We start from the raw sequence: 56981 nt of genomic DNA on the forward strand, positions 1-56981 counted from the left end.
CCCGCCGCACCTTCTTGTACGGCGCCACCCGCCCGGCGACGAACTCCACGACCTCGTCCTCGGTCAGCCCCGACGCCGTCGGCTGACGCACCACGAACGCCTTCGGCACCTCGTTGCCGTCGTCGTCGTACACCCCGATCACCGCCGCGTCCGCCACCCCCTCGTGGGTGAGCAGCAGCGCCTCCAGCTCGGCCGGCGCGACCTGGTAACCCTTGTACTTGATCAGCTCCTTGACCCGGTCGACGACGAACAGCCACCCGTCCTCGTCGACCCGGCCGATGTCGCCCGTGTGCAGCCAGCCGTCCGCGTCGATCATCTGCGCGGTGGCCTCCGGACGCCCCAGATACCCCTTCATCACCTGCGGCCCCCGGATGGCGACCTCGCCCGCCTCACCGGGCGCCGCGTCCGCCGACGGATCGTCCAGGGACAGGATCCGCATCTCCGTGTTCGGCAGCAGCCTGCCCACCGTCCCCGGCGGCGGCCGCTCCACGTCCAGCGGCACCACATGCGTCCCCGGCGACAGCTCCGTCATGCCGTACGCCTGCCGCACGGGCGGCAGCTTCAGCCGGTCCGAACAGGCCTGCGCCAGCGCCGCGTCGAGCGGGGCCGCCGCGCTGACGACGTACTCCAGCGACGACAGGTCGTAGCGCGCCACTGCCGGATGCTTCGCCAGCGCCAGCACGATCGGCGGCGCCACGTACAGCCCGTTGATGTGGTGTTTCTCGATCGCGCCGAGGAACTGGTCCAGGTCGAACCGGGGCAGCACGACCACCGTCGCACCATGCTTCAGCGGCGCGTTCATCAGCGCCGTCAGACCGTAGATGTGGAAGAACGGCAGCACCGCGAGGATCCGGTCGCCCGGCCGCATCGGGATCGCCGGATAGAGCTGCGCCAGGTTGGTGGCGATCGAGCGGTGCGTGAGCATCACCCCCTTCGGCACGCCGGTCGTGCCCGACGAGTACGGCAGCGCCGCCACGTCCTCGTCCGGGTCGATGCCGAGCACCGGCTCCGGCGCGGTCGACCCGAGCAGGTCCCGTACCGACCGGTGCCCCTCCGCCTCGTCGCAGACGAAGATTTCCTCGATCCCGCCGACCATCTCCGCCGCCCGCCGCGCCGACTCCAGCAGCGGCGAGACGGTGACGATCCAGCGCGCCGAGGAGTCCCGCAGCTGCTTGGCGAACTCCTCCGCCGTCGCCAGCGGATGCACCGTCGTCACGGACGCCCCCGCGCGCGTGGCGCCGTAGAACACCACCGGATACAGCACGGTGTTGGGGCTGTGCAGAGCCAGCACATCGCCCTTGCGCAGTCCCGCGTCGGCCAGGGCGGCGGCGATCCGCCGGTGGAACGCGTCGACCTGCGCGTACGTCAGCGACGCCCCGGCCGCCCCGTCGACCAGGGCGGGCATGTCACCGAACTCCGCCGCCCGGCCCAGCACGGCGTCATGGATGGGGAGCGAGACGGCGGGAACGTCCTCGTACGAGCTGCGGTGCACCTTCGGGATCACGGTCAGCCCCTTCGCATCGGATGGTCGGACGGACGCCAGGATCGCCCCTGCCGGGTCGCGTTGGGGAGACCTGAGCCGGGAAGACCTAAGTTGGGGAGACCTAGTACGACTTCGGCAGCCCCAGGGACTGGTGAGAGACGAAGTTGAGGATCATCTCCCGGCTGACCGGCGCGATCCTCGCCACCCGTGACGCCGCGATCAGCGACGCCAGGCCGAACTCCCGGGTCAGACCGTTGCCGCCGAGCGTGTGCACCGACTGGTCCACCGCCTTCACACACGCCTCACCGGCCGCGTACTTCGCCATGTTCGCCGCCTCCCCCGCCGCCATGTCGTCACCCGCGTCGTACAGCGCCGCCGCCCTCTGCATCATCAGCCGCGCCAGCTCCAGCTCGATGTGCGCCTGCGCCAGCGGATGCGCGATCGCCTGATGCGCCCCGATCGGCACCTTCCACACCTGCCGCTCCTTGGCGTACGCGACCGCCCGGCCCAGCGCGTACCGCCCCATGCCGATCGCGAACGCCGCCGTCATGATCCGCTCCGGGTTCAGCCCCGCGAACAGCTGCAGCAGCCCCGCATCCTCGTCCCCCACCAGCGCGTCCGCCGGCAGATGCACCCCGTCCAGCGTCAGCTCGAACTGCTTCTCGTGCGCCTGGAGCTCCATGTCGATCTGCCGCCGACCAAAACCAGGGGTGTCGCGCGGAACGATGAACAGGCACGCCTTGAGATTGCCGGTACGGGCGTCGGAGGTACGGCCCACGATGAGGGTCGCGTCCGCGATGTCGACGCCGGAGACGAAGACCTTACGGCCGTCGAGAGCCCAGCCGTCCTCGGTACGGGTGGCGGTGGTCGTGATGCGGTGCGAGTTGGAGCCGGCGTCCGGCTCGGTGATGCCGAAGGCCATCGTGCGGCTGCCGTCGGCCAGCCCGGGCAGCCAGTCCGCCTTCTGCGCCTGCGTCCCGAACCGGGAGATGACGGTGCCGCAGATGGCCGGCGAGACGACCATCATCAGCAGCGGCGCACCGGCCGCGCCGGCCTCCTCCAGGACTATGGACAGCTCGGCCATGCCGCCGCCCCCGCCGCCGTACTCCTCGGGGAGGTTGACCCCGAGGTAACCGAGCTTGCCGGCCTCGGCCCACAGGGCCGCCCGGTCGAAGCCGGGCCCGTGCCGGTGGCCCAGTGCGGAGACGGCGGCGCGCAGCGCGGTGCGTTCCGGTGACTCGATGAGGCTGGTCATTGCGGATCCTCCTGAACGACGGCGAGCAGGGCGCCGACCTCGACCTGGCGGCCGGGGACGGCGTGGAGCGCGGTGAGCGTGCCGGAGGCGGGGGCGGTGATGCGGTGCTCCATCTTCATGGCCTCCAGCCACAGGAGCGGCTGCCCGGCGACGACCTGGTCGCCGACGGCGAGACCGTCCGCGACCCGGACGACGGTGCCGGGCATGGGCGCGAGCAGGGAACCGGGGGCGGTCTGCTCGCGCGGGTCGGTGAACCGGGGCCGGACCGTGAGCCGGTACGGGCCGACGTGGACGGTGCCTTCCGGGTACCGGGCGACGTCGAAGTCCCGTACCACCCCGTCGACTTCGAGGCGCACGCGGTCGGGAGCGGCGGCGACGGCGCGGACGCCCTCGGGTGCGGTGACGGTGAACCCGCCGCCGCGCAGGGGCCGGTACCTCACCTCGTGCGCGCCGTACACCCGCACCTGGTCCTGGGAGCGGACGTTGCGCCACCCGCCGCCGAACCGCCCTGCGCTCCCGGCCGCGTCGGCGAGCGCGGCGGCGACGGCGGCGTACGCCTCACCGTCCCGTGGCCGGGCCAGCGCGTCGAGGTTCCGGCCGTAGAACCCGGTGCCGAGCCGTCCGGGGTCCTGGAACTCGGGGTGACGCAGCGAGGCGACGAGCAGGTCCCGGTTGGTGACCGGCCCGTGCACCGCGGCCCGCTCCAGCACGTCCGCCAGCTTCCGCACCGCCGCCGCCCGGCTCGGGGCGTGCACGACGACCTTGGCGAGCATGGCGTCGTAGTGCACCGGCACGGTGTCCCCGGAGGCGTAGCCGCTGTCAACACGGACGCGGGGAGCGTCCGCACTCCTCCGGTCGTGAAACTCCAGGGCGTGCAGCACGCCCGCCTGCGGGGTCCAGCCCGTGGCCGGGTCCTCCGCGTACAGGCGGGCCTCGACGGCGTGGCCGCGCGGGGCCGGCGCGTCGGCCGGCAGCCGCTCACCCTCCGCGACCGCGATCTGGAGCGCCACCAGATCCACCCCGTACACCTCCTCGGTCACCGGGTGCTCGACCTGGAGCCGGGTGTTCATCTCCAGGAAGTGCGCGCGGCCGTCCGCGACCAGGAACTCCACCGTCCCCGCCCCCACATAGCCGACCGCCTTGGCGGCCGCCGCCGAGCGCTCGTACAGCTCCTCGACGAGCCGGGCCGGCAGCCCCGGCGCCGGGGCCTCCTCGATCACCTTCTGGTGGCGCCGCTGGAGCGAGCAGTCCCGGGTCCCGAGCGTCCAGACCGTGCCGTGGGTATCGGCGAGGACCTGCACCTCCACATGGCGGCCGCCCTCCACATACGGCTCGACGAACACCTCCCCGTCCCCGAACGCGCTCAACGCCTCCGCCCGCGCCGCCGTCAACTCGCTCTCCAGCGCGGACAGTTCGCGTACGACCCGCATGCCGCGCCCGCCGCCGCCCGCCGCCGCCTTCACCAGCACCGGCAGGTCCGCCTCGGTGACGTCGGTGAGCGGGGCGAGCCCCATCAGCTCCTTCGCCCGTGTCTTCGACGCCATCGCCTCGATCGCGGCCGGCGGCGGACCGATCCACACAAGGCCCGCGTCGGCCACGGCCGCCGCGAACTCGGCGTTCTCCGACAGGAAGCCGTACCCCGGATGCACCGCGTCCGCGCCCGCCGCCAGCGCCGCCTTCACGATCAGATCGCCGCGCAGATACGTCTCGGCGGGCGCGGATCCCGGCAGCCGCACGGCGGCGTCCGCCTCCCGTACGTGCAGCGCCGACGCGTCCGCGTCCGAGTACACCGCCACCGTCGCGAGCCCCAGCTCACGGCAGGTACGGAAGACCCGGCAGGCGATCTCGCCCCGGTTGGCGACAAGAACAGTGGAGATCATCAGAGCCTCACATCCGGAAGACGCCGAAGCCGCCCCGCGCGCCCTCGACCGGTGCCGTGTGGATCGCCGACAGACACAGCCCGAGGACCGTGCGGGTGTCCCGGGGGTCGATGACCCCGTCGTCGTACAACCGCCCCGACAGGAACATCGGCAGCGACTCGGACTCGATCTGCTGCTCGACCATCGCCCGCAGCCCGGCGTCCGCCTCCTCGTCGTACGGCTGCCCCTTGGCCTGCGCGGACGCGCGGGCGACGATCGACAGCACCCCGGCCAGCTGCTGGGGGCCCATCACGGCCGACTTGGCGCTGGGCCAGGCGAAGAGGAAACGGGGGTCGTAGGCCCGGCCGCACATGCCGTAGTGCCCGGCGCCGTAACTCGCGCCCAGCAGCACCGACAGATGAGGGACCTTCGAATTGGCCACCGCGTTGATCATCATCGCGCCGTGCTTGATGATGCCGCCCTGCTCGTACTCCTTGCCGACCATGTAGCCGGTGGTGTTGTGCAGGAACAGCAGCGGAATGTCCCGCTGGTTGGCGAGCTGGATGAACTGCGCGGCCTTCTGCGACTCCGCGCTGAACAGCACGCCCTGCGCGTTGGCCAGGATCCCGACCGGATAGCCGTGCAGCGACGCCCAGCCCGTCACCAGACTCGGCCCGTACGCCGCCTTGAACTCGTCGAAGTCCGAACCGTCCACGATCCGGGCGATCACCTCACGCGGATCGAAGGGCGTGCGCAGATCCCCCGGCACGATCCCCAGCAGTTCTTCCGCGTCGTACTTCGGCGGCTGCGCCGGACCCGGATCGGGGTGCGCCTTGCGGTGGTTGAGCCGGGCGACGATCCGGCGGGCCTGGCGCAACGCGTCCGCCTCGTCGACGGCGTAATGGTCGGCGAGCCCGGAGACCCGCGCGTGCATCCGCGCACCGCCGAGGGACTCGTCGTCGCTCTCCTCCCCGGTCGCCATCTTGACCAGCGGCGGACCGCCGAGGAAGACCTTCGACCGCTCCTCGATCATCACGGTGTGGTCGGACATGCCGGGGACGTACGCGCCACCGGCCGTGGAGTTGCCGAAGACGACCGCGATCGTGGGGATCCCGGCGGCGGACAGCCGGGTCAGGTCGCGGAAGAGCGCCCCGCCGGGGATGAAGATCTCCTTCTGGGACGGCAGATCGGCCCCGCCCGACTCGACGAGAGAGATCACCGGGAGGCGGTTGGCACAGGCGATCTCGTTGGCGCGCAGCACCTTCTTCAGCGTCCACGGGTTGGAGGCGCCGCCGCGTACGGTCGGGTCGTTGGCGGTGATCAGGCACTCGACGCCTTCCACCACGCCGATGCCGGTGACGATGGACGCGCCGACGGGGTAGTCGCTGCCCCAGGCGGCGAGCGGCGACAGCTCCAGGAACGGGGTGTCGGGGTCGAGGAGCAGCTCGATCCGTTCCCGGGCGAGGAGTTTGCCGCGGGCGCGGTGCCGGGCGGTGTACTTCTCGCCGCCGCCGGCGAGCGCCTTGGCGTGTTCGGCGTCCAGGGCGGTCAGCTTGTCGAGGAGGGCGGCGCGGTGGGCGGTGTAGTCGGCGCCGCCGGTGTCGAGGGCCGAGGCGAGCACGGTCACAGGAGAACCTCCGGTACGTCGAGTTCGCGGGCGCGCAGCCACTCGCCGAGGGCTTTGGCCTGGGGGTCGAAGCGGGCCTGGGAGACGACGCCCTCGCCGAGAAGGCCGGTGACGACGAAGTTCAGGGCACGGAGGTTGGGCAACATGTGTCGGGTGACCGACAGTTGACCGATTTCAGGCAACAGATGACAGAGTCGGTCAACTGTCAGTTCATGGACGAGCCACCGCCAGGCGTCATCCGTCCGCGCCCAGACCCCGACGTTCGCGTCCCCGCCCTTGTCCCCACTGCGTGCCCCCACGATCCGCCCGAGCGGCACCCGCCGTACCGGCCCCGCGGGCAGCGGCGGCGGCGGCGCCGGCTCCGGTACGGGCTCCAGTGCGCGCGTCCGCACCGGCTCGGGCACCTGCTCGCGCCGCCCGTCCGGGAGGACGGCGACGTGGGTGGCCTCCGAGCGGTCCACGTACCGGGCCTCGAAGACGCCGTAGGGCGCGCCCTTGCCGGGCGGAGCGGTGACGTGGAAGCCGGGGTAGGAGCCGAGGGCCAGTTCGACGGCCGCGCCGCTGAGGGCGCGCCCCACCGCCTCGGGGCCCTGATCGCGTACGACGAGCCTGAGCAGTGCGCTGGCGGTCTCCTCGGTGTCGGCGTCGGCGCGGTCGGTCCGGGCGAGCTCCCAGCGCACCTCGGCAGGGCGGGAGGTGGTGCGGGTGAAGGCGTCCTCGATCTGGTCCTGGACGAGGGCGGCCTTGGTGTCGATGTCGAGGCCGGTGAGGACGAAGACGACTTCGTTGCGCCAGCCGCCGAGGCGGTTGAACCCGGCCTTGAGGGTGGGGGGCGGGGCCTCGCCGCGTACGCCGTCGATCCTGACCCGGTCGGGCCCGTCCTGGGTGAGCCGTACGGTGTCGAGCCGGGCGGTGACGTCGGGCCCGGCGTACCGCGCGGGCCCTGTCTCGTACAGCAGCTGCGCGGTGACGGTGCCGGTGTCGACGAGGCCGCCGGTGCCGTCGTGTTTGGTGATGACGCTGCTGCCGTCGGCGTGGATCTCGGCGAGGGGGAAGCCGGGGCGGCGTATGTCGTGGCCGGTGAAGAAGGCGTAGTTGCCGCCGGTGGCCTGGGTGCCGCACTCCAGGACGTGCCCGGCGACGACCGCGCCGGCGAGCTGGTCGTACGCCTCGGGGCCCCAGCCGTGCCACCACTGGGCGGGGCCGGTGACGAGGGCGGCGTCGGTGACCCGGCCGGTGACGACGACGTCGGCCCCGGCGGCGAGGGCGGCGGCGATCCCGCCGCCGCCGAGGTAGGCGTTGGCGCTGAGCACGCCGTCGGGGGCGGGCAGCCGGTCGCCTTCGACGTGGGCGATACGGACGGGGACGCCGAGGCGGGCGGCGAGGGCGCGCAGGGCGTCGGCGAGGGCGGCGGGGTTGAGTCCGCCGGCGTTGGTGACGATCCGGACGCCGCGGTCATGGGCGAGGCCGAGGCCTTCCTCCATCTGCCGCAGGAAGGTTTTGGCGTAGCCGGTGGCGGGGTCCTTGAGCTGGTCGCGGCCGAGGATGAGGAGGGTGAGTTCGGCGAGGTAGTCGCCGGTGAGGACGTCGAGCCGGCCGCCGGTGAGCATCTCGCGGACGGCGTCGAACCGGTCGCCGTAGAAGCCGGACGCGTTGCCGATCCGCAGGAGGCTCATGCGGTTCCCTTCGGGGCGCGTCCCGGTCCGGCCGGGCCGGCGAAGGCCTGGGCGATGGAGAGCCAGGTGTCGGCGTCGGGCCCTTCGGCGCGCAGGGCGAGGTCGTCGCGGTGGGCTCGCTGGGTGACCAGGAGGCAGAAGTCGAGGGCGGGGCCGGTGATCCTCTGCGGGGCGTCCTCGGGTCCGTAGCTCCAGAGACCGGTCCCGTCGGGCGGGGTGAGTTCGACCCGGAAGGGTGCGGTGGGCGCGGGCAGGCCGCGTACGAGGTAGGCGTAGTCGCGGGCGCGTACGCCGATCCAGGCGACGTGGCGCAGCCGGTCGGTGGGCCGGCGTTCGGCGCCGAGGGCGTCGGCGACGTCCTGGCCGTGGGCCCAGGTCTCCATGAGGCGGGCGGTGGCCATGGCGGTGGCGCTCATGGGCGGCCCGTACCAGGGGAAGCGGCTGCCGGCCGGGGCGTGCCGCAGGGCGGTGTGGAGCGCGTCTCGGCCGGTGCGCCAGCGGGCGAGGAGCTCGTCGGGCGGGAGCGCGGCGCCTTCGGCGGCGCCGTCGTCGACGAAGGTGTTGGGGGCGGCGAGGGCGCGGGCGGTCTCGGCGCCGAACGCGTCGGAGTCGGTGAGAGCGAGCAGCGCGGCCCGGTCGGTCCAGGCGAGGTGGGCGATCTGGTGGGCGACGGTCCAGCGGGGAGCCGGGGTGGGAGCGGCCCACCGTTCCGGGCTCAGCTGCCCGACCAGCCGGTCGAGTTCCTCGCTCTCACTGCGCAGGTCGTCGAGGACGACGGCAGGGTCGGACACGGTGCGCTCCCCTCGGGACACGGCGGTGTGTGCCGAGGAGCATGGCAGCGCCCGAGGAAACAAGCAAGCATGCTTGCTTTACTTCTGGCCACAGACTCCGGCGCGGCCGGCCGGGGACGGGAGTGCGGGTGGTCAGAGGCGGCGGGCACCGCGCTGACTCTGGTACCAGGCCAGCGCGGCCAGAACGTCGGAGGGCTCGGCGGCGAGCGCGGCCGCATGACCGCGACAGGCGAGGACGTCCCGGCCGTCTCGGACAGCGACGACCCGCAGGGTGTCTGTCGCACCGCACCGCTCGCACACGCGGACGTCCGGAACGCCTGCCCCCGGGCCGAAGGCGGTCTGGGCCGCACTCGTCAGCGGGGTGCCTGTCGGCAACCCGAGCGTCTCTCCGCGAGCCTCGTCGGCCTCGCCGTTGACCGTCTCGCAATACCCGCCCGCCAAGACCACCGCACGGCGCATGCCCGCCTGGCGATAGGCGGCCCTGCTGAGCCGCTCGAAGGTGTCGACAAGACACACCTTGGGTCCCTCCGCGCGCCTCATGGCCAGGCACAAGGCAGTCGAACTGGGGGCGGTGTTCACCAAGGGCGTCGTCACGGTCTCGGCTGAGGGATCTTGTGTGCGACATCCCGTGAGTTCCCCTGAGCTCTGCTGAGTCCTCAACCTCGTGGCCAGGGGGTTCTTCCTCCTTCGTGTGCTCTGCGGCCCTGTGACGTAACTTCGGGATTCTTGAAGCGTTCTCACCTCGTCCGACCGATCCGCAGTCGGGCCGAAGGCGAGGAGGCTCGGGTTGGCGCTGGCGGTCGTACGGGACCTGCGTGAGCACTGGGCGCCCGCGTCGGCGGAGGAGCTGGAGCGCTTCGAGACGGACGTGCTGTCCGGGTTCGTCCTCGCGCGGGCCTCGGCGGGCCTGGCGGACGGCACGATCCGCGGGGACGTCGGGCACCTGGAGCAGATCAGGACCTGGTTCGGCCGGCCGTTGTGGGACATGGAGCCGGCCGACGCGGACGCGTACTTCGGGAAGGTGCTGCGGAACTCACCCAGCGGCACCCGGCTGGCCCGGTCGCAGGCACTGACGACGTACTTCCTGTTCCTGGAGCTGCGGCACAAGGTCGAGATCCACCGGATGACCGGTCGGGTGGTCGAGTGCCCGATCGACGAGATGAACCGGCCGCGCGGGGCCAAGGACGCGGCGCTGCGGATCCCGCCGACCGATCCGGAGGTCGGAACGCTGTTCACCGGCTGGGGCGGCGAGCTGGCGACCTGCCGCAAGTTCGCCCCTACCGCCAGGAACTACACCGCGGCGAAGCTGATGTCGCAGGTCGGCCTGCGGGTCAGCGAGGCATGCAAGCTCGACGTGGGCGACATCAAGTGGAACCTGGGGCGCTTCGGCAAGCTCCACGTCCGCCACGGCAAGGGCGCCCGTGGCTCCGGGCCGCGTGAGCGGATGGTTCCGCTGATCAACGGCGCCGACCGCACGTTGCGGTGGTTCATCGAGGACGTGTGGGGCCAGTTCGACGACGACCACACCCGGCCCGGTGCCCCGCTGTTCCCGAGCGAGCGGAAGAACACCGACGGTTCCGCCCGCCGGGTCGGCGACGATGCCCTGCGCAACGGCCTCGACAACGCGGTCGAGGCTCATCTGCCGAGCTGGACGGACAAGCTGACGCCGCATGTCCTGCGGCACTTCTGCGCGTCCCAGCTCTATGGAAATGGGCTGGACTTGCTCGCGATCCAGGAGGTTTTGGGACATTCCTGGATCGCCACGACGATGCGATACGTCCACGTCCAGCAGACCCGGGTCGAGGACGCGTGGGTCGCCGGGACCGAGCGGGCCGCGAAGCGGCTGGAAGGGCTGATCCGATGAGGTGGAACCTGCGGCTGACCGCCGCGAACAAGGGTATCTGGAAGGCGTCCGAGCTCCAGCGGAGCCTGGCCGAGCACGGCCTGGTGATCTCGGCCGGCAAGATGTCCGGGCTGTGGTCCGGCCAGCCGGTCTCGCTCAAGCTGGAGGACCTGGACGTCATCTGCGTCGTCCTCGGCTGCGAGATCGGCGACCTGCTGATCCCCGAGCCGGACAAGGTCCGCCGCCCCGGCGAGGAGACCGGCCAGCAGGCCGCCGCCGCGTCCGGTCCCGCTCCGGCGGTGGTCCCGCGTCGGCGGGACGGCCGGTCACTGCCGCCGGTGTGACCGGCCAGGACGAGTGAGGACGACACGCTGGTGCTGGAGCCTGACAGCTGCTCGAACTGCCTGGCCTGGGGTCTGCTGTTCATGCGGTGGTGCGGGGGCTGCAACTCCTTCGCCCGTCCAGGTCCGCACAGCCCATGCACGGGCTGCCGGCGAAGCGGCCCACTGCGGAAGGGGTACTGCCGTCTGTGCTGGTGCCAGGCCCGTACGCAGGCAGCGACAACCGGCGCGAGGGCGGAGTCGCTGCTGCCGACGCTGCGGCATCACCAGCTGTTCTTCGCGCACATGGCTCCGCTGTGGGAACGCGTCGCGCGGCCGCGGCTGCCGAAGTACGAGCGGCGAGGGCGCCCCCGCAAACCCGATCCCCCTCCGGCGTCGCCGCCCGGCGGCTGGCTCCAACCTGCCTTGTTCGAGGTCTGCCGCGACTTCACCGGGACCGATCCCGACCAGCACGCGGGCCCGGACAACCCCTGGCTGGCCTGGGCACGGCATACCGCCCACCGCCTCGGCGAGAACACGGTCTGGAACTACCTGAACCGCATCCGGCCCGTGCTGATCCCCTGGTCAAGCGGCTACGACCACCTGCGCGAGGTGACCCGCGACGACGTCCTCGTCCAGCTCGATGCCCTCCACGGTGGCCAACGGCAGCACACCCTCATCGTGCTGCGGTCGCTGTTCCGCCAGGCGAAGAAGAACGGCACCATCTTCAAGAACCCGACCAGCCGCATCCGTGTCGGCCAGCGCGAGTACGGCATCCTCCAGCCCCTGGAGCCCGAGCACATCAACACCTCGGTCGCCGCGGTCACCAAGCCGGCGGACCGCCTCGTCCTCGCCCTCGCCGCAGTGCATGCCGCACGGTCCGGAGCGATCCGCCGCCTCCAGCTCGACGACCTCGACATCGGCAACCACAAGCTCACGATCGACGGCCGCATCCGACGACTCGACGACCTCACGCTGCACTTCGCCCTGGAGTGGCTGAAGTTCCGGCGCCGCCGCTGGCCCGACACCGCCAATCCGCATCTGCTGATCAACAAGATCACTGCTCTGGGCACCGGCCCAGTCAGCGGGGTCACTCTCTCTGAGCCCTTTCGCGGCCAGGCCGCCACCCTGGAACAGCTCCGCGTCGACCGGCAGCTCGAAGAAGCCCTCGTCCACGGGCCCGACCCGCTTCACCTCGCCGAGGTCTTCGGCCTGGACGAGAAGACCGCGATCCGCTACGCGAACTCCGCCCGCGCTCTGCTGGACCAGGCCGCTGAACAGCAGCTTCGGTGAAACCCGCTCGACCGGGACGCACCGTGAAGGGAATCATGAGCGAGTGACGTCGACCGAAGAAGCAGCAGCAATCGCCCTACAAGACCATGCCGCCCTCTGGAGTGTGGGGGAGGTCAGCGCGAGCGAGGTCGTCGATTCCGCCTGCGATGCGCTCGTCGCCGGACTCGACACCCCCAACCTTCGGATCCTCGCCGCCTGCACGCGCGCCGAGGCGGACTGCGACGTCCACGACCTGCTTCCCCCGGCACTCGCCGAACTCGGCCTCACCCTCCATCCAGTCGGCGGCGAGGCCGGCCAAGAAGCCGCCGTGCGAGCGCTCGCACGGCGCATGATCGCCGGCGAGTTGAAACCCTGGGAGCTCACTTTCCGGATTCACCGGCGCTACGGGCACGAGCTGCCTCTGACTGAGCGGCTCGCCGAGCTCGATGACGAGTACGGCATGCTCGAAGACGGCGACGAAGCAATAGCTCAGGTCGATGCAGAGGTCACGGCCGAAGCCCGCCGCCTCGCGAACCACCCCACGGTTCCCGCCGAACCCACGGATACGCCCAGCTGATGCACACGGACCGCCCCGCGAGTTCCCGCTGAACAGGCATCGGTTTCCCTGAACCCACGAGGGTCAAGGGGTGTGACCCGGATACGCCAGAAACCCGCCAGAACTTGATCTTGACCTGCTGAGTGCCTGCCGTTGTCGGGGATCTTGGCGATGACGGTCGGCCATGCCCTCGACATCTCAGTCTCCAAGATCCCCGACCTCGTCACCCGCGATCAGCTCTGCGTCTCCTCGCGGCGTCCAATAGCGGCCGCATCGGGTACGAGGAGCAGCTTGCCGGTGGTACGCCGAGCCTCCAGATCGCTGTGGGCCTGGGCGGCCTCGGACAATGCGTAGCGGCCCGTTACGGTGACCTCAAGCGCCTTGGAGCGCACCCACTCGAACACATCAGCGGCCCGTCGGAGCAGTTCGGACCGATCGGCGATGAAGTGCCCGAGGCTGGGCCGGATCAGGGTCAGCGAACCGCCGTCGGCGAGCCGAATCGGATCAAACGGAGGCACGGCACCACTTGCCGCGCCGAAGAGCACGAGATGGCCGCGGGTTCGCAGGCTGGCGAGGCTCGCATCGAAGGTGTGCGCGCCGACGCCGTCGAAGACAACCGGCAGTCCCTGACCGCCGTTGAGCCGCCTCACCTCGGCTGCGAGATCGTCGACTGCGGAGGAAAGGATCACCTCAGCGGCCCCGGCGCGCTTCGCCAGCTCGGCCTTCGCCGTGGTCGACGTCGTGCCGATCACCCTGCCGCCGAGATGGGTGATGAGCTGGGTCAAAAGCAGCCCCATGCCACCAGCAGCCGCATGCACGAGCACCGTGTCGCCCCCCTGAACCGGGTAGGCGTCCTTGACGAGATAGTGCGCGGTCATGCCTTGGAGGAGCACGGCGGCGGCTGTCTCGAAGCCGATATCGTCCGGCAGCGGCACCAGCCGGGAGGAGTCCACGACGGCCCGCTCGGCATACGTGCCGGGAATCTCCGCCCAACCGACCCGGTCCCCGACTGCGACGTCAGCGACGCCGGGTCCAACTTCGACGACCGTGCCGGCGCCCTCAGCGCCCGGGGTGAAGGGCAGCGGGAGGCTGTACCGGCCCTCGCGGTGGTAGACGTCGAGGAAGTTGACCCCGGATGCGGCGACCTCAACGACCGCCTCGCCCGGACCCGGCCGCGGCTGGTCCACCTCGGCCTCCTGCAGCACCTCGGGACCGCCCACTTCGTACACCTGAATCGCTCGCATGACCCTCCAATAACGGCTCATCCCCCACCAACCCCGTTGATGGCGATCCGATTCCCGGCCAGCAGACCAGCCCGCCGCCCCCGCCGAGAGCTGAGACGCATGCCTACGCCCGCCCCTACCGGTCAGACATCGAACGCCGCGAAGCGTTCCCCGGCTGGCTCCACTCCTACAATCACCACCGCGGACGCACCGCACTCGCAGGCAAACCACCCGCAAGCCGCGCCCCCAACCTAACGAGGCAATACAGCTGGGTCAGTCGCGCTCGATCACAGAGTCGACGATCGTCGCATCTCCGCGTCGGACGATGGGGTGCGCCACTTCCACGACGCGGCCGGTGTCAGTGATGTGGCGGCGGGTGTAGCGAATGACGGGAACACCGGCGCCGACGCGCAGCGTTGTCGCCTCGTCCTCGGTGGGCATGTCCGCCGTAAACGATTCCGTGATCCGGGCAATGGTGATACCGAGACTGAGCAGCTGCGCTCTGGTGCCGCCAGGCCAAGGCTCGTTGAACTCGTCTCCCGCTCTGGCCCCAGCCCTGGAACAAGCCCGGGCGCTCTGCCGATGTGAACTGCCGGAGTCGGACCGTCAGCGCTTCTTCGCGCAGATGAGGCGCACGGTGGGGCGCTCCTGTGGTCCCGATCGATTCCTTCTCCGCCGCCAGGCCCTCTATTTGGCGGGTACGACACGGCTCCCGACACCGGCGAGTGGCTGGCCCATCATCAGCGAACGGAACGCCCGGACGACTGGCTCACCACTGGCTCAACGCCCGCTCCGTCGCGGCCCGGCAGGGTGACCGGGACCGGATGCGGCACTTCATCTCGACGCCCTGCGTACGTCTCAGCGAGGCGCCGCCTGCCCCGGACGCAGCACCCCCTCCCACCGAAGGCGAGAGGGGGTACTACCGCGCCTTCAGGCATTCGTACCGACCCGCGATTACACCTGACCTGGGCGCAGGATCATCGCATCGTAGAGGGGGGACTCGGGGGCGTGCTTGATCTGGCCCACGACCTCGTAACCCCAGCGTGGGTAGGCGGACCGGGCGGGCTCGTTGTCGACGATGCAGGTGAGAGTGGTCCACGGTTCGGCTCGGCCGGCGACCATCTCGTTGTGTAGCGCGCGACCGATGCCCTGGGTGGTGTGCTTGGGCAGCACCATCAGCTCCCGGAGCCAGAAGACCGCTCCGGCGACGGCAGCCGCCCTCGCATCTGCGGGAACCAGATCGGCGAGGGACGCCCACCAGGCCCGGTCCGGGACGAGGGTGACGCCGTGGACATAGCCGGCGAGGGTGCCGTCGGCCAGACGGGCGGTGACGACCTCGAAGCCCGGCATGTCGAACGCCGCGCGCAGCCTGTCGCCGTAGGTCTCCACGCTGAAGAACGGGTCACCGATGTACGGAGGCACGTCGTACACCTCCGCATACACCGCGAGGAGTTCGTCGTAGATCTCTAGGGCTGCCTCGGGGGTGTGGCGGGTGAACTTCAGGGCGGGCGTCTGGGCCATGGTTCCTTCCGGGGTGGGCGGATCAGGCGATGCGGCTGGTGAGCATTTCGATGGTGTCACGGACCTGCGGGCTGGCACCGTGGGCCTGGAGGCTGTCGCGGACGAGTGCAAGCTGCCGGCGGTTGCGGGTGGAGGACTGGCCACCTTCGATGAGCCGTAGAGACTCCTTGGCCGCGTCGGCGGTACGGTCGAAGTCGCGCGCTTGTACGGCGGCGTTGGCGAGCCGCGCGAGACACATGCCGCGGTTCCGGGAGTGCTCGATGTCCTGGAGGGTGGCGGACCTGTCCAGGAGCCGTACCGCTTGGCGGTGATGGCCGAGGTCGGAGCGGCACATGCCCTCCAGGCAGACCAGCTCCGCCTCATTGAGGAAGCCGGTCCACTCGGGGTCACGATCGCTGGTTCCCTGATCGAAAGCCCGCCACGCTCGTTTGATGGCGTGGGAGGCGCTGACTTCGTCGCCGAGGCGGGCGTAGCCCTGTGCGAGCCGAATCATGAGCAGGGCAGTGACCCGCGGGGGCGCTCCCCACAGGGAAGCGTGGCGCTCGGCGGTTCGCGCGAACCGGACGGCTTCCCGGCCCTTGTCGAGGTCCACGGACTGGCGGGCCATGTTGGACAGGGTGCGGGTGGCCAGCTGGTCGTCACCGGAGATCATCGCGGTGTTCAGCGCCTCGGAGAAGTAGACGCGGGCCTCGGTCTGCTGCTCGGCGTCGTAGCAGAACCAGCCCAGCGACGTGGTGAGCTGGCCCGCGATGGTGTGGAGCTCCTGGCCGATGTCCTCGGTGTAGACGCCGTGATCTATCACGTGGTGCACCCACATCAGGTGCGTCTTGGCGGTGCGCCACAGTCGGTCTCCGCCGAACTGCTGGTCGATGGCGTCGAGGTCGGCGGCGGTGGCGTGGAGAAGTCCAATCTCGTCGCGGCCGATGCGGAGTTCAGAGGTGGTCGCGCGGGCTGGTGTCGGACTGAGCCAGGGCAGGCCGGTCACCGCCGGTTCAGAGGCCAGGATGCCTCGTTGCCCCTCCGGCGAAGCCACGTCCCCTCCGTGGTGAGGCACGTCAACGGGCATCCCATGGTCTGTGGCAAAGCCGAGGTGCTCAGGCCCGCGACCGAACGCCGCTCGCAGAGCGGTGGCCTGGTCTGGCCTCGGCCAGCCGGTGGCCAGCGATTCCCAGCGCCGGTACGTACGGACGCTGATCTCGTAGCTTGGGTCTCCCAGCGCTCTTTGTCCTGCTGCGCTGATGCCTCGTGCCGCCGCTTCTTGCGAAAACCAGCCCTTGGCGGTGCGCGCGGCAAAGAGCTGCTGATTGGCCGGAGTTCTCATCCGACTGTCCCCTTGACTCGACTTGGGTTCACCGTAGGGGCAACGGGAGGGGCACGGTACGGGTACCGGCCATCACGTGGGGAACCCGCCGTCCGCGGCCGCTGAGTGGCCGCTGAGTGGCCGCTCCATGTCCTGGAGTGGCGGCACGCCCCGCGGTGAACTGAGGCGAGTTCACGATGCGGATCGGGGAGCAGGCCCATGATGACAATCAGGGTGTACAGGGTGGCGTCCGATGGCGTCCGTACGATGGTGAAGCGAAGGCGGCAGGTGCCTCCGGCGGTCAAGGTCGAGAAGACGTTCGCCTTCCCGCCGTGCCTCTGCTCTCGATGCACTGCGGGCTGGTGCCACTTCCACAAGGGCCCCTCCGGTACGGCGGCCATGGTCGATGAGCACCGCCGAGCGTGCGCGCCCTGCCGTGAGCAACGTGGTCTCGCCCCGCTCCATGAGGCGCGCGCCCGTGACTGACGCCAGCCGGATGCTCCGAAAGCCGGAGTTGTCGCCAGAGTGCCAGCTCGGCGAGTGTCAGCACTGCGGCGGCCCGCATGAGATCCGGGCGCCCCACCAACACGCAGAAGAGAAGCCGCTGCTCGTCATGCCCTGTATGCACCGCTGTCACCAGAAGGGGTCCTGATGACTCTCCAGCCCAAGCCCGCCGCCACGTCAAAGCCAGAGCCGCCCGAGCGGCAAGTGCCGGCGGCTTGGACGGACCCGAGCAATCCGATTCTCGCGCAGCTGGTCTACCTCCAGGACACCCGGGCGTCGCGAGTCTGGACCCGGCGCAGCGCTTCCTGATCTCCTGGCCGCTGGTGGCGCCGATCGTCAGCGGCCAGGCACAGGCCGCCCCGGCCGGGCCGAGTCTCCCGATGCCGGCCGGGGCAGTCATCTCCCGCTCTGATCCCAGCCCTGGAACAGGCCCGGACGCTCTGCCGATCCGGGCGGGCATTCGCGTCGCGTAGAGAAGGGGCCAGAGCGGGCCCTCAGACCGCCCTGGCCGGTACGTCCCCCCGATGCCGGCCAGGGCCCCACCCGTCTCCCTCGGGATACCCGCAGGCCATGGCCGTACGCCAGGGCCTCTCTTGGGCGCCCTGAACTGTCGTGATCACTGCGCGGAGTGTTGGTGATGTTGGATAGCCGCGTGCTGGAGAGCATCCGGTACGCGATCCGCCTCGCCGAGGCGTGAGAGGAGACGGACGGTGGCTGACGACCTGTCCGCGGTGGCGAACTTCCTGTACGAGGCGGGGACGCTCAAGCGGACCAGGCGCACCGGCTGGTGGATGGCTGGGGTGCGTGACCCGGAGAGCGTCGCCGAGCACGCGTGGCGTACCTCGCTGATCGCGTCGATCATCGCCGAACTCGAAGGCGCCGACCCCGCACGAGCGGCGTTTCTCGCGGTCTGGCACGACTCCCAGGAGACCCGTACCGGGGATGTGAACTACCTGGGGAGGAAATACTCACCCACGGCCGATCCGCGGGATGTGACCGCGGACCAGACGGCGGGCATGCCGGGAGGGCTGGCTTCCACGGTGCGGAACCTGATCGCCGAGTACGAGGCCAAGGAGTCTCCCGAGGCGGTCTGCGCCCGGGATGCCGACAAGCTGGAGTGCATGCTGCAGGGCATCGAGTACAAGACGCAGGGCTACGAGAACGCTCAGCGTTGGATCGACAACAGCCGGGGCCGCCTCGTCACGGAAACCGCTCGCCGCCTTGCCGACGAGCTGTTGGAGCACGGCAGCCTGGACTGGCTGCGCGCGGCCCTGGGCGAGAAGCGGGACTGACCCCGGACGTCCCGGCGATCACTTCGCCGACGCACGCTTCACCTGGCTGCGGACCGCGCCCATGCTGGCCGCGATGACCAGGGCGATGGCGAGGGCGTCGGTCGCGGACAGGGCCTGGTGGAGGACGAGGAAGCCGGCGGCCGCGGCGATGGCCGGTTCCAGGCTCATCAGGATGGCGAAGGTGGGGGCGGGCAGGCGGCGCAGGGCGAGGAGTTCGAGGGTGTAGGGCAGGACCGAGGAAAGCAGCGCGACCGCGAGGCCAAGGCCGATGGTGCTGGGCACGGTGAGTTTGGCGCCGGCGTCGAGGATGCCGAGCGGGACGGTGAGGACGGCTCCGACGGCCATGGCGAGGGCGAGGCCGTCGGCCTGGGGGAAGCGGCGGCCGGTGCGGGCGCTGAAGACGATGTACGCGGCCCACATGGCGCCGGCGGCGAGGGCGAAGGCGGCGCCGACGGGGTCGAGCCGGTCGAAGCCGCCGCCGCTGAGCAGGACGACTCCGCCGAGGGCGAGGCCCGCCCATACGAGGTTGATCAGGCGGCGGGAGGCGAGGACGGAGAGGGCGAGCGGGCCGAGGACTTCGAGGGTGACGGCGGCGCCGAGGGGGATGCGGTCGACGGCCTGGTAGATGAAGACGTTCATCGCGGCCATCACGGCGCCGAAGACGACGACGGTGCCCCAGTCGGCGCGGGTGTAGCCGCGGACCTTGGGGCGGCAGACGAGGAGCAGGACGACGGCGGCGAGGACGAGCCGGAGGGTGACCACGCCGAGGGCGCCCGCGCGGGGCATGAGGAGGACGGCGACGGCGGAGCCGAACTGTACGGAGAGCCCGCCGGCGACGACGAGCGTGACGGAGCCGAGCGTGCCGGAGCCCAGGGTGCCGTGCGTGGCGCGGCCGCCCGCCGGGCCGGAGGCGGCGGGGCGAGCCGCCGCCGCGGTACGCGAGTCGTCGACCGTCACCGAAGTACTCCCAAAGATCAGCTCAAGATCAGTTCAATGCAATGCACTGCCGATCCAAGATACTGCACCCTGCACGTGCCTTCACCCGGGGCCGTCCAGTCCCTCCGCCAGCATCTCGGCCAGGTGGCGCGCCCGGTAGGGACCGAGGTCCTGGAGCTGGGTGCGGCAGGAGAAGCCGTCGGCGAGGAGCGCCGCGTCCGGCGGGGCGGACCGTACGGCCGGCAGGAGCTGGTCCTCGGCGCAGCGCACGGAGATCTCGTAGTGGCCGCGTTCGAAGCCGAAGTTCCCGGCGAGGCCGCAGCAGCCGCCGCTCAGCTCGCCCGTCAGGCCCGCCTTCTCCCGCAGGCGGCGTTCGGCCGCGTCGCCGAGGACGGCGTGCTGGTGGCAGTGGGTCTGGCCGGCGACCGGGCGGTCGAGGCGGGGCGGGGCCCAGTCGGGGGCGTACTCCTCCAGGGCCTGGGCGAAGGTGCGGACGGAGGCGGCGAGCCGGTGGGCGCGGGGGTCGTCGGCGAGCAGCTCCGGGAGGTCGGTGCGCAGGGCCGCCGCGCAGGAGGGTTCGAGGACGACGACCGGGCGGCCGAGGCCGGGGCCGAGGGTGTCGAGGGTGTGGCGCATGACCGTACGGGCACGGTCGAGCTGTCCGGTGGAGACGTACGTCAGTCCGCAGCAGACGCGGCCGGGCGGGAGACGGACGCCGATCCCGGCGGCCGAGAGGACGCGGACGGCGGCCCGGCCGACCTGGGGCGCCAGGTGGTTGGTGAACGTGTCGGGCCACAGGAGGGGGCCGCCCGCCTCGGGCGCGGGGAGGGTGGCGAACCAGCTGGTGAAGGTCTGCGGGGCGAGCCGGGGCAGGACGCGCTGAGGGGCGATTCCGGCCGCCCGTTTGGCGAGGGCCGCCAGCGGGCCCTGCCGGGCCGCCGCGTTCAGCGGCCGGGCCAGGGGCGCCGCCGCCCGCAGCCACTGCGGCAGGCGGCCCATCACCAGGTGGGAGGCGGGGCGGCGGCGGCCCGCGTAGTAGTGGTGGAGGAATTCCGCCTTGTACGTGGCCATGTCGACGCCGACCGGGCAGTCGCTGCGGCATCCCTTGCACGACAGGCACAGGTCCAGCGCCTCGTGGACCTCCTCGGAACGCCAGCCGTCCGTGACGATCTCCCCGGCGAGCATCTCGTGGAGCAGGCGGGCCCGGCCCCGGGTCGAGTGCTGCTCCTCGCCGGTCGCCCGGAAGGAGGGGCACATCACCTCGGGCCCCGCGGAAGGCCCGGGGGTACGGCATTTGGCGACGCCGACGCAGCGGCGGACCGCGCCCGCGAAGTCGCCGCCGTCGCCGGGGTAGGCGAAGGCGGTGCCGGTGACCGGTTCGCGGGGCAGGACGGCGAAGCGGAGATTGTCGGTGAGGGAGTGGGGGCGGACGAGCATGCCGGGGTTCAGACCGCCCGCCGGGTCCCACACGTCCTTGGCGTGGGCGAAGAGCTGGACGAGGTCGGGCCCGTACATCTTCGGCAGCAGTTCGGCCCGTGCCTGCCCGTCGCCGTGTTCGCCGGAGAGGGATCCGCCGTGGGCGACGACGAGGTCGGCGAGGTCGTGGGAGAAGGCGCGGAAGCGTTCCACGCCGCCCGCGCTCAGCAGGTCGAAGTCGATCCGGACGTGGACGCAGCCGTCGCCGAAGTGACCGTAGGGGGCGCCGCGCAGGCCGTACTCGCCGAGCAGGGCGCGGAAGTCGCGCAGGTAGGGGCCGAGGCGGGCGGGGGGTACGGCGCAGTCCTCCCAGCCGGGCCAGGCTTCGGTGCCGTCGGGCATCCGGGTCGCCGTGCCGGCGGCGTCCTCCCGGATGCGCCACAGGGCGCGCTGCCCCGCGGGGTCGGTGACGATCGCCGTGTCGAGGGCGTCGGAGGCGCGGATCAGCCGGGCGGCGTGGGCGCGCGCTTCGGCCTGTGTCGCGCCGCCGGTCTCGACGAAGAGCCAGGCGTCGCCCCGGGGCAGGCCGGTGGCGTGCGGTACGAGGTCCCTGGCCATGCCTTCGACGGTGAGCGGCCCGTACGGCAGCAGGCCGGCGGCGGCCTCGGCGGCGGCGCTCTCGTCGGCGTGGCCGAGGACGGCGAGGGCGCGGGCGGGCGGGGTCTCGACGAGCCGTACGACGGCCTCGGTGACCACGCCCCAGGTCCCTTCGCTGCCGCAGAAGGCGCGGGCGACGTCTGCGCCGTGTTCTGGCAGGAGGGCGTCGAGGGCGTATCCGGAGATCCGGCGCGGCAGGTCCTGGGGGTAGCCGGTGCGCAGCAGGGCGAGGTGGGAGTCGACGAGGCCGCACAGGCCCTCGGGGGCGCCGGCCCAGCCGGGGCCGAGGCGCGAGGTGGCGCCGCCGTAGGCGGTGACGGCGAGTTCGGCGATGTTGTCGGCGGTGGTGCCCCAGGCGACGGTGTGGGCGCCGCAGGCGTTGTTGCCGATCATGCCGCCGATTGTGCAGCGGCTGTGGGTGGAGGGGTCGGGGCCGAAGGTGAGGCCGTGGGGGCCGGCGGCGGCGCGGAGGGTGTCGAGGACGACGCCGGGCTGGACGACGGCGGTGCGGCTGTCGGGGTCGAGGGCGAGGACGGCGGCCATGTGGCGGGTGTCGATGACGACTCCGGTGCCGGTGGCCTGTCCGGCGATGGAGGTGCCCCCGCCGCGGGGGACGACGGGGGTGCCGTGGTCGCGGCAGACGGCGAGGGCGGCGGCGAGGTCGTCGGCGTCGCGGGGAGCGACGACGCCGAGCGGTACGCGACGGTAGTTGGAGGCGTCCATGGTCGTCAGGGCGCGGGCGGCGACCCCGAAGTCGACGTCGCCGCGTACGGCGGTGCGCAGGGCCCGCGCCAGGTCCCCGGAGTGGGTGTTCCGCTGCTGAGCCATGGGTTCAGGATGCCAACGGCCGGGGTGGCCTGCCCGGCCGCCGCCCGTGTCGTGACCTCGACCGTTGAAAAAGGTCACATCGCCATCCCAAAGTGATCGTCAACTCTCCTATAGTGACCACGAATTGATCGGGAATCGACGGCTCCCATCACTCATCCTGACGGCTCCTCACCTTTCCGAGGTACCACCTTCCAGAGGACGGACGATTTGCGCTCCTCCCTCCGGCCCGTCTGGCCGGCCCTGCTGATCTCGGCGGCCGTCACCGGTCTCCTCTGCGCGGGAGCCGTCTCCGTCGCTCTCGGCACCGTCAAGGCCCCGCTCGCCTGGGGCGGCGGCGCCGCGGCCGTCCTGCTCACGCCCGCCGCGGCCACCCTCGCGTACGCCTTCGACACCACCCGACGGCTGCGCCGCCACAACGCCGCGCTGCTGTCCCAGGCGCAGTACGCCAACGCCGAGACCCTCCGGCTCACCGCCGAGACCAACCGCACCGTCGCGGAGGTGCGCGCCGAGGCCGCCCGCTCCGTCGCCGAGGCCCGCGCCGAGGCCGCCCGCAGCGAGACGCTGCGCGCCGCCGTCGTGGCCTCCTGCGCCAACGCGGCCGGCCGGATGCAGGCCCTGGCCACCAGCATGCTCGCCGATCTGCGCGAGATGGAGCACCGCCACAGCGACGAGGACGTCCTCACCGACCTCCTCCACCTCGACCACCGCACCGCCCAGGCCGGCCGGCTCGCCGACTCCATCGCCGTCCTCACCGGCGCCCGTTCGGGCCGCCGCTGGGCCCGGCCGATCGTGATGGAGTCGATCCTGCGTGGCGCGATGGGCCGCATCAGCGGCTATCAGCGGGTACGGCTCCACTCCACCAGCGACGTCGCCATCGCCGGGCACGCGGCCGAGGGCGTCATGCACGCGCTCGCCGAACTCCTTCGTGCGGATCCTGCTGTCCGACCTGCTCGGTACGGGCCGGATCGCCGCCCGCCATCCGCGCACCGCCCGCGGCGGCCACCGCCTCCCCGACCCCGACCTCCTGGAACAGGTGCTCGTTGGACTCCGCAACCTCTGACCGGACCGCCCTGCGGGCGACCGCCGACAACGGCCTCAAGATCGTCGTCGTGGGCGGGTTCGGTGTCGGCAAGACCACGCTCGTCCGCTCGGTCAGCGAGATCCGCCCGCTGAACACCGAGGAGACGATGACCCGCGCCGGCGAGGACGTCGACGACATCAGCGCGGTGGGGTCCAAGACCGCCACCACGGTGGCGTTCGACTTCGGCCGGATCACCCTGGACGCGCGCAACGTCCTCTACCTCTTCGGCGCACCCGGCCAGGAACGCTTCTGGTTCCTGTGGGACCGGCTGTTCGCCGGCACACTCGGCGCGGTCGTCCTCGTCGACACCCGCCGCCTGGCCGACTCCTGGTACGCGATCGACCGGCTGGAGCACCACGGCACGCCGTTCATCGTGGCCTGCAACGACTTCGGCGGACCCGTCCACACCGAGGCCCAGATCCGCGAGGCGCTCGACCTGCCCGACGAGGTGCCGCTGGTGGAGTGCGACGCCCGGGACCGCTCCTCCAGCAAGTACGTCCTCATCACCCTGCTCCAGCACCTTCGGACACTCTCCCAGGAGCCCCCCGCATGAGCGTGCCGCCCGTACCCCTCTCCGGGCCCCGGTTCCAGAAGCCCCTCACCCTGGCTGCGCGGGCTGACGGAGCTGCCGGTGACCTTCTCTCCCACCCCCGCCATCGGAGGCTCCGCGTGATCTCCCTCGACCCGTTCGTCACCGACCTCGACGCCGAGAGCGCCGCCCTGCGCGCCGCCGGCCCGCTCGCCGAGGTGGAACTGCCCGGCGGCGTGCGCTGCTACGCCGTCACGCACCACGCCGAGGCCCGCCGCCTCCTCACCGACAAGCGGCTGGTGAAGTGACATCGAGCAGTGGGGGGCCTGGCGGCGCGGCGAGATAGCGCCCGACTGGCCGCTGATCGGGCTGGCCAACCCCGGCCGGTCCATGCTCACCGTCGACGGCGAGGACCACCGCCGGCTGCGCACCCTGGTCGCGCAGGCGCTGACCCCGCGCCGGGTGGAGCTCATGCGGAAGCGGATCACCGAGCTGACGGACGGCCTGCTGGACGCGCTGGAGGGTTCGGCTGCCGGGGACGTCGTCGACCTGAAGGCCGCGTTCGCCCACCCGCTGCCGATGTACGTCATCAGCGGCCTCATGGGCCTCGACCCGGCCGACCACCCCCGGCTCAAGGTCCTCTTCGACAAGTTCTTCTCCACCCAGACGCCGCCGGCGGAGGTCCTCGCCACGCTCGGTGAGCTCGCCGCCATGATGGGCAAGGTCGTCGCGGCCCGGCGCGCCGAGCCCGGCGACGATCTGACCAGCGCGCTGATCCTCGCCTCCGACGGCGGCGACCGGCTCACCGACGAGGAGATCGTCTCCACCCTCCAGCTGATGGTGGCGGCCGGTCACGAGACGACGATCTCGCTGATCGTCAACGCGGTGGTGAACCTGTCCACCCACCCCGAGCAGCTCGCTCTGGTCCGCTCCGGCGAGGTGGGCTGGGACGCGGTGGTGGAGGAGACCCTGCGTTTCTCCACCCCGACCTCTCACGTCCTGATCCGGTTCGCCACCGAGGACGTCCAGGTCGGAGAGAAGGTCCTCCCCCAGGGTGAAGCGCTGATCGTGTCGTACGGGGCGATCGGCCGCGACGAGCGGGCGCACGGGCCGAGCGCAGGGATCTTCGACGTGACCCGTACGTCCGAGAACCGGCACATCTCCTTCGGGCACGGCCCGCACGTGTGCCCGGGGGCGGCGCTGTCCCGTCTGGAGGCGGGTGTGGCGCTGCCCGCGCTGTACGGGCGGTTCCCCGGGCTGCGGCTCGCGGTGCCCGCCGGCGAGCTGCGCCGCAGGCCGGTGGTCACCCAGAACGATCTGGCGGAGCTCCCCGTACACCTGCGCTGACCGGCGCGGTCAGGTGTCCGGCTCGGGTGTCCGGCCGTCTCATCCCGCTGTCTCATCCGGCGGACGGCGGCGGCCGGCACCTCGTGGAAGGGACTACGCTCGCGCTCGTGGCTGAGATCCAGATTCCCGCTGACATCAAGCCCGCCGACGGCCGTTTCGGCGCGGGCCCCTCCAAGGTGCGTACGGAGGCGCTGGACGCCCTCGCGGCCACCGGAACCTCCCTGCTCGGCACGTCCCACCGCCAGGCCCCGGTCAAGAACCTGGTCGGCGAGGTACGTGCCGGAGTGCGTGACCTCTTCTCGCTGCCCGAGGGCTACGAGGTGATCCTCGGCAACGGCGGCTCGACCGCCTTCTGGGACATCGCGACCCACGGTCTGATCGAGTCGAAGTCGCAGCACCTGAACTTCGGCGAGTTCTCGTCGAAGTTCGCCAAGGCCGCCAAGGCCGCGCCGTGGCTGGCCGACCCGTCGGTGATCTCCTCCGAGCCGGGCACGCACCCGGACCCGGTCGCCGAGGCGGGCGTCGATGTGTACGCCTTCACGCACAACGAGACCTCCACCGGCGTCGCCGCCCCGCTGAAGCGGGTCGCGGGCGCGGACGAGGGCGCGCTGGTGCTGGTCGACGCGACCTCCGGCGCGGGCGGTCTGCCGGTCGACATCACCGAGACCGACGTCTACTACTTCGCGCCGCAGAAGTCCTTCGCCTCGGAGGGCGGTCTGTGGCTGGCCGCGTTCTCCCCGGCGGCGCTGGAGCGGGCGAAGAAGATCCACGAGTCGGGCCGGCACATCCCGGAGTTCTTCAGCCTGCCGACGGCGATCGACAACTCGCTCAAGAACCAGACGTACAACACCCCGGCCCTGTCCACGCTGTTCCTGCTCAACGAGCAGCTGAAGTGGATCAACGGCCAGGGTGGTCTGGCCTGGTCGACCGCGCGGACCGCGGACTCCTCGTCGCGGCTGTACACGTGGGCGGAGAAGTCGTCGTACGCGACGCCGTTCGTCACCGACCCGGCCAAGCGCTCGCAGGTCATCGGCACGATCGACTTCGCGGACGGGATCGACGCGGCGGCGGTGGCCAAGGCGCTGCGCGCCAACGGCATCGTGGACACCGAGCCGTACCGCAAGCTGGGCCGCAACCAGCTGCGGATCGCGATGTTCCCGGCGATCGACCCGGCGGACGTCGAGGCGCTGACGGCCTGCGTGGACTACGTCATCGACAAGCTGTAACCAGCACGCTCCCCGCGGAAGGGGCCACGCGCACCAGGGTGCGCGGGGCCCCTTTCGGCCGTCCTGAGCTCTTTCGGCCGTCCTCGGCACGGCCGATAACCGCCGTACCGCGCGACTCGGCTGGTCCCTAGCATCACTGGCGACCCGGGGCACCGCACCTGCCCGGACCGGTCACGTTGGCACGTTCACACCTCACATGTTCACGTCTCAACTGTCTGCTGTGAACGTGCCGTTCGGCTGGACTCCCCACATGTCCGCAAGGCCACCGACACAACGATCGGAGCATCATGCCCGGTGCACTGCTCACCGGCGCGGTCACGACCGTGGCCCTCGCCTCGACGCTCGTCGCACTGCCGGCCTCCCCGGCCACCGCGCGGATCATCGCGCCTCCCGACAAGATCGTCATCGAGATCGCGACGGTGAACGGCTCCGGCTGCCCGGCCGGCACCGCGGCCGTCGCCGTCGCGCCCGACAACACCGCCTTCACCGTCACCTACAGCGACTACCTCGCGCAGGTCGGCCCCGGCTCGAAGCCGACCGACTTCCGCAAGAACTGCCAGCTCAATCTGATCGTCCATGTGCCGCAGGGCTTCACCTACGCCGTCGCCAGCGCCGACTACCGCGGCTTCGCGCATCTGGAGCGGGGCGCGAGCGCGGTGCAGAAGGCGTCGTACTACTTCCAGGGCTCACCGGACACGGCCGCCAGGAACCACCACTACAGCGGCCCCCTCGAGGCCAACTGGCAGGCCACCGACTCGACCGACTGGGCGCAGCTGGTGTGGGCGCCGTGCGGGGTGAAACGGAACTTCAACATCAACACCGAGCTGCGGGTGAGCGCCGGGACCTCCGACCCGGCGAAGAACAGCTTCATCACGATGGACTCGACGGACGGTGAGATCAACACCGTCTACCGGCTCGCCTGGAAGGAGTGCCCGGCGTAGCCGTACGACCCGGGAGCGGGTGGGCCCGCCCTTCCCTCGCGGGCCCACCCGTCCCCGCTTCTTGCGTCACTTGCTGAGCCGCTGGAACCGGCGTACCGCCAGCGGCAGGAACACCGCCGTGATCAGCAGCGGCCAGAGGACAGCCATCAGGACCGCGTTCTGCTCGACCCAGCTGCCGCCCCCGGCGCCGGGGTTGCCGAACAGCTCACGGGTCGCGGTGACGGTCGACGACACCGGGTTCCAGGCAGCCACGGGCGCCAGCCAGCCGGGCATCAGGGTCGGCGAGACATAGACGCTGGAGACCATGGTGAGCGGGAAGATCACCGCGTACAGCGCCCCCGCGGCCTCGGCGTTCGGCAGGACGAGACCGCACCAGACGCCCACCCAGATCAGGCTGAAGCGCAGGAACAGCAGCAGCCCGAAGGCGGCGACGGTGGCGGCGGGTCCGCCGTCGGAGCGCCAGCCGACGGCGAGGGCTGTGGCGGCGAGCAGGGCGAGTTCGGCGGCGGCCACGACAAGGTCGGCGACGCCCTGGCCGGAGGAGACCGCCGAGGGGGCCATCGGCATGGAGCGGAAGCGGTCGATGACGCCTCTGCCGGAGTCGGTCACGACGGCGGTGGCGGTGTTCATGAAGCCGAAGGCCATGGTGGTGGCGAACATGCCGGGCATCAGGAACTCCTTGTAGTCCCCGTCGCCCGGTACGCGCATGGCGCTGCCGAAGACGAATCCGTACAGCAGGACGGAGACGACCGGGAAGCCGAGGCGCCAGACGATCGCCACGGGCTGGCGGCGGTAGTGGAGCATCGTGCGGCGTACGACCGAGAGGCAGTCGGCGACGGCCCAGTGGGCCCGGCCCCGCCGAGGGGGCGCGGTCAGTTCGGCGGTGGTCATCAGGCGGCCTCCGTCCGGTGTCCGGTCAGGTGCAGGAAGACGTCGTCCAGGCTGGGCCTGCGCAGTCCGATGTCCTCGACCGCGACCCCGGAGTCCCGCAGGGTCCGGGCCACGTCGGTGAGGGCGGCCACCCGGTCGTCGACGGGCGCGTGCACCCGCCGTTCGGCGTCGTCCGTGCCGGGCTCGGTGCTGGCGACCCGTGCCACGGCCTTGACGGCGGCGGGCAGGTCGGCCGCTTCGGCGACGACGACTTCGATCCGGTCGGCGCCGACGGTGTTCTTCAGCCCGTCGGGGGTGTCGTCGGCGATGGCCCGGCCGTGGTCGACGACGGTGATGCGGGAGGCGAGCCGGTCGGCCTCGTCGAGGTACTGCGTGGTCAGCAGGACGGTCGTGCCACCGTCGACGAGCGCCCGTACGGTGTCCCAGACCTCGCCCCGCGAGCGCGGGTCGAGTCCGGTCGTCGGCTCGTCCAGGAAGAGGACGTCGGGGGCGAGGATCACCGACGCGGCGAGGTCGAGCCGGCGCCGCATGCCGCCGCTGTACTCGTGCACGCCCCGGTCCGCGGCGTCCACCAGGCCGAACTTCTCCAGGAGTTCGGTGGCGCGCCGGGCGGCGCCGCGGGCGCCGAGGTGGAAGAGCCGCCCGAACAGGTCCAGGTTCTGGCGGCCGGTGAGTTGTTCGTCGACGGCGGCGTACTGCCCGGCGAGCCCGATGCGGCGGCGTACGGCCCTGGGGTCGCGGGCGACGTCGATCCCGGCGACCAGGGCGCGGCCGCCGTCGTGGCGCAGGAGGGTGGCCAGGACGCGGACGGCGGTGGTCTTGCCGGCGCCGTTGGGGCCGAGCAGGCCGTGAACGGTGCCGGAGCGTACGGCGAGGTCGAAGCCGTCGAGGGCGGGCACGGCGGTGGGCTTCCGGCCGCCGTAGCGCTTGCGCAGGCCCTCGGTGAGGACCGCGTGGTCATGCATGGATGCCTCCACTCAGAGAAACTGAGTACACCGTACCCTGATGTGAGTACGGTGTACTCAGTTTTAGAGTGTGGCCATGACGACGAGCAGCCTGGAACTCCTCTGGGGCACCGGCGAGCGGCCCAGCCGCGGGCCCAAGCCCGGCCTGACCCTCGACCGGATCGTCACCGCGGCCGTCGCCGTCGCCGACGCGGAGGGCTTGGACGCGGTGTCGATGCGGCGCGTGTCCACCGAACTCGGCGTCGGCACGATGTCGCTCTACCGCTACGTCCCCGGCAAGACCGAGCTGCTCGACCTGATGCTCGACCGGGTGCAGAGCGAGTCACTCCCCGACGCGCCACCGGAGCCGGCGAACTGGCGAACCGCCGTCGAGCAGCTCGCGCGCGGCCATCTCGCCCTCTACCGCGCCCACCCCTGGCTGCTGAAGGTCAACGAAGCCCGCTCGGTCCTCGGCCCGTCCACCCTGCGCGGCCTGGAACTGTGCCTGTCGGGGCTGAAGGGCGAACACGGCATGGGGCTGAGCGACCACGAGACGATCTCGGTCATCGTCACGGTCCAGAGCTACGTCGCCGGAATGGCCCGGATGGAGATCCAGACGGCCGAGGCCGCCAAGGAGACCGGCGTCAGCGACGAGGACTTCTGGGAGGGCCAACGCCCGTTCCTGGAGCGGGCCATGGCCTCGGGCGACTATCCGCACATGGCGCAGCTGGCCGAGGACACCTTCTCCCGCGAGGACGACCAGTTCGCCTTCGGACTCGACCGGCTCCTCGACGGCTTCGAGACACTGGTGAACGCCCGGCGCGCGTCGCCCGACGCCGACTAGCCGCGGCGACGCACAGCCTGACGCTGGTGAACGCCCGGCGCGCGTCGCCCGACGCCGACTAGCGGCGGCGCACAGCCTGACTCTGGTGAACGCCCGGCGCGCGTCGCCCGACGCCGACTGGCGGCGGCGCACGGTCTGACGCTGGTGACGCCCGGCGGGCGGTCGGCGACCGACGGCTGGCCGCCGCGCACAGCCTGACTCCGGTGAACGCCCGCGTATGGCCGCCGACGCCGGCTAGCCGCGGCGCAGCAGCCGCTTTCCGCCGACCACGACCGCGGTGGCTACGGCGAGGACGACGACCCCGAGGGTGAAGCTGCCCCCGGACCCCTCGGAACCGCCGTCGCCGCCGGACTCACCCGGCGCGGGCCGCCCCGGCTTCGCCGGAGGCGTCGCCCCCGCGCGCTCCGTCGCGACCCGGATCACCTCGCTGCGCTCCCCCTCCGTGCCGAACATCACCGCCGACCCGTCCGGCGTGTACGTCACCGACTCGGCCTGCCCCTGGAACGGCACCCGCACGGAACGGTCCGCGCCCAGACGGCCGTTCTTCCAGACGTAGGCACGGGCGCTGAAGTAGCTGCGCAGGGTCAGCTCGGCGCCGTCCGGGGAGAACGCACCGTCCGTCACCCAGGGCACCTCCCCTATCCGGCGGAAGACGTTCGTACCGGAGGTGGAGAGCTTCGCCGGCCCCTCGTACAGCCCACCGCCGTCCTCGTTCTTGCTGGCGATGTAGACCCGCCCGGTCTTCGGATGGACCATCAGCGCCTCGGCGTTGCGCGGCCCGTCCGCGTACTTCACGTCGTACTGCCGGGCCTGGACCGTCTGGTCCCGCAGCCGCTCCGGCTCGGGGAAGCGGTAGATCCAGACGTGATCCCAGGTGCCGTCTTTGTTGTCGCCGATGTCACCGACGTAGATGTCGCCGTCGGGACCGATCGAGATGGCCTCCATGTCGCGGGGCTTGCCGACGCCCTTCATCGTGAGTGTGGCGACCGTCTCGCCGGTCTTCGCGTCGATGCCGTAGATCAGCGGCGCGTCCTGGTCGTTGTGGGTCCAGTAGACGCCCGGGTGCCGCCGGCTGGCGGCGAGCCCGCTGGACTCCGTGACCCTCGGGTCCTTGATGGTGAAACGCTCCACGTCGTCGTCGGCGGCGGCAGCGGCGGGGGAGGCGGCCAGGAAGACGAGGGCGGCGGCACCGAAGACGTGCAGAAGCGTTCGCATGGACTCAACGGTAGGCCGTGGTCAGCATCACGTCGCAGCTCACAGCGGCATTCCGCCATGATGACCCCATGCGTTTCATGTTCGTCGGCGACTCCATGACCATCGGACGCGCCGGCGACTGGACCTGGCGCTACCGGATGTGGCAGCACCTCGGCCGCTGCCCCGACGGCCCGCACGAGATCGTGGGCCCGCGCACCGAGCTGTACGACACCACCGCCGACGCCCCCGTCTCCCACGCCTACGCCGACCCGGCCTTCCCGGCCCCGGCCCGCAGGCACCTCGCCGGCTGGGGCGAGGGCTGGCTGCACATGGCCCCGCTGATCCGCGAGGCGCTGGCGGCGGCCGAGGCGGACGTACTGCTGATCTCGCTGGGCCTGATAGACCTCGGCTTCTACACCGACAGCGGCCAAACCGCCGCGAACGTCCGCGACTTCCTCGACCAGGCCCGCGCCGCGAACCCGCACGTACGGGCCGTGATGCTGCCGGTCATCCCCAACGTCCGGGCCGAGTCCGACGCCCCCTTCGCCGCCGAGTGCGACCGCTTCAACGACCTCCTCGCCAAGACGGTCGCCGACCTGGACACGGCCCGCTCGCCGCTGCTGCTCGCCTCGCCGCCGGGGGACTACGACATCCACACGGACACGTACGACGGCACGCACCCGGGCCCGTCGGGCGAACACAAACTGGCGGCGGCGTTCGCGACGGCGATGCACCAGGGATGGGGCTTGGGCGGACCGTACGCCGCCGTGGACTGAGCCGCGCTACGGTGCAGGGCATGGGGGAGAACAACGTCACCGGCGGTTCGCTGGAGAACGTCGTCCAGGCCGGGTCCATCGGCGAGCTGACGATCAACTCCGCCGCGCGCCCCCAACTCCCCCGCCCTTTACGCGATCCGGCCCGCTGGCCCCTGGCCGCCTCCTGGGACGCCCTCGCCGCCGGCGCCCACCGCGCCCGCCCCGGCGCCGACGGCACCACACTCCCCCCGTACGTCCCCCGGGACATCGACGCCCGCCTGCGGGAACGGATCGCCCGGCCCGGCCTGACGGTCGTGGTGGGCGACTCGACGGCCGGCAAGACGAGAGCCGCGTTCGAGGCGGTACGTGAGGTCCACCCGGGCCGTCGCGTGGTCGCCCCGCCCCCGAGCACGGCGCTCACCCTCGTCCCCGAAGCGATCGAGACGGCGTCCGCGCCGTGCCTTCTGTGGCTGGACGACCTGGAGCGCTACCTCGGCCCGGAGGGGTTGGAGCCGGACGTGCTGGACGACCTGGTGCGCTTGGGGGTGCCGGTGGTGGCGACGATGCGGCTGAAGCAGTACGCCACCTTCAGCGGCGGCCGGGACCGTACCGTCGGCACGGAAGTCCTCCGCCTCGCCGAGGTCGTCGACCTGGATCGCCTCTGGTCGGCAGACGAACTGGCCCGGGCCGAGGCCTGCGACGACATCCGCGTCGCCGACGCGCTTGCCCACCACGAGCGGTACGGCGTCGCGGAGTACATGGCTGCCGGCCCCGCACTGTGGAGCGAGTGGGACCGGGCCAGGAAGACCACCGGCCATCCCCGCGGCGCCGCACTCGTCGCCGCGGCCGTCGACCTGAGCCGCACGGGCCTGCCCGGACCGTACACCTCTGACCTGCTGACCGAACTGCATGGCGCCTATCTCACCAAGGCGGGCGGGGAGTTGCTCCGACCGGAACCCTTGGACGAGGCGTTCGCCTGGGCCGGGGACCTCCGGCACGGCGTGACGAGCCTGCTGCTGCCCGCGGACGGCGGACTGTGGCTGCCGTTCGACTACCTCGTCGACCACGCGGAGGACCAGGTCCCGGAGGAGGTGTGGCAGGCGGCGTTGAGGGTGGCGGACGACCGCGACCGCCATGCGATCGGGTACAGCGCCTGGGAGAAGGCACCGCACATCGCGGAGGCCGCGTTCCGCTCTCTTGCCGAATCCGGGAGCGCCGAGGCGATGACAGCACTCGGACTGGTCCTCGCCCTGGACGAACGCGTCGAGGAGGCCGAGAGATCACTGCGCTCGGCCCTCGAACATGGGTATGTGTCCGCCCCTTACGCGCTCGGGGTCTTCCTGTACCTCCAGGACCGCCCCGCCGAGGCCGAGCCTCATCTCCGTCAGGTCGTGGCCGAGGGCACCACCGCAGCCATCACTCCCCTCGCCGACCTGCTCGCCACCGCAGGCCGACACAGCGAGGCCGAGTCCCTCCTGCGCGTGGCCGTGGCGTCGGATCTGCCGGAAGCTCCGCTTCGCCTTGCCGTGCTGCTCACCGACATGGGCCGCCACGACGAGGCCGAGCCGATGCTGCGGGCACTGCACACGGAGGCCGAACCGCTGGTCGTGGTCCCCCTTGCGACGGTTCTCAGCGCCTCTGGCCGCCAGGAGGAGGCCGAACACCTGCTGTGGCAGGCGCTGCCCGAGGGCTCACCCAGCGTCGCTCTCAAGCTCGCCACCCTGCTGATCGACACGGATCGCAGGGAGGAGGCCGAGCATGTCCTACGCCCCCTTCTCGCCAAGGACGACCTCAGTGCGGCTGTCATGCTGGGCGGACTGGCCTTCGTCGACGGCCGCTTCGACGAGTCCGCGGCCTTGTTCCGCCGCGCCATCGCCGACCCCCGGGTACCCGCGTTTCTCGGCAGGGCCCTGGCCAAGGCAGGCCACTCCGAAGAGGCCGAACCGCTGCTCCGGACGGCAACCGAGAACGGTGACAGCAGCGCTGCCCGGAGCCTGGCCGAACTCCTCATCCACACCGGCCGCTCGGCCGAAGCCGAAGAGCTGATGCGCGCCCATGCCACCCCGGAGGCGGACGCCCTCACGCCGAACGAGTAAGCCGGTTCGCCAACGTCGACAGCGTGTACGCGCCGATGCCGAGCACGACCTCCAGCGCCTGCTGCCGGGTGTAGCCGGCAGACAGGAACGCCGTCAGTTCCTCGTCGCTCACCGCGCCCGCCGACGCCAGCACCTGGTGCGTGAACCGGGCCACCGCCTCAAGGGGGGCCTTGTCCGGCGCCGGGCCCAGCTTGGCCAGCTTCGCCTCGTGCAGGCGGATGCAGATGTGGCACTGGTTGCGCGTGGCGACGGTCAGGATGACCGTCTCGCGGGCGTGCGGGTCCAGCGTCGTCTGCTCGAACAGGGCGCTCAGCTTCAGGAAGCCGTCCAGGGTGTGCGGGGACTCCGCCATACGGGCGACCGCCTGCGGGAGGTGGCCGAAGTTCGTGGTCACCGCCTCCATGGCGCGGCGGGCGGCGGGCGGGGCGGTCTCGACGGTGTGGTCGGTGAACAAGGAGGCTCCAGGAGAAGGCAGGGAGGATAGAATCGACAACATGGTTGACCAGTTCGACGCGAGAAACGTAAACCAGGTTGTCGATCCCGGCAAGAGGGTTTCCCCGGAACCCCCCGCGGACCGACCCGGCTTCGAGCTGCCCCTGCTCCTCTTCGCCGGCTTCCGCACCCTCATCGACCGGCTCCACGCCGAACTCGCCCGCCAAGGCCACCCGGACGTCCGCCCCGCCCACGGCTTCGCCCTCCAGGCCATCGCCGCCGGCGGCCCCGGCGGCGCGACGGCCAGTGACGTCGGGCGGCGGCTCGGCGTCTCCAAGCAGGCCGCCGGCAAGACCGTCGACCGGCTCGTCGCCCTCGCCTACGCCGAACGCGCCGACGACCCCGCCGACGCGCGGCGCAAGCTCGTCCGGCTCACCCCGCGTGGGGTCGACGTCCTCACCCGCTCCGCCGCGATCTTCGACGCACTCCGCGGGCAATGGGCGGCCACCCTCGGCCCGGAACGGCTGGCCGGGATCGAGGACGGCCTGCGGACGGTCGTACCGCCCGAGACCGCCTTCCGCCTCGACGCCACCAGCTGGCTCGGCGCCCCCTGACCGGCTAGGCCGGCCCCCGCCCGTACATCCGGGCGATCGACTGCGCGACCGTGTCGCCGTACGCGTCCCGGCCCGTCTCGTTCGCCTGGAGGAACCACGGCACCTTCTGGTGCAGCAGCGTCACCATCGACGGCTCCAGCAGACCGCCGACCGCCCGGTCCGCCCCGTCGCACGCGGTGGACGCCCCGCTCACCGCGTACAGGTCCACGAAGTGGGCGTGGTGCTGCTTCGCCTTCTGCCGCATGAGGGTGTTCAGCGGCCCCTGCACCTTCGTGTCGAGGAAGGACAGCGCCGCCTCCGGTACGTCCGCCAGCGGCTTCCCACCGTCCGGCAGCTTCGCCCGGCACAGCTTCGTGTCCTTCGGTACGAGCCGGGGATAGCCCACCAGGACCACCTTCGCCGACGGGGACTCGCTGCCGATCTCCGAGAACAGCTTGTCGAGGTCCTTCCCCGTCTCCTCGAAACGGGCCGCCAGCCACGCCTTCCCCGCCCCCCGCGTGAAGTACGCCGTACAGTCCGCCGCCCGGGAGCGGCTGCTCACCGCCTTGTCCGGCAGCAGCGCCCCCTCCGCGCCGCGCAGCCGCGCCGAGCACTGCTTGAGGATCCGGCCGAGACCGACGGTGTTCGCCCCGAGCCCGGCGACGACCAGCTCGGTCGACTTCGCGAGGACCTTCTTCTGCGGCTGCGCGGTCATGCCGCCGCCAAGGTCCTGCTCCTCCCAGACGTGGTTGAGCCTCGCCCCGGCGCAGGCGACGTCCGCGGTGATGTTCAGCAGGATCGCCTGGTCGGCGAGCTGGTCCTCGATGACGTCGGGAAGATTCTCCTGGGCCCGTACGCACGGCAGCCGGGTCTCGTCGACGGGCGCGATGCCGTACCCGCCGACGAAGGCGTCACCGAGGAAGACCGTCGGGATGGCGGGTGGGTTCGCCTTAGCGGAAGGTGCGGTTCCGGATGGGGCAGTGAGGGAGGGCGCGGCCGTCGCGAGGGCGACGGCCAGGACGACAGCGGAGATGCCTTTCAGTGCCATGTGACGCATTCAAGGCGCACACGCACCGTGATCACCGCTGTTCAAGCCCCTTCTCACCCACCCGAGCGAAGCCGCCCCGCCCAAACCGCCCGGGCCGCAGCCCCGACGCGAAGACGCGAACGGCCCGCCCCGCCCGGGCCCACCTCACCAGGCAAACGCCTCCGGCGACGGTCCCGGCCCGGGGAAGATCTCGTCAAGGCCGGCCAGCACCTCGTCCGAGAGCTCCAGTTCCAGGGCGCGCAGCGCGCCGTCCAGCTGCTCGGGCGTACGCGGGCCGACGATCGGGCCGGTGACACCGGGGCGGGTCAGCAGCCAGGCCAGCGCCGCCTCGCCCGGCGCGAGACCGTGCTTGTCGAGCAGGTCCTCGTACGCCTGGATCCGCGCCCGTGCGGCGGGGTCGGCCAGCGCGTCCGCCGCCCGGCCGGAGGCGCGGCGGCCGCCCTCGACCTCCTTCTTGATGACTCCGCCGAGCAGGCCGCCGTGGAGCGGGGACCACGGGATCACGCCGAGGCCGTAGTCCTGGGCAGCGGGGATGACCTCCATCTCGGCGCGCCGCTCGGCGAGGTTGTACAGACACTGCTCGCTGACCAGGCCGACCATCCCCCGGCGCGCCGCTGCCTCGTTGGCCTGCGCGATCTTGTAGCCGGGGAAGTTCGAGGAGCCCGCGTAGAGGATCTTGCCCTGCTGGATCAGGACGTCGACCGCCTGCCAGATCTCGTCGAACGGCGTCAGACGGTCGATGTGGTGGAACTGGTAGACGTCGATGTAGTCGGTACGGAGCCGCTTGAGGCTGGCCTCGACACCCCGGCGGATGTTGAGGGCCGACAGCCTGTCGTGGTTGGGCCAGACCGGCTCGCCGTCGACCGTCATGTTGCCGTAGACCTTGGTGGCCAGCACGGTCTTGTCCCGGCGGCCGTCGCCCTGGGCGAACCAGCTGCCGATGATCTCCTCGGTCCGGCCCTTGTTCTCGCCCCACCCATACACATTGGCGGTGTCGAAGAAGTTCAGACCCGCGTCGAGCGCGGCGTCCATGATCGCGTGGCTGGTCGGTTCGTCCGTCTGCGGACCGAAGTTCATCGTGCCGAGGACGAGTCGGCTGACCTTGAGTCCGGTGCGTCCGAGCTGCGTGTACTCCATGGCGCACAAGCCAACTGCTTTGAGTCCACTCCAGGCAAGGGCCCTGTCCCAGAGGGCCGCCGGGCCTGCCGGCCGACGCGCAGGGGCCTACTGGCCGACGGCCGCCGCCACGGCGATGATCGCGAACATCAGTACAAGCACACCGGCCATGATCCGGTTTCGGGTCTTCGGGTCCACCCTTCGAGGTTAACCCGCGCCCTTCAGCGGCCAGGAACCGACCGTCTCGTACCGCGGCTGCTCCCCCGCCACGCCCCGTACGGGAAGGTTGCTGCGCACCAGCGCCAGCTCGGAGACCTGCCAGCGGGTGCCCTCGAAGGAGGCGAGCGCGGCGACGAAGGGCCGCAGGTCGGTGTGGTCGCGGCTGCGGGCCAGGGTGAGGTGAGCCTGGTAGCGGCGGTGCTCGTCCATCGGGACGCCCGAGCGGCGGGCCGCGGCGTCGGCGCGTTCGGCGAGCAGGCGCAGCTCGTCGAGGCCGCCGGCCGCGCCCGCCCACAGGGCCCGGCGGCCGAAGTGGCCGCCGCCGTGGACGCGGAGGGGGAAGGGGTCGGTGCGGTGGGCGGCGCGGGCGAGGCGTTCATGGAGTTCGGGCAGGAGCTCGTCGTCCACCTCGCCCATGAACGCCAGGGTGAAGTGCCAGCCCGGCCGTCCGGTCCAGCGCAGCCCCTCCGCGCCGGGCAGTCCCCTGAGCCGGTCGACGACGTGCCCCACCTCGGTCAGCTGCGCCGGAGGCGGCAGTACGGCAGCGAAAAGCCTCATGACACGAGTCTGGCAGCACCGGCCCCACCGGTGGAGGGGGTCTCCCCCGCCCCCGGTGGTGCCGCCACCCGCCGACCACCGGGCCGCCGTCACGCCGCGGTCGCCGGCTTCCCGAGCCGTGCCCTGCCGGGTGCGTCACGCCACGGTCGCCGGCTTCCTCATGCCGCGGGTATCAGCTTCCGTCTCTCCACGAAGCGGACCTCGGGATGCCCCCGGCGCCAGCCCACCGCGACCTTCAGGCCGCCCACCCGGGCCAGGACCAGACCGACGGTGACGGCCGCCGCCAGCGAGATCAGACCGCCCGCGGCGAAGCCGACGCGAGGGCCGTACGTGTCCGTGATCCAGCCGAAGAGCGGGGCCCCGAGCGGCGTACCGCCGGTGAAGACCATCATGAACAGGCTCATCACCCGGCCCCGCATCGCGGGGTCCGTCGCCATCTGGACGCTGGAGTTCGCCGTGACGTTGACGGTCAGGCCGAACATGCCGATCGGGACCATCAGCGCCGCGAAGAGCCAGAAGGACGGTGCGAACGCGGTCACGATCTCCAGGAGGCCGAACAGCGCCGCCGCGCCGACCAGCAGCCGCAGCCGGGAGGCGCCCCTGCGGGCGGCGAGCAGGGCGCCGGCCAGGGAGCCGGTCGCCATCAGGGTGTTGAGCAGGCCGTACGTGCTGGCCTCGCCGTGGAAGACGTCGTCGACGAAGGCGGAGAGCCAGATCGGGAAGTTGAACCCGAAGGTGCCGATGAAGCCGACGAGGACTATGGGCCAGATCAGCTCGGGGTGGGCGGAGACGTACTTCAGGCCTTCCCTGAGCTGGCCCTTGCCGCGCGGGGCCCGCTCGACCTTGTGCAGTTCGGACGTACGCATCATCAGCAGCCCGACGACGGGCGCGAGGAACGACAGGCCGTTGAGCAGGAACGCGTAGCCGCTGCCGACGGCGGTGATGAGGACACCGGCGACGGCGGGGCCGACGAGCCGCGCGGACTGGAAGTTGGCCGAGTTGAGGCTGACGGCGTTGGCGAGGTCCTTGGGGCCGACCATCTCGGCGACGAACGCCTGGCGGGCGGGGTTGTCGACGACGGTGACGAGGCCGGTGACGAAGGCGGTGGCGTAGACGTGCCAGACCTCGACATGGCCGCTGAGGGTGAGGACGGCCAGGGCGAGCCCGGCCAGGCCCATCGCGGACTGGGTGAACAGCAGCAGCGGCCGCTTGGGCAGCCGGTCGGCGAGGACGCCGCCGTACAGCCCGAAGAGCAGCATCGGCAGGAACTGCAGCGCGATGGTGATGCCCACCGCGGAGGCGGATCCGGTGATGCTGAGGACCAGCCAGTCCTGGGCGATGCGCTGCATCCAGGTGCCGGTGTTGGAGACGACTTGCCCGCTTGCGAAGAGCCGGTAGTTACGGCTCCTGAGCGAACTGAACATGGAAGTAGGTGCGGTCGGTGCGGGGGCGGAGTCTGCTCCGGGTCCCGTACTCAAAAGGGGTCGCCTCCTTGGCGTCTTACGTCATGACAGATGTGCGAGCTTCTCCAGCACGGGGGCGGCGGCGCGCAGCTTGGCCCACTCGTCCTCGTCCAGGCCCTCGGCGAGGGTGGCCAGCCAGGCGTTCCGCCGGCGGCGGGACTCTTCGAGCATGGCCTCGGCCCGCTCGGTCTGGGTGACCACCTTCTGCCGGCGGTCGTCGGGGTGCGGCTCCAGCCGGACCAGTCCCTTCGCTTCGAGCAGCGCGACGATACGAGTCATCGACGGCGGCTGGACATGCTCCTTGCGGGCCAGCTCGCCGGGGGTGGCTGAGCTGCACATCGAGAGGGTGCCGAGCACCGACATCTCGGTGGGGCTCAGCGACTCGTCGACTCGCTGGTGCTTCAGGCGCCGGCTCAGCCGCATGACGGCCGAGCGGAGGGAGTTCACGGCAGCGGTGTCGATGGCGTCGCCGTGGGACAGATCTGGCATGTCTTTAGGATAACTCATTACTCTCGCTAAAGACCAATGAGTATGTGGCGCCGCCCGGTTTCCTTCGGAACTATCACCCGAAGGAGTGAGCCGGGTCCGGAAAGTGACGCATCCGGGCGCCGGCTGCGGCGAACCTGACAGACATGGGATCGACAGTGCTCAGCCTGCGCATAGATGGTGAGCTGCTCGACCGGCTCCGGGGGCATGCCGCCAAACGCGGAATGAGCGTCCAGGACTATGTGGTCCGGACGCTCATGCGCGACGACTTCGACGAGCGGTTCAAGACCGCCGTGGACGAAACCGAGAAGTTCTACGGTCTGAGGTGAGGCGTGAGGCCTGAGTGAGGCGGCTTACGTGAGGCCGAGCGCCGGCATCGCGTAGTAGAAGACGAACACCGCCGAGACGACGTACATCGCCGCCGGGACCTCCCGGCCGCGGCCGGCCGCCAGCCGCAGCACGGCGAAGGCGATGAAGCCGATGCCGATGCCGTTGGTGATCGAGTACGTGAACGGCATCATCACCATCGCCAGGAACGCGGGGACGGCGATCGTGAAGTCGCTCCAGTCGATGTCCTTGATCGACCCGGCCAGGATCAGGAAGCCGACCGCGAGCAGCGCGGGGGTGGCCGCCTGGGACGGGACCATCGTGGCGAGCGGGGTGAGGAAGAGCGCCACGGAGAACAGCGCACCGGTGACGACGGACGCGAGTCCCGTACGGGCCCCCTCGCCGACGCCGGCCGTGGACTCCACGAAGCAGGTGGTGGCCGAGGAGGAGGTGCCGCCGCCGGAGGCGACCGCGAGGCCGTCCACCAGCAGGACCTTGTTGATGCCGGGGAAGTTGCCGTCCTTGTCGATCAGCTTGGCCTCGTCGCCGACGCCGAGGATCGTGCCCATCGCGTCGAAGAAGCAGGACAGCAGGACGGTGAAGACGAAGAGGCAGCCGGTGAGCAGGCCGACCTTCTCGAAGCCGCCGAACAGGCTGGCCTCGCCGACCAGACCGAAGTCGGGCGAGGCGACGGGGTTGCCGGGCCACTTCGGGTTGGTCAGGCCCCAGGACGGGACCTTCGCGACGGCGTTGATCACCATCGCGACGACCGTCATCACGACGATGGAGATCAGGATCGCGCCGGGCACCTTGCGGATGATCAGCGCGAGGGTGAGCAGCGTGCCCAGGATGAAGACGAGGACCGGCCAGCCGCCGAGGTGGCCGTCGGCACCGAGCTGGAGCGGCACGGTGGTGTGGGCGGCGTCCGGGATGCGGGAGACGAAGCCGGAGTCGACCAGGCCGATGAGCATGATGAACAGGCCGATGCCGATCGCGATGCCCTTGCGCAGGCCGACCGGGACGGCGTTCATCACCCGCTCGCGCAGGCCGGTCGCGACGAGCAGCATCACGACGAGGCCGGCGATGACGACCATGCCCATCGCGTCCGCCCAGGACATCCGGGGCGCGAGCTGGAGCGCGACGACGGTGTTGACGCCGAGGCCGGCGGCGAGCGCGATCGGGACGTTGCCGATGACGCCCATGAGGAGCGTCGAGAAGGCGGCGGTGAGGACGGTCGCGGTCACGAGCTGGCCGCCGTCGAGCTGGTGCCCGTACATGTCCTTGGCGCTGCCGAGGATGATCGGGTTCAGCACGATGATGTAGGCCATCGCGAAGAAGGTGGCGAAGCCACCACGGACCTCACGGCCGACGGTGGAGCCGCGCTCGGAGATCCTGAAGTAGCGGTCGATGCCGGAGACGGGACCCTGGGGGCCGCTGGGCTCCGGGGAGGTGGCCTTGGCGGTGGCCATGGTGCTCATGGGGTTCCTCTGCGGAGATGGTGTCCATTTGGCGGTTCATACGAAGGAAACCCGCCTGAGGCAAACCGTTTCAGTATGAACACATGAACGAAGAGGAGTCCATCTCCGCGCGTAGATCCCATTTCTGGCCGCCTAGACTTGGGCCATGGCCAAATGGACCCCCACGCACGAGGCGCCCGAGCCCCTGGAGGGGCCCGTCGTCGCCACCATCACCGGCGGCACGATCCTGTGGTTCGTCCTCTTCCTGGTGCAGGTCCCCTTCTACGGCTGGTTCGACGACCGCGACGCCACCTGGTGGGTGTGGACCTGCCTGGCCGGCGCCGGGCTCGGGCTCATCGGCATCTGGTACGTACGCAAGCGGGACGCCGCGATCAAGCGCGACGCGGCGCTCAAGGCCGCCGCGGCGGAGTCCGACCGCGTGTAGTGCCTGGGGACCATTCCCGTCCTACCCCGGTCTGATCTTCCGCCCGCTCGGGGGGTGAACGCGCCCCTCCGGTCGTACCGTCGGAACCATGACTCAGCGGGCGGAGATCGGCACGGACGGCGGCGAGCCGGCGGCGGGGCCCGGGCGGCCCGTTGTGCACCGGCCAGGCGGGCTCACCTCCGCCGAGGTCGCCGAACGCGTCGCCCGTGGCGAGGTCAACGACGTACCCGTCCGCTCCAGCCGGTCCACCACCGACATCATCCGCGGCAACGTCTTCACCCGCTTCAACGCCATCATCGGCGTCCTGTGGGTGATCATGCTCATCGTCGCGCCGATCCAGGACAGCCTCTTCGGCTTCGTGATCCTCGCCAACACCGGCATCGGCATCATCCAGGAACTGCGCGCCAAGAAGACCCTCGACGGACTCGCCGTCATCGGCGAGGCCAAACCCACCGTCCGCCGCGACGGGGTCTCCGCCGCCGTCTCCACCTCCGAGATCGTGCTCGGCGACCTCATCGAGCTCGGGCCGGGCGACAAGGTCGTCGTCGACGGCGAGGTCGCCGAGGCCGACAACCTGGAGATCGACGAGTCGCTGCTGACCGGCGAGGCCGACCCCGTACTGAAGAAGCCCGGCGACCCGGTCATGTCCGGGTCGTTCGTCGTCGCCGGCGGCGGCGCGTTCACCGCCACCAAGGTCGGCCGAGAGGCCTACGCCGCCCAGCTCGCCGAGGAGGCCTCCCGCTTCACCCTCGTCCACTCCGAGCTGCGCTCGGGCATCTCCACCATCCTCAAGTACGTCACCTGGATGATGGTCCCCACCGCGATCGGCCTGATCATCAGCCAGCTCGTCGTCAAGGACACCAACTTCAAGGACTCCGTCGCCCGGACCGTCGGCGGCATCGTCCCGATGATCCCCGAGGGACTCGTCCTGCTCACCTCGGTCGCCTTCGCCATCGGCGTCATCCGGCTCGGCCGCAAGCAGTGCCTCGTCCAGGAACTCCCCGCCATCGAGGGCCTCGCGCGCGTGGACGTGGTCTGCCTCGACAAGACCGGCACCCTCACCGAGGGCGGCATGGACGTCACCGAGCTGCGGCCGCTCAACGGCAGCGACGAGGCGTACGTACGGAAGGTGCTGGGCGCCCTCGGCGAGTCCGACCCGCGCCCCAACGCCTCCCTCCAGGCGATCATCGACACCTACCCCGACAGCGAGGACTGGCGCTGCACCGAGTCGCTGCCGTTCTCCTCGGCCCGTAAGTACAGCGGCGCCGCCTTCAGCGAGGGCGACGGCGAGGCGTCCACCTGGCTGCTCGGCGCCCCCGACGTGCTCCTTGAGGCCGACGACCCGACACTGGCCGAGATCGACCACCTCAACGAGCAGGGCCTGCGTGTGCTGCTGCTCGCCCGCGCCGGGCGCGAACTGGACCACCCCGACGTCGCCCGAGACGCGGACGCCACCGCCCTGGTCGTCCTCGAACAGCGGCTGCGGCCCGACGCCGCCGACACCCTCGCCTACTTCGCGGACCAGAACGTCGCCGCCAAGGTCATCTCCGGCGACAACGCGGTCTCCGTCGGCGCCGTCGCCGGGAAGCTCGGCCTGCCCGGCGCGGACCGGACCATCGACGCCCGCACGCTGCCCGCCGAACGCGACCGCATGGCCACGGCCCTCGACGAGGGCGCGGTCTTCGGCCGGGTCACCCCGCAGCAGAAGCGGGACATGGTCGGCGCCCTCCAGTCGCACGGCCACACCGTCGCCATGACCGGCGACGGCGTCAACGACGTCCTCGCCCTCAAGGACGCCGACATCGGCGTCTCCATGGGCTCCGGCTCCGAGGCGACCCGGGCCGTCGCCCAGATCGTCCTGCTCAACAACAGCTTCGCCACGCTGCCTTCGGTGGTCGCCGAGGGCCGCCGGGTCATCGGCAACATCACCCGGGTCGCCACGCTCTTCCTGACGAAGACCGTCTACTCGGTCCTCCTCGCCGTCCTCGTGGTCTGCTCGCAGGTCGAATACCCCTTCCTGCCCCGGCATCTGACCCTGCTGTCCACGCTGACCATCGGCGTCCCGGCCTTCTTCCTCGCCCTCGCCCCCAACAAGGAGCGCGCCCGGCCCCACTTCGTCCGCCGGGTCATGCGGTACGCCATCCCCGGCGGCATCATCGCGGCCGCCACCACCTTCACCACGTACCTCCTCGCCCGCTCGCACTACAGCGGCCCCGGCGCGCTCGACGCCGAGACCAGCGCGGCGACGCTCACCCTCTTCCTGGTCTCCATGTGGGTGCTGGCGATCATCGCCCGCCCCTACACCTGGTGGCGGATCGCCCTCGTCGCCACGATGGGCGGCGGCTTCCTGCTCGTCCTGGTCGTGCCCTGGCTCCAGGACTTCTTCGCGCTCAAGCTCGTGGGGACGACGATGCCGTGGGCGGCGGTCGCGATCGCGGCGGCCGGGGCGGCGCTGCTGGAGTTCGCCTGGCGCTGGGTGGACCGCAAGTTCCCCGCGTAAATCCCCGGTGAAAGCGGGGTGGTGGGTGATCTACCCTGTGCCCACAGCGTTCGCTGTGACACCTGCGGGCGGAGTTCCGCCGCAGGTCGCTGAGGGTGGGGAGATCCGCGAGAGATGCGGAACACCGGCATATCCGGAATTGCGCGAATCGGCGCCACGGGCGCCCTGGCGTCCGCGCTGGCCGCGGCCGCCGTCCTGATCGCGCCGGCCGGCGCACAGGCCACCGAGGGCCCGGCGGCCCCCGCGCAGGCCACCGCCGCCCCGGCCGGCGCCACGCTCGCCACCGGCGAGCGCCTCGAACTGACCCCGGGCGCCAAGAAGGGCGCGGCGCCCGACTTCCGGGTCCTCCCGGCGCCCGGCGCCGAACAGCCCGGCCGGTACGCCTTCGCGCACACCGGCGGCGAGCTGGAGGTCCAGCCGCACGGGCGGAAGCAGCCCGTGCCGTCCACGACGGTGAAGACGGGCGTGGCCTCGACGTCGGCCGCCCCGGCGGAGTCCTTCGCGGGCACCTCCAACCAGAGCGTCACGTTCTCGGTGGCCAACACGACCGCCGCCGCCGGCTCGCTCATGCGCGTCTTCAACCTGTCGACGTGGATGTCGTACGAGGTCGACACGGACCAGTACGACCTCACCGGCAAGGCGAGCCTGCCGGCGGGCACCTACCTGGCCCTGATCTCGTACTCGAGCCCACAGGACCCGTCCTACCTGCTCGCCAAGGGCTTCACCGTCGGCTCCGCGCCGGTGTCGGTCGTCTTCGACCAGGCCGCGGCCAAGGAGGTCGGGATCGTCCCCGACGACCCGACCGCGCGCCGTGCCAGCGCCTCCGTGTGGCTGACCACCCCCAAGGGCGCCACGTTCGGCGACGCGGGTGGCCGCGGCCGTACGTTCGTGACTCCGCTGAGTGTGACCGGGGTCAAGGTCGTGGTGCACGAGATGCTCACCAAGAACGGCCCGGCCACCTACAAGCCCACTCCGTACCTCTACGACCTGGTGCACACCTTCGAGCGGACGGTGCCCACCACGGCGATGGTGAAGGTCGCCACGAGCTCCCTCGCGAAGACCACGACGACGCTGCGGGCGCAGGCCGGCGACCAGACCGGCACCCTCCACTCGTATCCGAAGCTGCCGGAGGTCTCCCCGCAGACCTGGGCGCCGCTGTACATGCCGAGCACCATCACCGAGTACGTCACCCCGGGCCTGACCTTCGGCCGGTTCGGCCCGCACGGCCTGACCCTGGCCGACCGGACCCTGACGGGCACCGGCGCCCCCGAGACGATCGGACGTGCGCCGTTCGGCCCGAACAGCTCCCAATACGGCACCGACCGCACCCGTTACCTCATGTGGATCCGGGAGCCCAACTCCGTCGGCGACGCCGACGGCAACGACGGCAGCCCCGGCGGGTACCACTCGATGAAGCTGACCTCGCGCGGAACGGTCCTCGGCGAGCAGCGCAACATACCGACGTCGCAGAGCTTCGCGAGCGTCACCGTGCCGGAGGAGCCGACCCCGTACCAACTGGTGCACGACGTCACCCGGCGGGCCCGTCTGTCGACCCGCGTCACCCGTGAGTGGACCTTCACCTCCGACGGGTACTCCAACACCACGCCGGTCGGCGAGCGAATCAACGACCTGGTCGACGTCACCTTCGACACCACCGGTCTGGACATCCGCAACACCGCCGGCACCGCCCCCGTCACGATCTCCGCGAAGGCCGCCTCGCGCGACGCGAACGCCACCGCGACCCTGACGGGCCTGGAGTACTCCCTGGACGACGGCGCCACCTGGACCGCGGTCACGGTCCCCGGCACCGAGGTCTCGGCCTCCGCCGAGGTCACCGTCCCGGCCACCGCGCGGTTCGTGTCCCTGCGGGCCTCCGGCAAGGACAGCAACGGCGCCACCAACCGCTCCACGGTCATCCGCGCCTTCGCGGGCCCGGCGTCCACCACCCTGCCGAGTGAGCAGGCCGGCGCCACCACCCTGACCGGGCTGAGCGTCAACGGCGGCAAGCCGATCGTCCTCGACGGCTCCTACGGGCTCAACTGGCTCGAGGCAGAGGGCAAGTTCACCGCGAGCGACCCGGCCGGGATCCGCCGCGCCGGCATGTACCTCTACCGGGGCTCGTACGAGCGGCCCACCGGGGTCGTCGACATGTACTCGACCGGGTGCACGAAGACCGACGCCGCGACCTCCACCTGCACCTTCACCACGATGCTCGCGCCCGCGGAGCTCGCCGACAACACGCTGGCCGGCACCTGGAACGTGGCCGCCTTCGCCGAGTCCCTCGACGGCACGAGCTTCGTCGACAACCACGCCGCCGGCACCGTCCGCATCATGCGGCCGACGGCGCTGACCACGGACGCCGGCCCCGAGCCGGTCGCCCGCGGCGGCAAGCTCACCGTCACCGGCACGCTCACCGTCTCCGACTGGCTGACCGGCAAGAAGGTCCCGTACGCGGGCCGTCCGGTCACCCTGGAGTTCAAGAAGGCCGGCACGACCACGTGGTCGAAGGTCCGCACGATCACCACGCCCTCCACGGGCAAGGTGACGACGACGCTGGCGGCCTGGCACGACGGCTACTGGCGGCTGACGTCCCCGGCGACCGACACGACGACGGCGGTGGCCGGGCCCGCCGACTACGTCGACGTGCGCTAGCCACAGAAAACGGAGGTGAAGACGCCCGGCCGGGGTTTCCCGGCCGGGCGTTTCGCGTGGACGACGTCGGCGTTTTGAGTCAGCGGGCAGCAGAGGTCCACGGAGGGCAGGCAGCACCGCCCGCGCCTGCTCCATCAGCTCAGGGTCGGTTGACGGCGCATACGGGCCTGGCGACCGCGGCCGGGAACGTAGAGGCGGGCGAGCATGCTGGGAGTCGTCGATCGGTGGCCGTCAGTTGCACCGAATTGCGAAAGCAGTTGGCGGGGGCGTGGTTGCGCGCAACCTGCGACATGACGAAGCGCCCCCTCCCGCCCGAAGGGGAGAAGGGGCGGTGGTCATGGAGACATCAGCTCACGGAGCGCCGCAACGATCCGCCGGGGCGGGTACACACGTCCCACGTCCGGCGGGCGCATGCCGTCCCTGCGGATGGCAGCGGTCCGCTGCGACCAGGCAGCCGGACGCGGTACGCCCGTAGCGCCGGCTTCCGCGGCTCAGTCGAACCAGCGGTCCCGCGCCAGCTCCGCCGTCCGCGACGGGTCCTCCAGCAGGGCCGCCACCTCGAAGCGGCGCGGCCACTGGCCCGCCGACCAGGCCAGGCCCGCCGCGACGCCCTCCAGGGTGGCCGCGTGGATCACCCCGTCCGGGGTGCGGCGCCAGTCCAGTTCGACGCCGCCCGCGCGCAGTTCGTCGTGCTCGACGTACACGTCGGGGGTGGCCGCGCCGAGCAGGGCGTGCACCGACGGCGGCACCTCGTGCTCCTCGCCGAGCGAGGTCACCTCCGCCTCCACGGTCTCGCCCAGGCGCCGGACCTGGAACAGGTCGGCCAGGTCGGCGGCGCGGGTCGGCGAGACCGGCAGCAGCGGCAGCCCGCCCGCGAGAGGCAGCAGGTCGGGGGCGTCGGCGACCACCGCGTCGGCGGCGTCCACCACCCGGACCTCACCGTCCACGACCGCGCGCAGCTCGTCGGGGAGGGTGACCTGCTCGGGGTCCAGGTCGGCGAGGGCGGTGTAGAGGGCGTGCAGCTGGGCGCCTGTCACCTGGCGGTCGGGGTCGGCGAGCCGGCCGAGGAGTTCGGCGGCGCCGCCCGGCTCGTCCAGCAGGGCCGCGACCGACGTGCGCACCCCGAGCGCCCGCAGGACCTGCTCGTCCTCAAAGCCGGTCGCGTCGGCGGAGTCGTACAGACCGGCCAGCAGCGGGTCGGTGCCCGCGGCGCGCAGGCCGGCGGGGCGGCGGCCGTCCAGGACGGGATGGTCGCGCAGCCACCAGGCGGTGTAGGGCCGCACGGTCTCGGTGGTGCCGTCGGGCAGCAGGATCCGTACGGGCTGGGTGAGGGCGTCCCGCAGCGGCGGCCGGGCGAGCATGGCGAGCGCCTGCGGCCAGGCGTCGTCGTCGACGAGGTCCAGGTCGCGTACCGCGACGATCTCGGTGGCCACGGGCGGTACGGGCGTGTCGGGGAGCCGGTCGAGGACGTCCTCGCACCACACGTCGACGGCGTCGAGCAGGCCGGCGTCGTCGGGCTCGGGGAAGTCGCTGTCGCGGGGCTCCAGCTCGTCCGGGTCGAGGACGACGTCGGTGGCGCGGACGAGGGCGAAGGTGGCGAGGACGCCGCAGGCGGCAAGAGGCTGTTCGCCCCAGCGGTCGGCCAGCTCGGCGTCGCACAGGGCGAGTTCACCCTCGCGCATGACGGCGGCGAACGGCGAGCCGGGCAGGACGAGTTCACCGGCCGGGGCGAGTTCGCCGTCCTCGTCGGGCAGGGCGAGCGCGCCCAGCCAGGGCTCGTCGCCCGGTTCGAGTCCGGCGTCGCGGACGAGCGCGAGGACGGTCTCGGCGAGCTCCTCGGCGTCGAGGGTGCCGGCGTCCTCGTCCCAGACCTCCCCGGCGTCGAGGGACGCGGCGACCGCCGCCCGCACCTGAGGGGTCGTCAACACGGCGCGGGGGGTGGCGGGCAGGGCGCCGAGCTTCTCCAGGAGCGGGTGGGCGGCGTCCGCGTGGGCGACCTTCAGGCCGAGCCGGGCCAGGTCGGCCGGGGTCTCGGGCAGCGGCAGCAGGATCTGCCGGGGGCCGATGGTGGTGCGGCCCGAGGCGAGCGGCACGGGCAGGCCGGTGAGCCGGTCCGGGTCGACCCCGGCGAGGCTGTCGTACAGCCGCCACCACCAGTCCGGGTCCTTCTCCAGGCCGGCGAGGCGGTCGATGGCGTCGGTGAGCGGGACCCGGCCGACGCCGAGGGTCCGCAGCTCGACGCGGCGTTCGAGGCCGGCGGGCAGCAGCGTCGGCAGCACCTCGGCGAGGACACGTACGGTGTCGGCGCCCGCGCCCTCGACGATCTCGGCCTCCAGCGGCCGCAGCGCGGGCAGTTCCTCGGAGGGGGCGGCCGGGGCCAGGAACGCGACCCGGCCGAGCCGCTGAAGGACGGCCGCGCGCAGCGCCCCGTCGAGCTCGCCCTTGCCGAGGGGGCCGGGCACGAGGTCGATGGTGGCGGACGTCACGGGCGCCCAGGCGGCGAGGAGTTCGGCGTAGGCGTCGGCGGCGCGCTGCACCAGGAAGTCGGTGAGCGGGCCGGGCGCGGGATGGCGGCGGGTGGTGTCCAGCGGCAGGGTCGCGATCAGCAGGGCGGGCACACCGAGCGGTTCGTCGGTGGGGGTGGGCGCGTGCACGACGGGCGCCGTACGGGGGGTGAGGGGGGCGCCGTCGGTGTCGACGGGGACCGCCCAGACCACGGACCAGTGCGGGCGCAGCCGCTCCTCGACGGGCCGGCCCTTGAGGAGGGCCGGGTCGATGGCGCCGCCGTGGGCGACGGTCCGCCAGCGGCTCGTACCGCCGAGGCTGTCGTCGATGTGGACGTAGGAGCCCTGCTGGGAGCGGCGCAGGACGCGGACGCCGTCGCCGGTCTCGATGACGACCTCGGCGAGGCCGGGCAGGGTGAGCAGCAGGGCGTCGTCGACGGAGCGCAGCAGCCGCTCGGTCAGGTCGACGGCGGCCGCGTCGCGCAGGGGCAGCACGACGACGGTGTCGTACCCGTCGGGGGCGGTGCCCTCGGCGGGCAACGGAAGCCGCAGCAGCGGCACATGGCCGTCGCGGCGGCGCAGTTCGTCGCCGAGGCCGGGACTGGCCTTGGCGGCCTCGCGGGCCAGCTCGGAGGCTTCGGCGAGGGACCAGCGGACGCCGCCGTGCCGGCCGAGGACGGCGGGTTCGTCGCTGACGGCGAGGACCGCGGCGAAGCCGACGCCGAAGCGGCCGACGGCGGCGGTGTCGTTCTCCCGCTTGGCGGAGGCGCGCAGCGTGGACAGCGACTCGACGCCGGTGGCGTCCAGCGGGGCGCCGGTGTTGGCGGCGGCGAGGACGGCGGGCGTGTCGGGGCCCGCCGGGTGGAGGGTGAGCCGCAGCCGGCCGGTCACCCCGGCGCGGGCGGCGGCGTCGGAGGCGTTCTGGGCCAGCTCGACCACGAGCCGGTCACGGTAGCCGCCGAGGGCGAGGTCCTCCTCGGCGTTGGCGTCCTCGCGGAAGCGCGCCGGGCTCGCCCCCCAGGCGTCGAGGACGCCCCGGCGCAGCCGGGCGGTACCGAAGGGGTCGGCTCCACCGGTCGTCGTCCTGACGCTCACGCTGTGACTCCACTCTGTCCGGGCCGCACGGGACGTGCCGCGGGCCGAAAGGTACCGCGCCAGCGCGCGTACCCTTCAACGCCGTCGGAACCACCCGTCGCGGACCCTTCAAAAATAGATCCAGGCGGGCCGTCACCGCGCACGGCGCCCGGTCAGGAGTGGCCGAGGTCCTCCGAGGCGCCGTCCGTCTCCGGCGGGACCGAGCCGCTGTCGCGGGCCGGGCGGAGCCGGAACTCGTCGGCGCCCATCGAGTCCAGGACCGGCGCGGCCGGGCGCGGCGGCTTCGGCATGACCGCGGCCTCGGAGTGGCCACCGCAGCCGTACGCGAGGGAGACCACGTGCCCGTCGGCCGGGGAGAACTCGTTGGCGCAGACACCGAAGGCCTGCTTCAGGGAGCCGGAGAGCGGCATCAGGAAGGCGCAGGACGCGCAGGTCGCGGGGGCGGCCTGGGCCATGGGCGTCTTCGCGCCGAACGCCTCCTCCCAGCGGTCGGCGGCCACGTGCAGCCCGTACCGGGAGAGGACCCGGGCCCGCCGCATGCCGAGCTCCTCGGCGACCGAGGCGATGGCGCCCCGGGACGGCGTACGGGAGGTGATCTCCGCGTCCTCGACGTCGAGGTGCTCGGCCATCTCCTCGGAGACGGCGGAGTTCGGCGGCGGGGCGTCCTCGCCGCTGTATCCGGGCTCCAGGCGAAGGTCGTCGGCCTCGGTGGGCAGCAGGTCGCCCGGGCCCAGGTCGCCGGGGCGCAGCCGCTCGCTCCACGGCACCCACTCGGGGGCGAGGAGTGCGTCGGGTCCCGGCAGCAGGACGGTCTCGTCGAGGGTGACCAGCTTGGCCCGGGAGGCGCGGGTGACGGTCACCGCCCAGCGCCAGCCGCGGTAGCCCGGCTCCTTGCATTCGAAGAAGTGCGTGACGACCCGGTCACCCTCGGCGACCACCTCGACATGTTCGCCCACGACGCCGGGCGCGGCGGCCTCCTCGGCGGCCTCCCTGGCGAGGTCTACCGCCTCGGCGCACAGGCGGTCGGGGGTACGGCTTCGCGTCGTCGCAGCACTCACAGGTCTCGCTTCTCTCCTACGCCGTCTCACGGGTGCGCCTGGCCGATTCGCGATGTACGGGCAGCGGGCGGAGCGGACCAGGGGGCCGCATCGACGTCCGCGCCCGACGTCCCTCGGGCACACCTCATGTCATCCATTCTGCGGGATGCCGAAGAGGCGCGCGGCCGAGATCTTCCGCCGGTGGCGCGCTACGCACGCTACCCCCTTCGCAGCCCGCCGCCCACCTGCCCGTCCCAAGTGGACCGCATCGCGGTTCGGGCGAGAGAGGGTTGGGGCACTATGACGGGGTGGCAGCCGCGAGGTCGTCCCAAGCCCCCGGGCCGCTCCGCAGAGCGGGCCGAACGGTAGGCCGCGCCCTGCACCTGCCCTTCACCGGCACGGCCCGCGGTATCCGAAAAGCAACCCACGCCCACGGCGCGGGCGAGTCGGGCCTGGGCAAACTGATCGAACTCCACGCCGTGAACGGCGCAGGCGACGTCATGATCACCGTCGCGCTCGCCTCCACGGTCTTCTTCTCCGTCCCCACCGACGAGGCCCGCGGCCGGGTCGCCCTCTACCTCGCCATCACGATGGCGCCGTTCACCCTTCTCGCCCCCGTCATCGGCCCGCTCCTGGACCGCGTCCCGCACGGCCGCCGCGCCGCCATGGCCGGCGCCATGCTGACCCGGGCCGTCCTCGCCCTCACCCTGTCCGGCGCGGTCGCCACCGGCGGCCTGGAGCTGTACCCGGCGGCGCTGGGCGTCCTGGTCGCCTCCAAGGCGTACGGCGTCGTACGCAGCGCGGTCGTGCCACGGCTGCTCCCACCGGGCTTCTCGCTCGTCAAGGCGAACTCCCGCGTCACCCTCGCGGGTCTGCTCGCCACCGGCATCGCCGCCCCGATCGGGGTCGGTCTCCAGCTCGTCGGGCCGTCCTGGCCGCTGTACGGCGCGTGCGCGCTGTTCCTGCTGGGCACGTACTGGGCGTTCACGATGCCGCACAAGGTCGACTCGGCGAAGGGCGAGCGCAAGGCGCACATGCTCACCCACGGCGAGAAGAAGCCCAGCCTGCGCACGGTCGGCCCGTCCGTCCTGCACGGCCTCCAGGCGAACGCCGCGCACCGCGCCCTCTCCGGCTTCCTGATCTTCTTCCTGGCGTTCCTGCTGCGCGACCACCCCCTGGGCGGGCAGAGCGCGGCGGTCTCCCTGGGCATCGTCGGCGTCGCCGCGGGGGTCGGCAACGCCTGCGGCACCGCGATCGGCTCCTGGCTCAGGGCCCGCGCCCCCGAACTGATCGTGGCCACGATGCTGACGCTGGCGCTGACGGCGGCCGTCCTCGCGTCGGTGTTCTTCGGCGGGCTGATGGTGGCGGCCCTCGGCGCGACGGCGGGCCTGTCCCAGGCCCTGTCGAAGCTCTCCCTGGACGCGATGATCCAGCGTGACGTCCCGGAGGTGGTCCGCACCTCCGCGTTCGCCCGCTCCGAGACGCTGCTGCAGATGTCGTGGGTGGTGGGCGGCGCGATCGGCATCGCCCTGCCGCTGAACGGCTCCCTCGGCATGGGCGTGGCGGCGGGCCTGCTGGCCCTGGGCGCGCTCCTGGCGGTACGGGGCCTGCTGAAGGCGGCCCGGCGTGGCGTGCACCACGGCTCGGGCCCGGAGCAGCCGCGGCGGCCCCGCGTGGTGTGAGCCGGGCCGGGACACGGTGACGCCCCCGTGCGCCCTCCTCCGCCTCGCCCGAGGCGGAGCCGGGCCGGGACACGGTGACGCCCCCCGTGCGCCCTCCGGCGCCTGGCCCGATAGCCTTCGGGCCATGACCGTTGCGTACTTCTCCGGCAGGCGCCGCCGGGCCGCCGCCGCCCTCGGCGCTGTCTCCGCCGGGCTCCTCGTGCTCTCCGCCTGCGACAAGCCGACGCCGCTCGCGACCGTGACGGTCGGCAGCGACTCGGTCCACAGCGAGGCGTCCTGCTACAACGACGGCGACGCCATCAAGGAGTCGCAGATCCAGGCCTGCCTGAACAAGAAGGCCGAGAAGACCCTCACGGTCTCCATGGACGACAAGATCCGCTTCGGGGTCGACCCCGAGATCGCGGAGAACGGCTGGACGCTCTTCATCGGCGGCCAGCAGGCCGAGCAGGAGCCGTACAAGAAGACCTACCGGACCATCCCGGCCAGCGCCTTCTTCTCCAGCCAGACCGGCGAGACGGCGAACAAGGCGCAGGTCAGCATCGTCGAGACCACCGGCAAGAAGCTGACCGGCATCTGGCACTTCGAGCTGAAGAAGGCGTCCTGACTCTCCGGACGCTCGTGGTGACGGCCGTGGCGGCGGAGGCGGACTCCGTCGCCGCCGGCCTCACCTCCCTCGGCGGCCCGGCCCCGGCCGACGTCCCGCTCCCCGGCGGCTTCACCCTGCGCCGCCTCGCGGGCGCGCCGCCCGCGCCGTCGGCCGCGGGTGCCGCGCCCGGATCGCCGGAGCCGCCGCCGGACGGGACGTACTCCGTCGTGGACGTTCTCGTCGCCGGGGTCGGGCCCGCCGCCGCGGCCGTCGGTGCCGCGACCGCGCTGGCGCACGGTGCGTACGACCTCGTCGTCTCCGCCGGGATCGCCGGCGGGTTCCCGGCCCACGCACCCCTCGGGGCCGTCGTCGTCTCCGACGAGATCGTGGCCGCCGACCTCGGGGCACAGACCCAGGACGGCTATCTGACCGTGGAGGAGCTCGGTTTCGGGCGCTCCGCGCACCCCTGCCCGGCCGGCCTGACCGCACGGATCGCGCGGGCCCTGGCCGACGGCGGGCAGCACCACCTCGTCGCGCCCGTCCTGACCGTGTCCACCGTCACCGGCACCGCCGCCCGCGCCGCCGAGCTTGCGGCACTCCACCCCCGCGCCGCCGCCGAGGCGATGGAGGGCTTCGGTGCCGCCGAGGCCGCCGCCGCGCACGGCGTGCCCGTCGTCGAGATCCGCGCGGTCTCCAACGCGGTCGGCCCGCGTGACCGGGCCGCCTGGCGGATCGGCCAGGCGATGGACTCCTTGCGCCACACCTTCCAGCTGCTCAGCCGGACCGTCTTCGTGGAGGCGAAGTGACGCCGAAAGCCCTGAAGATCGCCTACTCGCCCTGCCCGAACGACACGTTCGTCTTCGACGCCTGGGCGCACGGCCGGGTCCCCGGCGCCCCGAAGATCGACGTCACCTTCGCCGACATCGACGTCACCAACGGCATGGCCGAACGCGGCGAATTCGACATCCTCAAGGTCTCCTACGCGGTCCTGCCCTGGGTCCTGGACGAGTACGCCCTGCTGCCCTGCGGCGGCGCCCTGGGCCGCGGCTGCGGCCCGCTGGTGCTCACCCGCGAGCCCGGTGCTCGTGGGGGCACCTCCCAGGCCGAAGGCTCTGGGGGATTGACCGGCAAGACCGTCGCCGTGCCGAGCGAGCGGTCGACGGCGTATCTGCTGTTCCGGCTCTGGGCGGCGGACGTGGTCCCGGAGGGCGTCGGCGGGGTCGTGGTGATGCCGTTCCACGAGATCATGCCGGCCGTACGGGACGGGAAGGTCGACGCGGGCCTCGTCATCCACGAGGCCAGGTTCACCTATCAGAATTACGGGCTGCACAGCCTTGCGGACATGGGCGAACACTGGGAGCGGACCACGGGACTGCCCATCCCGCTCGGCGCGATCATCGCCAAGCGCTCCCTGGGCGAGGAGACCCTGCGGCGGCTCGCCGACGCGGCCCGCACATCGGTCCGGATGGCCTGGGACGACCCGACCGCCTCACTGCCGTACGTACTGGAACACGCGCAGGAGATGGACCCGATGGTGGCCGATCAGCACATCGGTCTCTACGTCAACGAGTTCACGGCCGACCTCGGCGAGGACGGCTACGCGGCGGTGCGGGGGCTGCTGACACGCGCGGCGGCCGAGGGGCTTGTCCCGCCCCTCGGCCGCGATGCGCTGTCGTTCGTATAAGGCCGTACGTTCGAGGCCGTACGACTGGGCCGTACGGGCGACGCGCTACACGTCCAGCTGGTCGGCGACGGCCCGCAGCAGGCCCGCGATCTTCTTGCCGTGCGTCTTGTCGGGGTAGCGGCCGCGCTCCAGCATCGGCGTGATGTTCTCCAGCAGCGTCGTCAGGTCCTGCACGATCGACGCCAGTTCGTCGGGCTTGCGGCGCTGCGCGGCCGCCACGGAGGGGGTCGGGTCGAGGACCGTCACCGAGAGCGCCTGGTCACCGCGCTGCCCGGCGACCACGCCGAATTCCACGCGCTGGCCCGGCTTGAGGGCCTCGACTCCGGCAGGGAGCACCGACGAGTGGACGAAGACGTCGCCGCCGTCGTCGCGGGAGAGAAAGCCGAAGCCCTTCTCGCTGTTGAACCACTTGACCTTGCCGGTAGGCACGTCTGTCCTCGTCCTCGTACTCGATGGGAGATGCCGGAAATTCGGCTCTGTATAGCACTACAGCGGGTCGCTCGACCCGCCAAGCACCAAGGCTAATGGTCCAGGGGCTGGTGACAAGACGTCGCTGGTTTGTTCCTCCGGCCGGGGAACTACCCTGGCTGAATGCTTAGTGAAACCCCTTCGAACAGCGCCGCCCCCGGAGACGGTCTCGTCCGTGCCGGAGCGATTGTCTTCATCATCGGCGCGGTGGCCACATTGGTCACCGTGGCCCCGCTGTTCCTGGGGACCGACCCGTTCCCGCCGGTGGCGTACGCGGTCTGCATGCTGATGGGTGTCGGCTTCCTGATCGCCGCGGCGGGCGTGCTGCGGTCGATCGCGGCCCAGCGCCGCCAGGCGCGGGGGGCGGCGCTTCAGGGCCGGTAGGCCTGGTAGCCCTCCAGCCAGCTCCGGAACGCGGTCAG

The 56981-nt window shown here is 71.8% G+C and carries 48 protein-coding genes and 4 pseudogenes (1 of these 52 cut by a window edge); 25 read left to right on the forward strand and 27 right to left on the reverse strand.

The features are described 5' to 3' along the window. The 7 genes from IEZ01_RS16200 to IEZ01_RS16230 all read right to left on the reverse strand — a co-directional run. A partial coding sequence (locus IEZ01_RS16200) for an AMP-binding protein (protein WP_229832987.1) occupies positions 1-1504 on the reverse strand: 1504 nt, incomplete at its 3' end. A 100-nt stretch (positions 1505-1604) separates the two neighbouring features. After that, on the reverse strand, positions 1605-2738 hold the full coding sequence (locus IEZ01_RS16205; RefSeq protein ID WP_189202284.1) for an acyl-CoA dehydrogenase family protein: 1134 nt from the start codon (positions 2736-2738) through the stop codon (positions 1605-1607). Beyond that, entirely contained in the window at positions 2735-4618 is a 1884-nt protein-coding gene (locus IEZ01_RS16210; RefSeq protein WP_189202286.1) for an acetyl/propionyl/methylcrotonyl-CoA carboxylase subunit alpha, read from the reverse strand. Before IEZ01_RS16210 ends, IEZ01_RS16205 begins: the two co-directional genes overlap by 4 nt. 7 nt (positions 4619-4625) lie before the next feature. Beyond that, a complete protein-coding gene (locus tag IEZ01_RS16215; RefSeq protein WP_019887277.1) occupies positions 4626-6224 on the reverse strand; it encodes an acyl-CoA carboxylase subunit beta in 1599 nt (532 codons plus the stop codon). Continuing rightward, a complete protein-coding gene (locus IEZ01_RS16220) occupies positions 6221-7900 on the reverse strand; it encodes an acyclic terpene utilization AtuA family protein (protein WP_189202288.1) in 1680 nt (559 codons plus the stop codon). Before IEZ01_RS16220 ends, IEZ01_RS16215 begins: the two co-directional genes overlap by 4 nt. Then, entirely contained in the window at positions 7897-8691 is a 795-nt protein-coding gene (locus IEZ01_RS16225) for a TIGR03084 family metal-binding protein (protein ID WP_189202290.1), read from the reverse strand. The genes IEZ01_RS16220 and IEZ01_RS16225 overlap by 4 nt, the downstream gene beginning before the upstream one ends. Positions 8692-8823: 132 nt before the next feature. Further along, on the reverse strand, positions 8824-9207 hold the full coding sequence (locus IEZ01_RS16230; RefSeq protein WP_189202292.1) for a hypothetical protein: 384 nt from the start codon (positions 9205-9207) through the stop codon (positions 8824-8826). 271 nt (positions 9208-9478) lie between these two features. On the opposite strand from IEZ01_RS16230, the gene IEZ01_RS16235 reads away from it, so the two are divergent. The 4 genes from IEZ01_RS16235 to IEZ01_RS16250 are packed head-to-tail and all read left to right on the forward strand — an operon-like array spanning position 9479 to position 12703. Then, entirely contained in the window at positions 9479-10555 is a 1077-nt protein-coding gene (locus tag IEZ01_RS16235; RefSeq protein ID WP_189202294.1) for a tyrosine-type recombinase/integrase, read from the forward strand. After that, entirely contained in the window at positions 10552-10878 is a 327-nt protein-coding gene (locus IEZ01_RS16240; RefSeq protein WP_189202295.1) for a helix-turn-helix domain-containing protein, read from the forward strand. Before IEZ01_RS16235 ends, IEZ01_RS16240 begins: the two co-directional genes overlap by 4 nt. A gap of 30 nt (positions 10879-10908) precedes the next feature. Beyond that, a complete protein-coding gene (locus tag IEZ01_RS16245) occupies positions 10909-12147 on the forward strand; it encodes a site-specific integrase (RefSeq protein ID WP_229832989.1) in 1239 nt (412 codons plus the stop codon). A gap of 43 nt (positions 12148-12190) precedes the next feature. Beyond that, the gene (locus IEZ01_RS16250; protein WP_189202297.1) at positions 12191-12703 is read left to right on the forward strand and encodes a hypothetical protein; all 513 of its coding nucleotides are present in this window, start codon (positions 12191-12193) and stop codon (positions 12701-12703) included. A 212-nt stretch (positions 12704-12915) separates the two neighbouring features. Here the strand turns inward: IEZ01_RS16250 and IEZ01_RS16255 are convergent, their stop codons facing one another. After that, positions 12916-13926, reverse strand: a complete 1011-nt coding sequence (locus tag IEZ01_RS16255) for a quinone oxidoreductase family protein (RefSeq protein ID WP_189202299.1) — start codon at positions 13924-13926, stop codon at positions 12916-12918. Positions 13927-14015: 89 nt separating this feature from the next. Here IEZ01_RS16255 and IEZ01_RS16260 point away from each other — a divergent pair. After that, a pseudogene (locus IEZ01_RS16260) lies at positions 14016-14174 on the forward strand (IS481 family transposase); the annotation flags it as partial. A gap of 4 nt (positions 14175-14178) precedes the next feature. On the opposite strand, the gene IEZ01_RS16265 reads toward IEZ01_RS16260, so the two are convergent. The 3 genes from IEZ01_RS16265 to IEZ01_RS16275 form a co-directional block, all read right to left on the reverse strand. Further along, positions 14179-14400, reverse strand: a complete 222-nt coding sequence (locus IEZ01_RS16265; RefSeq protein ID WP_267907264.1) for a UTRA domain-containing protein — start codon at positions 14398-14400, stop codon at positions 14179-14181. A 459-nt stretch (positions 14401-14859) separates the two neighbouring features. Next, complete coding sequence (locus IEZ01_RS16270; protein ID WP_189202302.1) at positions 14860-15426, reverse strand: GNAT family N-acetyltransferase; 567 nt, start codon at positions 15424-15426, stop codon at positions 14860-14862. A gap of 22 nt (positions 15427-15448) precedes the next feature. Next, positions 15449-16747 (reverse strand): NsdA family TPR-like regulatory protein, encoded by a 1299-nt coding sequence (locus tag IEZ01_RS16275; protein WP_506417162.1) that lies wholly within the window; start codon positions 16745-16747, stop codon positions 15449-15451. Between the two features lie 1193 nt (positions 16748-17940). On the opposite strand from IEZ01_RS16275, the gene IEZ01_RS16280 reads away from it, so the two are divergent. Further along, positions 17941-18522 (forward strand): HD domain-containing protein, encoded by a 582-nt coding sequence (locus IEZ01_RS16280; RefSeq protein ID WP_189202306.1) that lies wholly within the window; start codon positions 17941-17943, stop codon positions 18520-18522. 18 nt (positions 18523-18540) lie between these two features. Here IEZ01_RS16280 and IEZ01_RS16285 read toward each other — a convergent pair whose 3' ends face one another. Together IEZ01_RS16285 and IEZ01_RS16290 are read right to left on the reverse strand one after the other, a co-directional pair. Beyond that, on the reverse strand, positions 18541-19479 hold the full coding sequence (locus IEZ01_RS16285) for an EamA family transporter (protein WP_019887284.1): 939 nt from the start codon (positions 19477-19479) through the stop codon (positions 18541-18543). A gap of 81 nt (positions 19480-19560) precedes the next feature. Then, entirely contained in the window at positions 19561-22359 is a 2799-nt protein-coding gene (locus IEZ01_RS16290; RefSeq protein WP_189202308.1) for an FAD-binding and (Fe-S)-binding domain-containing protein, read from the reverse strand. Between the two features lie 207 nt (positions 22360-22566). Here IEZ01_RS16290 and IEZ01_RS16295 point away from each other — a divergent pair. From IEZ01_RS16295 to IEZ01_RS16320, 6 genes and pseudogenes are all read left to right on the forward strand, one after another. Beyond that, positions 22567-23283, forward strand: a pseudogene (locus tag IEZ01_RS16295) (ATP-binding protein); the annotation flags it as partial. After that, positions 23273-23419 (forward strand): annotated as a pseudogene (locus IEZ01_RS34975) (DUF742 domain-containing protein); the annotation flags it as partial. The pseudogenes IEZ01_RS16295 and IEZ01_RS34975, both read left to right, overlap by 11 nt. Beyond that, on the forward strand, positions 23400-23993 hold the full coding sequence (locus IEZ01_RS16305) for a GTP-binding protein (protein ID WP_052185658.1): 594 nt from the start codon (positions 23400-23402) through the stop codon (positions 23991-23993). The pseudogene IEZ01_RS34975 and the gene IEZ01_RS16305, both read left to right, overlap by 20 nt. Before the next feature lie 116 nt (positions 23994-24109). Continuing rightward, positions 24110-25316: pseudogene (locus IEZ01_RS16310) on the forward strand (cytochrome P450 family protein). 107 nt (positions 25317-25423) lie between these two features. Next, a complete protein-coding gene (serC, locus tag IEZ01_RS16315) occupies positions 25424-26542 on the forward strand; it encodes a phosphoserine transaminase (RefSeq protein WP_028797665.1) in 1119 nt (372 codons plus the stop codon). Between the two features lie 287 nt (positions 26543-26829). Further along, positions 26830-27483, forward strand: coding sequence for a DUF4360 domain-containing protein (locus IEZ01_RS16320; RefSeq protein WP_019887289.1), 654 nt, complete (start codon positions 26830-26832; stop codon positions 27481-27483). Positions 27484-27549: 66 nt separating this feature from the next. On the opposite strand, the gene IEZ01_RS16325 is transcribed toward IEZ01_RS16320, so the two are convergent. Both IEZ01_RS16325 and IEZ01_RS16330 read right to left on the reverse strand, forming a co-directional pair. Then, positions 27550-28374, reverse strand: coding sequence for an ABC transporter permease (locus IEZ01_RS16325; protein WP_019887290.1), 825 nt, complete (start codon positions 28372-28374; stop codon positions 27550-27552). Then, the gene (locus IEZ01_RS16330) at positions 28374-29339 is read right to left on the reverse strand and encodes an ATP-binding cassette domain-containing protein (protein WP_189202310.1); all 966 of its coding nucleotides are present in this window, start codon (positions 29337-29339) and stop codon (positions 28374-28376) included. The genes IEZ01_RS16325 and IEZ01_RS16330 overlap by 1 nt, the downstream gene beginning before the upstream one ends. A gap of 76 nt (positions 29340-29415) precedes the next feature. Here IEZ01_RS16330 and IEZ01_RS16335 point away from each other — a divergent pair, with 76 nt between their 5' ends. Beyond that, entirely contained in the window at positions 29416-30162 is a 747-nt protein-coding gene (locus IEZ01_RS16335; RefSeq protein WP_189202312.1) for a TetR/AcrR family transcriptional regulator, read from the forward strand. A 234-nt stretch (positions 30163-30396) separates the two neighbouring features. Here the strand turns inward: IEZ01_RS16335 and IEZ01_RS16340 are convergent, their stop codons facing one another. Next, positions 30397-31377, reverse strand: a complete 981-nt coding sequence (locus tag IEZ01_RS16340) for a hypothetical protein (RefSeq protein WP_019887295.1) — start codon at positions 31375-31377, stop codon at positions 30397-30399. Positions 31378-31445: 68 nt separating this feature from the next. Between IEZ01_RS16340 and IEZ01_RS16345 the strand changes: the two genes are divergently transcribed. Then, positions 31446-32132, forward strand: a complete 687-nt coding sequence (locus IEZ01_RS16345) for a GDSL-type esterase/lipase family protein (RefSeq protein WP_189202314.1) — start codon at positions 31446-31448, stop codon at positions 32130-32132. Positions 32133-32152: 20 nt separating this feature from the next. Then, positions 32153-34207 carry a tetratricopeptide repeat protein gene (locus IEZ01_RS35670; protein WP_189202316.1) on the forward strand — a complete coding sequence of 685 codons (2055 nt, stop codon included), beginning with the start codon at positions 32153-32155 and terminating at the stop codon, positions 34205-34207. Here the strand turns inward: IEZ01_RS35670 and IEZ01_RS16355 are convergent. Beyond that, a complete protein-coding gene (locus IEZ01_RS16355) occupies positions 34191-34661 on the reverse strand; it encodes a carboxymuconolactone decarboxylase family protein (protein WP_189202318.1) in 471 nt (156 codons plus the stop codon). The genes IEZ01_RS35670 and IEZ01_RS16355 overlap by 17 nt on opposite strands. Before the next feature lie 40 nt (positions 34662-34701). Here IEZ01_RS16355 and IEZ01_RS16360 point away from each other — a divergent pair, with 40 nt between their 5' ends. After that, positions 34702-35253 carry a MarR family winged helix-turn-helix transcriptional regulator gene (locus tag IEZ01_RS16360; protein WP_019887299.1) on the forward strand — a complete coding sequence of 184 codons (552 nt, stop codon included), beginning with the start codon at positions 34702-34704 and terminating at the stop codon, positions 35251-35253. Between the two features lie 4 nt (positions 35254-35257). Here IEZ01_RS16360 and IEZ01_RS16365 read toward each other — a convergent pair whose 3' ends face one another. The 5 genes from IEZ01_RS16365 to IEZ01_RS16385 form a co-directional block, all read right to left on the reverse strand. After that, positions 35258-36280 (reverse strand): SGNH/GDSL hydrolase family protein, encoded by a 1023-nt coding sequence (locus tag IEZ01_RS16365; RefSeq protein ID WP_229832994.1) that lies wholly within the window; start codon positions 36278-36280, stop codon positions 35258-35260. A 144-nt stretch (positions 36281-36424) separates the two neighbouring features. Then, a complete protein-coding gene (locus IEZ01_RS16370; RefSeq protein ID WP_189202322.1) occupies positions 36425-37417 on the reverse strand; it encodes an aldo/keto reductase in 993 nt (330 codons plus the stop codon). A 186-nt stretch (positions 37418-37603) separates the two neighbouring features. After that, entirely contained in the window at positions 37604-38173 is a 570-nt protein-coding gene (gene thpR / locus IEZ01_RS16375; protein WP_019887303.1) for an RNA 2',3'-cyclic phosphodiesterase, read from the reverse strand. Between the two features lie 158 nt (positions 38174-38331). Continuing rightward, positions 38332-39651 (reverse strand): MFS transporter, encoded by a 1320-nt coding sequence (locus tag IEZ01_RS16380; protein ID WP_189202324.1) that lies wholly within the window; start codon positions 39649-39651, stop codon positions 38332-38334. A gap of 27 nt (positions 39652-39678) precedes the next feature. Further along, a complete protein-coding gene (locus IEZ01_RS16385; protein ID WP_019887305.1) occupies positions 39679-40125 on the reverse strand; it encodes a MarR family winged helix-turn-helix transcriptional regulator in 447 nt (148 codons plus the stop codon). Between the two features lie 143 nt (positions 40126-40268). Between IEZ01_RS16385 and IEZ01_RS16390 the strand changes: the two genes are divergently transcribed. Beyond that, positions 40269-40451 (forward strand): hypothetical protein, encoded by a 183-nt coding sequence (locus IEZ01_RS16390; protein WP_019887307.1) that lies wholly within the window; start codon positions 40269-40271, stop codon positions 40449-40451. Between the two features lie 24 nt (positions 40452-40475). On the opposite strand, the gene IEZ01_RS16395 is transcribed toward IEZ01_RS16390, so the two are convergent. Beyond that, the gene (locus IEZ01_RS16395; protein ID WP_189202326.1) at positions 40476-41927 is read right to left on the reverse strand and encodes an NCS2 family permease; all 1452 of its coding nucleotides are present in this window, start codon (positions 41925-41927) and stop codon (positions 40476-40478) included. 145 nt (positions 41928-42072) lie between these two features. Here IEZ01_RS16395 and IEZ01_RS16400 point away from each other — a divergent pair, with 145 nt between their 5' ends. The 3 genes from IEZ01_RS16400 to IEZ01_RS16410 all read left to right on the forward strand — a co-directional run bounded on the left by IEZ01_RS16400 (position 42073) and on the right by IEZ01_RS16410 (position 47503). Next, complete coding sequence (locus IEZ01_RS16400) at positions 42073-42351, forward strand: DUF2530 domain-containing protein (protein ID WP_019887309.1); 279 nt, start codon at positions 42073-42075, stop codon at positions 42349-42351. Positions 42352-42439: 88 nt separating this feature from the next. Continuing rightward, positions 42440-44851, forward strand: coding sequence for an HAD-IC family P-type ATPase (locus IEZ01_RS16405; protein WP_189202328.1), 2412 nt, complete (start codon positions 42440-42442; stop codon positions 44849-44851). Between the two features lie 114 nt (positions 44852-44965). After that, the gene (locus IEZ01_RS16410) at positions 44966-47503 is read left to right on the forward strand and encodes a hypothetical protein (RefSeq protein WP_189202330.1); all 2538 of its coding nucleotides are present in this window, start codon (positions 44966-44968) and stop codon (positions 47501-47503) included. A gap of 491 nt (positions 47504-47994) precedes the next feature. Here the strand turns inward: IEZ01_RS16410 and IEZ01_RS16415 are convergent, their stop codons facing one another. Then, positions 47995-51102: a sacsin N-terminal ATP-binding-like domain-containing protein gene (locus tag IEZ01_RS16415; RefSeq protein WP_189202332.1), complete on the reverse strand. Its 3108-nt coding sequence runs from the start codon at positions 51100-51102 to the stop codon at positions 47995-47997. A 152-nt stretch (positions 51103-51254) separates the two neighbouring features. Further along, complete coding sequence (locus IEZ01_RS16420) at positions 51255-52160, reverse strand: DUF3027 domain-containing protein (RefSeq protein ID WP_019887315.1); 906 nt, start codon at positions 52158-52160, stop codon at positions 51255-51257. A gap of 287 nt (positions 52161-52447) precedes the next feature. Between IEZ01_RS16420 and IEZ01_RS16425 the strand changes: the two genes are divergently transcribed. The 4 genes from IEZ01_RS16425 (at position 52448) to IEZ01_RS16440 (ending at position 56091) form a co-directional block, all read left to right on the forward strand. Further along, positions 52448-53821: an MFS transporter gene (locus IEZ01_RS16425; protein WP_189202334.1), complete on the forward strand. Its 1374-nt coding sequence runs from the start codon at positions 52448-52450 to the stop codon at positions 53819-53821. Positions 53822-53945: 124 nt separating this feature from the next. Continuing rightward, a complete protein-coding gene (locus IEZ01_RS16430) occupies positions 53946-54425 on the forward strand; it encodes a DUF2771 domain-containing protein (RefSeq protein ID WP_189202336.1) in 480 nt (159 codons plus the stop codon). A 14-nt stretch (positions 54426-54439) separates the two neighbouring features. Beyond that, a complete protein-coding gene (locus IEZ01_RS16435) occupies positions 54440-55213 on the forward strand; it encodes a futalosine hydrolase (RefSeq protein WP_229832995.1) in 774 nt (257 codons plus the stop codon). Continuing rightward, positions 55210-56091: a 1,4-dihydroxy-6-naphtoate synthase gene (locus IEZ01_RS16440; protein WP_189202338.1), complete on the forward strand. Its 882-nt coding sequence runs from the start codon at positions 55210-55212 to the stop codon at positions 56089-56091. The genes IEZ01_RS16435 and IEZ01_RS16440 overlap by 4 nt, the downstream gene beginning before the upstream one ends. 45 nt (positions 56092-56136) lie before the next feature. Here IEZ01_RS16440 and IEZ01_RS35880 read toward each other — a convergent pair whose 3' ends face one another. After that, complete coding sequence (locus tag IEZ01_RS35880; protein ID WP_019887320.1) at positions 56137-56520, reverse strand: cold-shock protein; 384 nt, start codon at positions 56518-56520, stop codon at positions 56137-56139. A 162-nt stretch (positions 56521-56682) separates the two neighbouring features. On the opposite strand from IEZ01_RS35880, the gene IEZ01_RS16450 reads away from it, so the two are divergent. Continuing rightward, entirely contained in the window at positions 56683-56943 is a 261-nt protein-coding gene (locus IEZ01_RS16450; protein WP_019887321.1) for a hypothetical protein, read from the forward strand. Here the strand turns inward: IEZ01_RS16450 and IEZ01_RS16455 are convergent. Next, positions 56931-56981 carry the 3' end of an HAD family hydrolase gene (locus tag IEZ01_RS16455; RefSeq protein ID WP_019887323.1) on the reverse strand. Its footprint extends 591 nt past the window's final position, so the window shows 51 of its 642 coding nt (coding positions 592-642); its start codon lies off the right edge, out of view; its stop codon occupies positions 56931-56933. The genes IEZ01_RS16450 and IEZ01_RS16455 overlap by 13 nt on opposite strands.

Source organism: Streptomyces purpureus (genome assembly GCF_014648195.1).
Classification (GTDB): Bacteria; Actinomycetota; Actinomycetes; order Streptomycetales; family Streptomycetaceae; genus Streptomyces; species Streptomyces purpureus.

Bases quoted from the DNA above. Each gene is read 5' to 3' on its own strand.
- IEZ01_RS16205 (WP_189202284.1), bottom strand. From the start codon at position 2,738: ATGACCAGCCTCATCGAGTCACCGGAACGCACCGCGCTGCGCGCCGCC.
- IEZ01_RS16210 (WP_189202286.1), bottom strand. From the start codon at position 4,618: ATGATCTCCACTGTTCTTGTCGCCAACCGGGGCGAGATCGCCTGCCGG.
- IEZ01_RS16220 (WP_189202288.1), bottom strand. From the start codon at position 7,900: ATGAGCCTCCTGCGGATCGGCAACGCGTCCGGCTTCTACGGCGACCGG.
- IEZ01_RS16240 (WP_189202295.1), top strand. From the start codon at position 10,552: ATGAGGTGGAACCTGCGGCTGACCGCCGCGAACAAGGGTATCTGGAAG.
- IEZ01_RS16255 (WP_189202299.1), bottom strand. From the start codon at position 13,926: ATGCGAGCGATTCAGGTGTACGAAGTGGGCGGTCCCGAGGTGCTGCAG.
- IEZ01_RS16270 (WP_189202302.1), bottom strand. From the start codon at position 15,426: ATGGCCCAGACGCCCGCCCTGAAGTTCACCCGCCACACCCCCGAGGCA.
- IEZ01_RS16275 (WP_506417162.1), bottom strand. From the start codon at position 16,747: ATGAGAACTCCGGCCAATCAGCAGCTCTTTGCCGCGCGCACCGCCAAG.
- IEZ01_RS16290 (WP_189202308.1), bottom strand. From the start codon at position 22,359: ATGGCTCAGCAGCGGAACACCCACTCCGGGGACCTGGCGCGGGCCCTG.
- IEZ01_RS16320 (WP_019887289.1), top strand. From the start codon at position 26,830: ATGCCCGGTGCACTGCTCACCGGCGCGGTCACGACCGTGGCCCTCGCC.
- IEZ01_RS16325 (WP_019887290.1), bottom strand. From the start codon at position 28,374: ATGACCACCGCCGAACTGACCGCGCCCCCTCGGCGGGGCCGGGCCCAC.
- IEZ01_RS16330 (WP_189202310.1), bottom strand. From the start codon at position 29,339: ATGCATGACCACGCGGTCCTCACCGAGGGCCTGCGCAAGCGCTACGGC.
- IEZ01_RS16335 (WP_189202312.1), top strand. From the start codon at position 29,416: ATGACGACGAGCAGCCTGGAACTCCTCTGGGGCACCGGCGAGCGGCCC.
- IEZ01_RS16340 (WP_019887295.1), bottom strand. From the start codon at position 31,377: ATGCGAACGCTTCTGCACGTCTTCGGTGCCGCCGCCCTCGTCTTCCTG.
- IEZ01_RS16345 (WP_189202314.1), top strand. From the start codon at position 31,446: ATGCGTTTCATGTTCGTCGGCGACTCCATGACCATCGGACGCGCCGGC.
- IEZ01_RS35670 (WP_189202316.1), top strand. From the start codon at position 32,153: ATGGGGGAGAACAACGTCACCGGCGGTTCGCTGGAGAACGTCGTCCAG.
- IEZ01_RS16360 (WP_019887299.1), top strand. From the start codon at position 34,702: ATGGTTGACCAGTTCGACGCGAGAAACGTAAACCAGGTTGTCGATCCC.
- IEZ01_RS16365 (WP_229832994.1), bottom strand. From the start codon at position 36,280: ATGGCACTGAAAGGCATCTCCGCTGTCGTCCTGGCCGTCGCCCTCGCG.
- IEZ01_RS16370 (WP_189202322.1), bottom strand. From the start codon at position 37,417: ATGGAGTACACGCAGCTCGGACGCACCGGACTCAAGGTCAGCCGACTC.
- thpR (WP_019887303.1), bottom strand. From the start codon at position 38,173: ATGAGGCTTTTCGCTGCCGTACTGCCGCCTCCGGCGCAGCTGACCGAG.
- IEZ01_RS16385 (WP_019887305.1), bottom strand. From the start codon at position 40,125: ATGCCAGATCTGTCCCACGGCGACGCCATCGACACCGCTGCCGTGAAC.
- IEZ01_RS16390 (WP_019887307.1), top strand. From the start codon at position 40,269: ATGGGATCGACAGTGCTCAGCCTGCGCATAGATGGTGAGCTGCTCGAC.
- IEZ01_RS16395 (WP_189202326.1), bottom strand. From the start codon at position 41,927: ATGAGCACCATGGCCACCGCCAAGGCCACCTCCCCGGAGCCCAGCGGC.
- IEZ01_RS16400 (WP_019887309.1), top strand. From the start codon at position 42,073: ATGGCCAAATGGACCCCCACGCACGAGGCGCCCGAGCCCCTGGAGGGG.
- IEZ01_RS16405 (WP_189202328.1), top strand. From the start codon at position 42,440: ATGACTCAGCGGGCGGAGATCGGCACGGACGGCGGCGAGCCGGCGGCG.
- IEZ01_RS16410 (WP_189202330.1), top strand. From the start codon at position 44,966: ATGCGGAACACCGGCATATCCGGAATTGCGCGAATCGGCGCCACGGGC.
- IEZ01_RS16430 (WP_189202336.1), top strand. From the start codon at position 53,946: ATGACCGTTGCGTACTTCTCCGGCAGGCGCCGCCGGGCCGCCGCCGCC.
- IEZ01_RS16450 (WP_019887321.1), top strand. From the start codon at position 56,683: ATGCTTAGTGAAACCCCTTCGAACAGCGCCGCCCCCGGAGACGGTCTC.